The 57,671-nt window shown below is 67.5% G+C and carries 49 protein-coding genes, 1 tRNA gene, 3 pseudogenes and 1 riboswitch (1 of these 54 only partly in view); of the genes and pseudogenes, 26 read left to right on the top strand and 27 right to left on the bottom strand.

What is annotated here, in order from left to right; all coding sequences use genetic code 11:
• The 4 genes from TY25_RS29000 to TY25_RS28985 all read left to right on the top strand — a co-directional run.
• Window positions 1–887, top strand: the 3' portion of a protein-coding gene (locus TY25_RS29000) for an alpha/beta hydrolase (protein WP_042261236.1). The gene continues 622 nt to the left of window position 1, outside the view; only the last 887 of its 1,509 coding nucleotides appear in the window; its start codon lies off the left edge, out of view; its stop codon occupies window positions 885–887.
• A gap of 112 nt (window positions 888–999) precedes the next feature.
• Complete coding sequence (locus TY25_RS28995) at window positions 1,000–1,647, top strand: response regulator transcription factor (protein ID WP_042261234.1); 648 nt, start codon at window positions 1,000–1,002, stop codon at window positions 1,645–1,647.
• 79 nt (window positions 1,648–1,726) lie between these two features.
• Complete coding sequence (locus tag TY25_RS28990; protein ID WP_042261307.1) at window positions 1,727–3,484, top strand: sensor histidine kinase; 1,758 nt, start codon at window positions 1,727–1,729, stop codon at window positions 3,482–3,484.
• 66 nt (window positions 3,485–3,550) lie between these two features.
• Complete coding sequence (locus TY25_RS28985; protein WP_042261232.1) at window positions 3,551–4,630, top strand: PQQ-dependent sugar dehydrogenase; 1,080 nt, start codon at window positions 3,551–3,553, stop codon at window positions 4,628–4,630.
• An 11-nt stretch (window positions 4,631–4,641) separates the two neighbouring features.
• Here TY25_RS28985 and TY25_RS28980 read toward each other — a convergent pair whose 3' ends face one another.
• The 4 genes from TY25_RS28980 to TY25_RS28965 all read right to left on the bottom strand — a co-directional run bounded on the left by TY25_RS28980 (window position 4,642) and on the right by TY25_RS28965 (window position 9,373).
• Entirely contained in the window at window positions 4,642–6,030 is a 1,389-nt protein-coding gene (locus tag TY25_RS28980; protein WP_042261230.1) for an outer membrane protein assembly factor BamB family protein, read from the bottom strand.
• Window positions 6,030–7,376, bottom strand: coding sequence for a hypothetical protein (locus TY25_RS28975; RefSeq protein ID WP_042261229.1), 1,347 nt, complete (start codon window positions 7,374–7,376; stop codon window positions 6,030–6,032). The genes TY25_RS28980 and TY25_RS28975 overlap by 1 nt, the downstream gene beginning before the upstream one ends.
• A 204-nt stretch (window positions 7,377–7,580) precedes the next feature.
• Window positions 7,581–7,952, bottom strand: coding sequence for a hypothetical protein (locus tag TY25_RS28970; protein ID WP_146153991.1), 372 nt, complete (start codon window positions 7,950–7,952; stop codon window positions 7,581–7,583).
• Between the two features lie 179 nt (window positions 7,953–8,131).
• Entirely contained in the window at window positions 8,132–9,373 is a 1,242-nt protein-coding gene (locus tag TY25_RS28965) for an ROK family transcriptional regulator (protein WP_201773721.1), read from the bottom strand.
• A gap of 101 nt (window positions 9,374–9,474) precedes the next feature.
• On the opposite strand from TY25_RS28965, the gene TY25_RS28960 reads away from it, so the two are divergent.
• A complete protein-coding gene (locus TY25_RS28960; RefSeq protein WP_042261223.1) occupies window positions 9,475–11,004 on the top strand; it encodes a carboxylesterase/lipase family protein in 1,530 nt (509 codons plus the stop codon).
• Window positions 11,005–11,009: 5 nt separating this feature from the next.
• Here TY25_RS28960 and TY25_RS28955 read toward each other — a convergent pair whose 3' ends face one another.
• Complete coding sequence (locus tag TY25_RS28955) at window positions 11,010–11,396, bottom strand: VOC family protein (RefSeq protein WP_052383254.1); 387 nt, start codon at window positions 11,394–11,396, stop codon at window positions 11,010–11,012.
• A gap of 53 nt (window positions 11,397–11,449) precedes the next feature.
• Entirely contained in the window at window positions 11,450–11,863 is a 414-nt protein-coding gene (locus TY25_RS28950) for a VOC family protein (RefSeq protein WP_029900973.1), read from the bottom strand.
• 101 nt (window positions 11,864–11,964) lie between these two features.
• On the opposite strand from TY25_RS28950, the gene TY25_RS28945 reads away from it, so the two are divergent.
• From TY25_RS28945 to TY25_RS42000, 4 genes are all read left to right on the top strand, one after another.
• Window positions 11,965–12,849: a sigma-70 family RNA polymerase sigma factor gene (locus TY25_RS28945; RefSeq protein WP_042261221.1), complete on the top strand. Its 885-nt coding sequence runs from the start codon at window positions 11,965–11,967 to the stop codon at window positions 12,847–12,849.
• Complete coding sequence (locus TY25_RS28940) at window positions 12,846–13,265, top strand: VOC family protein (protein WP_081869165.1); 420 nt, start codon at window positions 12,846–12,848, stop codon at window positions 13,263–13,265. The genes TY25_RS28945 and TY25_RS28940 overlap by 4 nt, the downstream gene beginning before the upstream one ends.
• 232 nt (window positions 13,266–13,497) lie before the next feature.
• Window positions 13,498–13,580: transfer RNA gene (locus tag TY25_RS28935), tRNA-Tyr, on the top strand.
• 35 nt (window positions 13,581–13,615) lie between these two features.
• Window positions 13,616–13,849 (top strand): hypothetical protein, encoded by a 234-nt coding sequence (locus tag TY25_RS42000; RefSeq protein ID WP_146153992.1) that lies wholly within the window; start codon window positions 13,616–13,618, stop codon window positions 13,847–13,849.
• 537 nt (window positions 13,850–14,386) lie between these two features.
• Here TY25_RS42000 and TY25_RS28925 read toward each other — a convergent pair.
• From TY25_RS28925 to TY25_RS28910, 4 genes are all read right to left on the bottom strand, one after another.
• A complete protein-coding gene (locus TY25_RS28925) occupies window positions 14,387–14,632 on the bottom strand; it encodes a hypothetical protein (RefSeq protein WP_042261217.1) in 246 nt (81 codons plus the stop codon).
• An 11-nt stretch (window positions 14,633–14,643) separates the two neighbouring features.
• On the bottom strand, window positions 14,644–16,182 hold the full coding sequence (locus TY25_RS40845; RefSeq protein ID WP_081869164.1) for an ADP-ribosyltransferase: 1,539 nt from the start codon (window positions 16,180–16,182) through the stop codon (window positions 14,644–14,646).
• 37 nt (window positions 16,183–16,219) lie between these two features.
• A complete protein-coding gene (locus TY25_RS28915; protein WP_052383252.1) occupies window positions 16,220–17,863 on the bottom strand; it encodes a M14 family zinc carboxypeptidase in 1,644 nt (547 codons plus the stop codon).
• Between the two features lie 197 nt (window positions 17,864–18,060).
• Window positions 18,061–18,402, bottom strand: coding sequence for a MazG nucleotide pyrophosphohydrolase domain-containing protein (locus TY25_RS28910; RefSeq protein WP_042261212.1), 342 nt, complete (start codon window positions 18,400–18,402; stop codon window positions 18,061–18,063).
• Between the two features lie 124 nt (window positions 18,403–18,526).
• Between TY25_RS28910 and TY25_RS28905 the strand changes: the two genes are divergently transcribed.
• Entirely contained in the window at window positions 18,527–19,963 is a 1,437-nt protein-coding gene (locus tag TY25_RS28905; protein ID WP_042261210.1) for an FAD-binding oxidoreductase, read from the top strand.
• 112 nt (window positions 19,964–20,075) lie between these two features.
• On the opposite strand, the pseudogene coaD reads toward TY25_RS28905, so the two are convergent.
• A pseudogene (gene coaD / locus TY25_RS28900) lies at window positions 20,076–20,562 on the bottom strand (pantetheine-phosphate adenylyltransferase).
• The gene (locus tag TY25_RS28895) at window positions 20,562–20,972 is read right to left on the bottom strand and encodes a hypothetical protein (RefSeq protein ID WP_042261208.1); all 411 of its coding nucleotides are present in this window, start codon (window positions 20,970–20,972) and stop codon (window positions 20,562–20,564) included. The pseudogene coaD and the gene TY25_RS28895 overlap by 1 nt, the downstream one beginning before the upstream one ends.
• A 112-nt stretch (window positions 20,973–21,084) precedes the next feature.
• On the opposite strand from TY25_RS28895, the gene TY25_RS28890 reads away from it, so the two are divergent.
• Window positions 21,085–21,552, top strand: coding sequence for a hypothetical protein (locus tag TY25_RS28890; RefSeq protein WP_042261207.1), 468 nt, complete (start codon window positions 21,085–21,087; stop codon window positions 21,550–21,552).
• Between the two features lie 27 nt (window positions 21,553–21,579).
• On the opposite strand, the gene TY25_RS28885 is transcribed toward TY25_RS28890, so the two are convergent.
• A complete protein-coding gene (locus TY25_RS28885) occupies window positions 21,580–22,545 on the bottom strand; it encodes an alpha/beta hydrolase (RefSeq protein ID WP_042261206.1) in 966 nt (321 codons plus the stop codon).
• Between the two features lie 201 nt (window positions 22,546–22,746).
• On the opposite strand from TY25_RS28885, the gene TY25_RS28880 reads away from it, so the two are divergent.
• The 6 genes from TY25_RS28880 to TY25_RS28855 all read left to right on the top strand — a co-directional run bounded on the left by TY25_RS28880 (window position 22,747) and on the right by TY25_RS28855 (window position 27,958).
• The gene (locus TY25_RS28880; protein ID WP_042261204.1) at window positions 22,747–23,181 is read left to right on the top strand and encodes a nuclear transport factor 2 family protein; all 435 of its coding nucleotides are present in this window, start codon (window positions 22,747–22,749) and stop codon (window positions 23,179–23,181) included.
• Window positions 23,182–23,235: 54 nt separating this feature from the next.
• Window positions 23,236–24,114, top strand: coding sequence for an ATP-grasp domain-containing protein (locus TY25_RS28875; protein WP_042261203.1), 879 nt, complete (start codon window positions 23,236–23,238; stop codon window positions 24,112–24,114).
• 57 nt (window positions 24,115–24,171) lie between these two features.
• Window positions 24,172–24,996, top strand: a complete 825-nt coding sequence (locus TY25_RS28870) for an acyl-CoA thioesterase (RefSeq protein ID WP_042261202.1) — start codon at window positions 24,172–24,174, stop codon at window positions 24,994–24,996.
• Window positions 24,997–25,084: 88 nt separating this feature from the next.
• Window positions 25,085–26,104 (top strand): alpha/beta hydrolase, encoded by a 1,020-nt coding sequence (locus TY25_RS28865; RefSeq protein WP_226887368.1) that lies wholly within the window; start codon window positions 25,085–25,087, stop codon window positions 26,102–26,104.
• 162 nt (window positions 26,105–26,266) lie between these two features.
• Window positions 26,267–26,722, top strand: a complete 456-nt coding sequence (locus tag TY25_RS28860; RefSeq protein ID WP_042261201.1) for an RrF2 family transcriptional regulator — start codon at window positions 26,267–26,269, stop codon at window positions 26,720–26,722.
• 9 nt (window positions 26,723–26,731) lie between these two features.
• Window positions 26,732–27,958: a globin domain-containing protein gene (locus TY25_RS28855; protein ID WP_042261200.1), complete on the top strand. Its 1,227-nt coding sequence runs from the start codon at window positions 26,732–26,734 to the stop codon at window positions 27,956–27,958.
• A gap of 10 nt (window positions 27,959–27,968) precedes the next feature.
• Here the strand turns inward: TY25_RS28855 and TY25_RS28850 are convergent, their stop codons facing one another.
• From TY25_RS28850 to TY25_RS28805, 10 genes are all read right to left on the bottom strand, one after another.
• The gene (locus TY25_RS28850; protein ID WP_042261199.1) at window positions 27,969–29,336 is read right to left on the bottom strand and encodes an L-serine ammonia-lyase; all 1,368 of its coding nucleotides are present in this window, start codon (window positions 29,334–29,336) and stop codon (window positions 27,969–27,971) included.
• Window positions 29,333–30,655: a serine hydroxymethyltransferase gene (glyA, locus tag TY25_RS28845; protein ID WP_042261198.1), complete on the bottom strand. Its 1,323-nt coding sequence runs from the start codon at window positions 30,653–30,655 to the stop codon at window positions 29,333–29,335. Before glyA ends, TY25_RS28850 begins: the two co-directional genes overlap by 4 nt.
• A gap of 42 nt (window positions 30,656–30,697) precedes the next feature.
• A riboswitch (glycine riboswitch) is annotated at window positions 30,698–30,794 on the bottom strand.
• 202 nt (window positions 30,795–30,996) lie between these two features.
• Window positions 30,997–31,782: an IclR family transcriptional regulator gene (locus TY25_RS28840; protein WP_042261197.1), complete on the bottom strand. Its 786-nt coding sequence runs from the start codon at window positions 31,780–31,782 to the stop codon at window positions 30,997–30,999.
• Window positions 31,783–31,794: 12 nt separating this feature from the next.
• Window positions 31,795–33,636: a putative nucleotidyltransferase substrate binding domain-containing protein gene (locus TY25_RS28835; protein WP_042261196.1), complete on the bottom strand. Its 1,842-nt coding sequence runs from the start codon at window positions 33,634–33,636 to the stop codon at window positions 31,795–31,797.
• Between the two features lie 7 nt (window positions 33,637–33,643).
• The gene (locus tag TY25_RS28830) at window positions 33,644–35,200 is read right to left on the bottom strand and encodes a GMC family oxidoreductase (RefSeq protein ID WP_042261195.1); all 1,557 of its coding nucleotides are present in this window, start codon (window positions 35,198–35,200) and stop codon (window positions 33,644–33,646) included.
• The gene (locus tag TY25_RS28825) at window positions 35,193–36,722 is read right to left on the bottom strand and encodes an APC family permease (RefSeq protein WP_042261194.1); all 1,530 of its coding nucleotides are present in this window, start codon (window positions 36,720–36,722) and stop codon (window positions 35,193–35,195) included. The genes TY25_RS28830 and TY25_RS28825 overlap by 8 nt, the downstream gene beginning before the upstream one ends.
• 62 nt (window positions 36,723–36,784) lie before the next feature.
• The gene (locus tag TY25_RS28820; protein WP_042261193.1) at window positions 36,785–38,266 is read right to left on the bottom strand and encodes an aldehyde dehydrogenase family protein; all 1,482 of its coding nucleotides are present in this window, start codon (window positions 38,264–38,266) and stop codon (window positions 36,785–36,787) included.
• Between the two features lie 6 nt (window positions 38,267–38,272).
• On the bottom strand, window positions 38,273–39,424 hold the full coding sequence (locus TY25_RS28815; RefSeq protein ID WP_088606862.1) for an aromatic ring-hydroxylating oxygenase subunit alpha: 1,152 nt from the start codon (window positions 39,422–39,424) through the stop codon (window positions 38,273–38,275).
• On the bottom strand, window positions 39,421–40,569 hold the full coding sequence (gene solA, locus TY25_RS28810) for an N-methyl-L-tryptophan oxidase (RefSeq protein WP_042261296.1): 1,149 nt from the start codon (window positions 40,567–40,569) through the stop codon (window positions 39,421–39,423). The genes TY25_RS28815 and solA overlap by 4 nt, the downstream gene beginning before the upstream one ends.
• Window positions 40,570–40,574: 5 nt before the next feature.
• Complete coding sequence (locus TY25_RS28805) at window positions 40,575–43,028, bottom strand: GcvT family protein (protein ID WP_042261191.1); 2,454 nt, start codon at window positions 43,026–43,028, stop codon at window positions 40,575–40,577.
• Between the two features lie 195 nt (window positions 43,029–43,223).
• Between TY25_RS28805 and TY25_RS28800 the strand changes: the two genes are divergently transcribed.
• The 3 genes from TY25_RS28800 to TY25_RS28790 are packed head-to-tail and all read left to right on the top strand — an operon-like array spanning window position 43,224 to window position 45,825.
• A complete protein-coding gene (locus tag TY25_RS28800) occupies window positions 43,224–43,571 on the top strand; it encodes a bifunctional 3-phenylpropionate/cinnamic acid dioxygenase ferredoxin subunit (protein WP_042261190.1) in 348 nt (115 codons plus the stop codon).
• Window positions 43,568–44,731: an NAD(P)/FAD-dependent oxidoreductase gene (locus TY25_RS28795; RefSeq protein WP_042261189.1), complete on the top strand. Its 1,164-nt coding sequence runs from the start codon at window positions 43,568–43,570 to the stop codon at window positions 44,729–44,731. Before TY25_RS28800 ends, TY25_RS28795 begins: the two co-directional genes overlap by 4 nt.
• Window positions 44,732–44,739: 8 nt before the next feature.
• The gene (locus tag TY25_RS28790) at window positions 44,740–45,825 is read left to right on the top strand and encodes an S-(hydroxymethyl)mycothiol dehydrogenase (RefSeq protein WP_042261188.1); all 1,086 of its coding nucleotides are present in this window, start codon (window positions 44,740–44,742) and stop codon (window positions 45,823–45,825) included.
• A gap of 14 nt (window positions 45,826–45,839) precedes the next feature.
• On the opposite strand, the gene TY25_RS28785 is transcribed toward TY25_RS28790, so the two are convergent.
• Together TY25_RS28785 and TY25_RS28780 are read right to left on the bottom strand one after the other, a co-directional pair.
• A complete protein-coding gene (locus tag TY25_RS28785; RefSeq protein WP_146153993.1) occupies window positions 45,840–46,406 on the bottom strand; it encodes a hypothetical protein in 567 nt (188 codons plus the stop codon).
• 334 nt (window positions 46,407–46,740) lie between these two features.
• Window positions 46,741–47,387: pseudogene (locus TY25_RS28780) on the bottom strand (SDR family NAD(P)-dependent oxidoreductase).
• Between the two features lie 48 nt (window positions 47,388–47,435).
• Here TY25_RS28780 and TY25_RS44245 point away from each other — a divergent pair.
• The 3 genes from TY25_RS44245 (at window position 47,436) to TY25_RS28760 (ending at window position 50,514) form a co-directional block, all read left to right on the top strand.
• Window positions 47,436–47,888, top strand: a complete 453-nt coding sequence (locus tag TY25_RS44245; protein WP_226887369.1) for a hypothetical protein — start codon at window positions 47,436–47,438, stop codon at window positions 47,886–47,888.
• A complete protein-coding gene (locus TY25_RS28770) occupies window positions 47,885–48,511 on the top strand; it encodes a peptide deformylase (protein WP_042261186.1) in 627 nt (208 codons plus the stop codon). Before TY25_RS44245 ends, TY25_RS28770 begins: the two co-directional genes overlap by 4 nt.
• An 842-nt stretch (window positions 48,512–49,353) precedes the next feature.
• Window positions 49,354–50,514: a GGDEF domain-containing protein gene (locus TY25_RS28760; RefSeq protein WP_042261184.1), complete on the top strand. Its 1,161-nt coding sequence runs from the start codon at window positions 49,354–49,356 to the stop codon at window positions 50,512–50,514.
• Window positions 50,515–50,604: 90 nt separating this feature from the next.
• Here TY25_RS28760 and TY25_RS44875 read toward each other — a convergent pair.
• Window positions 50,605–50,799, bottom strand: a pseudogene (locus TY25_RS44875) (GMC oxidoreductase); the annotation flags it as partial.
• Between the two features lie 772 nt (window positions 50,800–51,571).
• Between TY25_RS44875 and TY25_RS44515 the strand changes: the two are divergent.
• From TY25_RS44515 to TY25_RS28740, 3 genes are all read left to right on the top strand, one after another.
• Window positions 51,572–51,979 carry a universal stress protein gene (locus TY25_RS44515; protein WP_369405389.1) on the top strand — a complete coding sequence of 136 codons (408 nt, stop codon included), beginning with the start codon at window positions 51,572–51,574 and terminating at the stop codon, window positions 51,977–51,979.
• 1,078 nt (window positions 51,980–53,057) lie between these two features.
• On the top strand, window positions 53,058–54,731 hold the full coding sequence (locus TY25_RS28745) for an acyl-CoA dehydrogenase family protein (RefSeq protein ID WP_042261181.1): 1,674 nt from the start codon (window positions 53,058–53,060) through the stop codon (window positions 54,729–54,731).
• Between the two features lie 186 nt (window positions 54,732–54,917).
• Window positions 54,918–56,168 carry a cytochrome P450 family protein gene (locus tag TY25_RS28740; protein ID WP_042261180.1) on the top strand — a complete coding sequence of 417 codons (1,251 nt, stop codon included), beginning with the start codon at window positions 54,918–54,920 and terminating at the stop codon, window positions 56,166–56,168.
• Between the two features lie 116 nt (window positions 56,169–56,284).
• Here TY25_RS28740 and TY25_RS28735 read toward each other — a convergent pair whose 3' ends face one another.
• The gene (locus tag TY25_RS28735; protein WP_042261179.1) at window positions 56,285–57,469 is read right to left on the bottom strand and encodes a cytochrome P450 family protein; all 1,185 of its coding nucleotides are present in this window, start codon (window positions 57,467–57,469) and stop codon (window positions 56,285–56,287) included.
• Window positions 57,470–57,671 lie beyond the last annotated feature (202 nt).

Below are 57,671 nucleotides of genomic sequence, written 5' to 3'. Positions count from 1 at the left end.
ATCCGAAACTGACCTACTTCGGTGGGTCGTACGGCACGCGGCTCGGCTCGACCATGGCCGAGCTGTTCCCGCAGCGCATCCGCGCCATGGTCTTGGACGGCGGCGTCGACCCGGCGACGAACATGATCGACCAGGTCACCTTCTCGGCCGGATTCCAGCACGCGTTCGAGGCTTTCGCGGCCGCGTGCGTCACGACGCCGACCTGCCCGATCGGTGTGGACCCCGATCCGGCACGAGTACGAATCTCGTTGCGTGCGTTGGTGGACCCGCTGATCGAGCGACCAGCGACCACTTCCGACCAGCGCGGGCTCGGTTACAACGATGCTCTGGCCGGGATCGTCAATTCGCTCTACACGCCGGAGACCTGGCCGCAGCTCACCCGGGGACTCACCGAACTCACCCAAGGTCGCGGTGACACCCTGCTCGCGGTCGCGGACTTCTTCGCGCGTCCGGGCACGGTGGCACGCGGTCTGCACAACGCCGTGCTGTGCCTGGAGGAGATCCGAGTCACCGATCGCGCCGCGGCGGCCGAACTCGATCGCCGAATGCGGGCCGCCGCACCCATATTCGACGACGGGCGGGCGAGCGGGCAAGCGCCGCTGGACCTCTGCGCATTCTGGCCGGTGCCCCCCGCGACGCAACCCCACGTCCCGAACGTGACCGGGTTGCCCCCGGTGCTCGTCGTGGCCGCCACCGGCGATCCCGCGACACCGTATCCCGGCGGGGTAGCGCTGGCCCGCGCCCTGCAGGCCCCGCTGATCACCTACGAAGGCGTGCAGCACGGCGCGTTCGGTAGCGGCGTGGCCTGCGTGGACGAGCCCGTGCTCCGCTACCTGATCGACCTGGCCCCGCCTCCCGGAGAGGTGCGCTGCGCGCACGTAGGGTGAGATGCGACCGCGTTTGTCAAGGGACTTCGGTCACCGATTCGAGGCCCGACGCCGGGCCTGCGGCGGATAAATCTTCGTAGGCTGAGATAACGGCCCAGGAAGGTGCAACGCAATGGTCACAGTGTTCTTGGTGGACGATCACGCGATCGTGCGACGCGGGGTCGCCGACCTGATCGACGCCGAAGCCGACCTCGAGGTAATCGGCGAGGCGGGCACCGTATCCCAGGCGATGGCGCGCATCCCGGCACTGCGTCCGGACGTCGTCGTCCTCGACGTGCGACTACCCGACGGCAACGGCATCGAACTGTGTCGCGAACTACTCGACCAGCACCCTGGCCTGCGCTGCCTCATCCTGACCTCGTTCACCGACGAACAGGCGATGCTCGACGCGATCCTGGCCGGAGCCGGCGGATACGTGGTCAAAGACATCGGCGCCCTCGAACTCGTCGACGCCATTCGCGAGGTCGGCGCCGGGCACTCGCTACTCGACAATCGCGCCGCCGCCGCGCTCATGGCGAAACTCCGGGAAGAGGCCGCGGCCAGAACCGGCCCGCTGGCCGGCCTCACCGAGCAGGAGCGCACCCTGCTCGAGCTGCTCGGCGAGGGCTTGACCAACCGGCAGATCGCCGGGCGTATGTTCCTGGCCGAGAAAACCGTGAAGAACTACGTCTCCCGGCTGCTGGCCAAACTCGGGGTCGAGCGGCGCACCCAGGCGGCGGTGCTCGCCTCCAAACTCAATGCACCGCCGAAGGGCGAATGACTCGCGAACCGCCGACCTGCCCGGGAACGGTCGGCCGGCGCGGCAGGCCCGCGCGTTCGCGCGTGCGAAAATGACCGGCATGGCAGGCAGCGGGCCCGGCGACCCGGGTCAGAGCCCGGTGCTCGAAACCCTCTCGCAGCTACGTCTGCGCGAGTTGCTCGCGGAGGTCCAGGAGCGGATCGCCGAGATCGTCGGCGTGCGCGATCAGATGGATCGGCTGATCGAGGCGATGCTGGTGGTGACCGCGGGCCTGGACCTCGACAACACGCTGCGCACCATCGTGCACACCGCCATCGAACTGGTCGACGCCGGTTACGGCGCACTCGGCGTCCGCGAAACCGAGCAGGACAGCCTGCAGCTCGCCGAATTCGTCTATGAGGGCATCGACGACCGGACCCGGGTGCAGATCGGCGATCTACCGCGCGGCCACGGGGTGCTCGGCGTGCTCATCGAGGACCCGAAACCCATACGGCTGCGCGATCTTTCGACCCATCCGGCGTCGGTCGGCTTCCCGGCGAGCCATCCGCCGATGCACACCTTCCTCGGCGTTCCGGTGATGGTGCGCGACGAGGTGTTCGGCAATCTCTACCTCACCGAAAAGGCCGGTGGCCAGGAATTCACCGAGGACGACGAGGTCGTCGTGCAGGCGCTCGCCGCCGCGGCGGGCACCGCGGTCGCCAACGCCCGGCTCTACGAGCAGTCCCGGATCCGCCAGCAATGGCTCGAGGCCACCCAGGATGTGGCGACCGAACTGCTGGCCGGCACCGAGCCGGGTGAGGTGCTCGAACTCGTCGCCGATCGGGCGCTGCAACTCACCCGCTCGGCGGTCGTGTTCCTCGCGCTGCCCGAGGACCCGGCCGTCCCGCGCGACGAGCTCACCGAACTGCTGATCGTCGCGGCCGCCGGTACCGGCTCGGAAAAGCTACCCGGACAACGCATTCCGATCACCGGATCGCATTCCGGCACCGCCTTCCGCACCGGCCGGGTGGTGGGTGGCGAACAGCTGATGTTCCAGCCCGAGTTCGACGGTTCCGCCGAACACGGTCCCGCACTGGTGCTTCCGTTGCGGGCCGAGCACGCGGTGATCGGCGTGCTGGTCACCCTGCGCCCGCCCGGCGCGCGACCGCTCGACGCCGCGGCGCAGGCGATGATCACGTCCTTCTCCGACCAGGCCGCACTCGCTTTGCAATTGGCGGCGACGCAGCGGCGGATGCGCGAACTCGACGTGCTCTCCGATCGCGACCGCATCGCCCGCGATCTGCACGATCACGTGATCCAGCGCCTGTTCGCGGTAGGGCTCTCGCTGCAGGGCACGGCGAAACGCGCGGGCACGCCCGAGGTGGCCGCCAAACTCACCGAAACCATTCAGGACATCCAGTCCATCGTGCAGGAGATCCGGCATTCGATCTTCGACCTGCACAGCAGCACCGCCGCGGACGCCCCGACGCTGCGCAAGCGCCTGCACGCGGTGATCGCCGAGATGACCGCGGACACCGGCCTGCGCACCACGGTCCGGCTGGCCGGACCGGTCTCGGTCTTGGCGCCGCCGCTGTCCGAAGACGTGGAAGCGGTGCTGCGCGAAGGTCTCAGCAACGTCGTCCGGCATGCGGCGGCGTCGACGGTGTCGGTTCAGCTCGCGGTCGGTGACGATGTCACCATCGCGATCACCGACGACGGTACCGGCATACCCGACGAATCGCCGCGGCTGAGCGGCCTGGCGAACCTCGCCGCCCGCGCCGAACAAGCCGGCGGCAGCTTCGAGATCCGCCGCAACGACCTGCACGGCACCGTCCTGCGCTGGTCGGCGCCCCTGCCCGACCAGCCGCCACGGTCCTGACACCGCGCCACCTCCCCACTTCCGTCGCCAGTCGAGTCGAGCGTCCGGATGTGGTTCTACTTAGTCATGACTTCGGCACTTCGACGTGCGGCACGTTACGCGGGTGCCGCGGTGATCTTCTTGGTGGCAACGGCTTTCGTGGCCACACCCGGTTCGCAGGCCGAGCGCTCCGCAGGCGTGCCCGACCTCAGCGCCCCGCAGGAAGTGGCGCGCGATATCGCCATCCCGTGGGGTCTGGCGTTTCTGCCCGACGGATCGGCCTTGGTCGCGCAGCGCAATACCGGTGTGATCCTGCGCATTTCACCCGGCGTCAAGCCGGTGCAAGCGTATCGCGTTCCGGGTGTGGTGGCGCGCGGTGAGGGCGGCCTGCTCGGCCTCGCGGTGTCGCCGCAGTACGCCGAAAATGGCTACGTGTACGCCTATTTCACCGCCAGTGCGGACAATCGGATCGTGCGCTTCCGGCTGGACGGCCAACCCGAGGCGGTCTTCACCGGAATCGCCAAGGCGAGCACACACAACGGGGGCCGGATCGCGTTCGGGCCCGACGGCATGCTCTACGCGGGCACCGGCGACGCGGGACAGAAACCGCGGTCGCAGGATCCGGCCAGCCCCAACGGCAAGATTCTCCGGCTGACGCCCGAAGGACGGCCCGCACCGGGCAATCCGACGCCGAACTCGCCGGTGTACACCCTCGGCCACCGGAACGTGCAGGGCTTGGCCTGGGATCCGACCGGGCGGCTCTACTCGACCGAATTCGGCCAGGACACCTACGACGAGGTCAACCGGATCGAGGCGGGACGCAACTACGGGTGGCCGATCGTCGAGGGCAAAGGCGACACCCAGGGCGGTAAGTACACCAATCCCCTGGTCACCTGGACCACCCAGGAAGCTTCGCCGTCCGGGCTCGCGATCACCGCGAACACGTTGTACGTCGCGGCTTTACGCGGACAGCGGCTGTGGACCATCCCGCTGCGCACCGACGGCACCCTCGGCCAGCCCGTCGCGCAGCTGCGGGACCGTTTCGGCCGGTTGCGCACCGCGCAGGTCGCGCCGGACGGCTCGCTCTGGGTCAGCACGTCCAACACCGACGGACGCGGCACCGTTCGCACCGGGGACGACCGCGTCGTCCGATTCCCGGCACGCTGAGCGGTCGTTCGTCACAGTGGACGTAACGCGATCAGGGTGCGGGCGGAGGCGTAAAGGAAGTGGCCCGTGGAGCGGGCGCGCAATTGCCCGCCGCCGCTCAGCGCTTCGGGCGTGACGTCCACCGCGGTGAACGGGATATCCCACACCGTCGCACCGATTTTCGGGTCAACCGCCCACAGGCCGGTGGCATCGGACAGGACGACCACCTTCCCGTCCCAGGCGGCTGCCGTGCCGTAGCGCTCGGCACGGACCTGCCACAATCGGTGGCCCGTGCGCATGTCCAGGCCGGTCATGGTGTGCGCCTGATCATCTCGGAGCAACGCAGCCTCGCCGACGACGGCGATCGCGGTGCCCATGCTGGTGTTGCCGGTCTCGGTCGCGCGCGATGCGGTGACGAGATCCGAGTTGGTCCAGACGACCGCACCGGTGCGGCGATCGCGGGCACTGTCGGCGAGCAGCACCGGGACGGTGTCGTCGGCCGGTTTGTCGATCGAAAGAGGCTGTGTGGCTGCGTGATCGGTCGTCGCGATCACCCGGCCGGTGCGGTCGAGCAGGTCGGAGCCGGTGACCCGATAGCCAGCGCACTCGGTGTGCACGCGCTGGACCACTGCGCCACGGACGCCCGATGCGCGCGAGCATCCGTTCAGTTCCGCCGTCCAAGTGGGCGCGCCCGTGTCGAGATCGAATCCCGCGAGCCCGGCACCGAGGGCGAGCACGCCCTGACCGTCGGTCACCGTCAGGGCGTCGCCCGACAGGTCCTCCCAGGCCGTGCCCATGGCGAAGTCGCGGGACCAGTACGCCTGCGGGTCCGCGAACGTTCCGGCGTGCACCCGCACGTCGTCGGATTCGACATCGCCCTCGGCGACATAGACGCGATCACCGAGGTTCGCCAGCGCGAAGACCAGCCAGGGCGTGGGCGTGCGGGTGATCTTTCCGCTGCCGATGTCGTAGCCGATCAGCTCAGAGGTCTCGGAAGCGTTGGCGTAACACACAATTCGGCCGTCGGCCGGGGTCGCCGCGCAACCACGCAGGTCGGGAGCGGGTGCACGCCAGCGCACCGCGCCGGACCGCGCATCTATGCCGGCCAGCATCGGATCCCGCAGCGCCATATCGCCGTTCGCGACGCCGATCACCGTGACCAGGATGTCGCCCGCATCGATGAATCCCGGTCCGCCGACGTCGAATTCGGTGCCCGCGACAGGATCACGGAACTCCAGCCCGCCGTCGCCGAGGGTGGCGGCGGCGACGGACCAGGCCAGACCGGGCGCCGCGGCCGCGGTGCCGGTGATCTTGCGGACGCCGTCCGCGGGCTGGGTCAGCACGTAAACCGCACCCGCCGTGGTGAGTACGGCGGCCACCGCGGCGAGGATCAGTCCGCGCAATCCGGGAACGGAGCGCATCACCGGACCTCGAGACCTGGCGTCAGGGCGATCGCCTCGAGCCTCTCGAACGTCAAGGCAGGGGCGGGCTCGTCGACGGTGGTGCCGACGCGAACCCGGGCGCCCGACGCGCGGGTGACCGTGACCGAACGGATGAGCTGCGGCACAGGTTGCGCCCCAGGCTGCGTCGATGTCGTCGTGAAACGCGACTCCCGCGTCTCGACGACGGTTCCGTCCGGCAGCCGGCGCGAGGTCACGCGCTCGCCGTCTGATGCAGGGGCCGAAAGGTTCGGCAGACGCTGCCCCGTGAGGACGGCGACCTCCAGCCGCGACTGTTGCCCCGGCGTCGTGATCCGGACCGCCTGACACACCCCGTTGCCGCCGAAATCCGCAGGACGCAACTGTCCCAACGGCCGGTCGAGGGTGAGGCCGTCGAGAGGGATCCCGGCCAGCACGGCGTCCAGCCTGCGAGCCGTGGCCTGATCGATCGTGCCGCCGCCCTCGGTCTCGCCATTGCAGGATTCGGGCACGTCCGGTGTGCCGGGTGGCACCGGTGCGCCGACCCGCAAGCCCGGTGCCGTCACCACGGCGACCAACTCGTCGAGGCTCAACGGCACTGTGCCGGAATGGTTCACGCCATCGGTGTCGGTGGCGGCGGCCGTGACCGCGGTGCCGTCGGTCAGGTAGGCGTGCGCGGTGCGCGACAGGGTGCGGACGCCGTCCACCTCGTACCAGGTGTCGTCGACATCGACGATCCCGTCGGCCAGGTGCTTGCGTTCGTCGAGATCGCCTGCCACACAGGGCGGAGCCGCCGCGGTGGAGCGCCGCACCGAGAGGTTGAGATCTCCCGTCGCACTGCCCCGGCGCAGGACGGCGTCCGCACTGGTCCAGCCGCCGAAGCCGGACGGCCCGCCGGAGTCTTCGGGATCGGTGATGGGTCGGAAGCGCAGCGAATGCGCGACGGAAGCGAAGGCCAGCTCAACCTCACCGGGCAGCGCATCCTGCGCCGCCTCCGACATCGCGACCGCCTTGGGACCGGAGAACCACGGATACGCGGGGTTGTCGTAGCCGGAATCGGCCGACTCCACGAAGGCCATCGATGTGCCCGCACTGGGCGGCTCGACGGTGGCGCAACCCGGAATCGCCACCGGGAACACCACCGGCGGGGTGCCATAGGACCGTTCCCGCGACGGCTCCTCCGTGCTGGACGCGGGCACCGGCGCGGTCGTCAGCTCCGGCTCGCGTTCGTGCAGCAGCCCGCCCACGATGACGCCGCCGGCCACGATCGCCACACAGATCAGAGCCACTGTCCACCCGGTCACCGCGCGCGAGGGCTCGGCCGAGTCGGTTTTCTCACCGCTGTCCATGCGTCACGCCCTCCCTAGCCCGTCGACATTCCAGGGGATGTCTACCAAACGCGGCACGACGTACATCGCGCAGGCGCGTTCGGCGCTACGCGGGCGGACGACGGATCGCGAGCACGACCAACCTCACGAACGCCGGACTCGCTTGGCGCAACCCGCCCATCATCGGGCGCGCCACGGCCGGCGAATCGTCGGGCAGGTCCCGTACTACCAAGCGCCGATGAAGATTTCGAGCACCGCCAACGCGACTGCCGCCAGCAATGCCGAACCCGCCGCCGCACCGAGCGTGAGGATACGGGCACGACGTCGGTCCGCACCGGCCACCCGAACCGCGACCACACCACCCAACACCCCGAGGATCGCGAGCACCGGAGCACCACCGAGGATCAGATAGAACAAACTTCCCAACGCCGCCTCCCCCGCCCCACCGAACCCGCGGGCGTAACCCGACAGCGGCACCGGAAACCGGTAGACGATCGCGACCAGCGCGGCCGCCACAGGTGCCAGCACGACCGCGACCAGGGCCCCCAACCCCGCCATCCTCGTGACGCTCGCACCGTCCGCCGCAGAATCAGCCATCCCTGCAGCTTATGGACCCCGCTGCACTGCACCGCCCCGACCCCGTGCCGCCGCACCGCGCCCGGCAGCACTCCGTTCGGCACAGCGCTCGCGCAGGCGGTCGATCGCCCTGCCTATCAGAGACGCTCTGTCGACCAGACCGGCCTTCTGCCCAGGCTCAGCAGATCAGGTGATGCATCTCAGGTCGAGGGTTGCGCGACGGGCGGGTGGTGCAGGCGTGGGACGGTGGCAGGGTCGGACAGTGCTGCGCGGCGGGCGAATTCGACTACGCCGAGCAGGGCGGCGTCGGGTCCGAGATGGGCGGGGGCGACTTCCGGTGCGAGCGTGGGCACGAGGGCGCTGCGTCCGGCGAACTGCTGACGGATGATCGGATCCAGCCACGGAAACCATTGCGCGAGTGTGCCGCCCAGGATCACCTCGTCGATGTCGAGCAGCGCGGTGATGGACAGGATCGCCGCCCCCACCGCGCGCCCGGCACTCGCGATCGCGGCGAGCGCGCGCTCGTCACCCCGCTCCAACGCCGCGACGAGTTCAGCGGCGGCGGGTGCCAGTCCGTTGCGCCGCAACAGATCACCGAGGCCGGCGGCACCGAGCACCGCTTCGGGACCGGCGTAACACACCAGACAACCACGGGCACCGCAAACGCACAGCGGCCCGTCGAAGGCGACCGGCATGTGTCCCGGCTCGCCCGCGACCCCGTGGCTGCCGGTGTGGATGACACCATCCAGCACGACGCCCCCGCCGATTCCGGTGCCTGCCGCGAGGTAGACCACGGCTCGCGGCCGCCCCGGGTGCGCGTGGTATTCAGCGAGCGCGGCGGCGTTCGCGTCGTTGATCACGTCGATCGGGCAGGTCAGCTCCGGGAGCCGCCGATCGATCAGCGCGCGCAGGCGAACCGGACGCAACCAGCCGAAATCCGGTGCGACGAGCACGGTTCGGGCGGCGTCCGCAGCGACCGGCCCGGCCATCGCCACCGCGACGCGCACCAGCTCCGCACCGGGAGCCGCGGCTCGTGCCCGTCGTACCGCGTCCGCGATCCGGTCGGCGAGCGCCGCCGGGACACCGGCGGCGCCGTCGTGCGGCGACATGTCCTGCCATACAAGGGTTCCCGCGAGGTCGGCGAGGGCAACGCGCACGTGCTCGGCACTGATCTGCACGGCGACCGTCACCGCACGCCGCGCCACCAGCCGGAGTAGTCGCCGTGGTCTGCCCCGTCCGCCGAGATTCCGCACCCCGTCTTCCCGTACCAGTCCGCGCACCGCGAGATCGGCCACCATGGTGGTGACCGAGGCGTGCGACAGACCGGTCGCCACCGCGATCTCCGTGCGCGCGCACGGGCCGTGCTCGGCGATATGCCGCAGCACCGCACCCAGGTTGCGTCGCCGCACCGCCACCGAATCGTGCGCCCCACTGGTCTCCACCTCTCTGAGACTATGCAGGTCACGAATTTTTTCAACCATTGACTGATTCGCCGTCGACTCGCGAACATACCGAGGTCCCACGAACCGAATCGAGGTCTGCCATGTCCACTGCGCACATCCGGCGCCGCACCGTCCTGCTGGGCGCAGGTGCCCTCGCGGTCGCGGCGGCCTGCGCCACCGAGCGCTCGCCTTCGGACGTCGTCCGGACGACCTACGGCCCGGTCCGGGGTGTCCGCCGCGACACCGGCCTGGCCTTCCTCGGAGTGCCGTTCGCGCAACCGCCGGTCGGCGAGTTGCGGTTCGCCGCGCCCGCACCACCCACGCCCTGGACCGAAACGCTCGAATGCACCGCTTACGGACCCACCGCGCAGCGCCGATCACTGGCCGCGGTGACGACCATCCCCGAACCGAGCATCCCCGGCGACGCCATCCTCAGCGTGAACGTCTTCACGCCCGATCCGGCCGCCCGCGGGCTGCCGGTGCTGGTGTGGATCCACGGCGGCGGCTTCGTCGCGGGCAGTCCGGCCAGCCCCTGGTATGACGGCGCGTCCTTCAATCGTGATGGTGTGATCGTGGTTTCGGTCGGGTACCGGCTCGGGATCGACGGGTTCCTGCGCCTGGACGGCGCCCCGGACAATCGGGCGGTACTCGACTGGATAGCCGCCCTGCGCTGGGTCCGCGACAATATCGCCGCTTTCGGCGGCGATCCGGACAAGGTCACCGTCGCAGGCCAGTCCGCGGGAGGCGGCGCGGTCTGGGCGCTACTGGCCACTCCTGCCGCGCGCGGGTTGTTCCGGGCCGGCATCTGTGCGTCCGGGGCGGTGACACAACCGAACGAGCTCGCCGCCGGGCATGCGGTGGCCGAGTTGTTCACCCGGCGCACCGGTGTGCCCGCGACCGCGGCGGCGCTGCGCGCGGTGCCCGAGAACACGCTGCTCGATATGCAGGACGCGCTGCAAGCGCCCGGCCCCGGCAGTGAATCCGTACCGATGCTCGGCCTCGCACCGTTCGCCGACGGTGCGCTGATCCCAGAGTCCACCCCCGCGCTGTTGAAAAGCGTTGCGGGCGGCGATATTCCGCTCCTACTCGGCTTCACCAGACACGAATTCAACATGGCGGCGACCATGGCCGCTCAGCAGCCGGACGCGGCCGCCGCGAGCCCGCTCGCCCAAGCGGGCCGCGGCGTCGATCCGGACGCGCTGCACGCCGCCTACCCCGGCGCGAACCCCACCGAACTTGCCGGACAGGCCATCAGCGACACGATCATTCGCGGCCCCTCCTACCGGATCGCCGAGGCACGAGCCGCCCGGAACCTGCCCACCTGGCTCTACGAATTCGAGTGGACCGCAACATCTCCGAGCTATCAGGGCATGGCGGCGCACTGCCTGGACCTACCCTTCGCCTTCGATCTGCTGCGCGCGCCGGGCGTCACCGAGGCCGAGGGCGCCGCACCGCCGCAAGCCATCGCCGACGCGGTCCATGCCGCCTGGGTCGCCTTCGTGAAAGCGACCGACCCCGGCCAGGATTGGCCGCGCTACACTCTCGCACAGCGGCAAGCCATGATCTGGTCGGCGCAGAGCCAGGTCCGCACCGACGCGTTCGCCGCCCAACACCGGCTCTGGCTGACCTGACCGGATCACGAACCGGCGGTGGTCACCTTCCACAGGTAGCCGTCCGGGTCGCTGAAATAGCCGTAGTACCCGCCCCATTCGGCCGGGCCCGGATCTTTGACCACCTCGGCGCCCGCGGCGACGGCGGTGCGCATGATCGCGTCCACCGCCGCCCGCGAGTCGGGACTGATGTGGAACGAGGCACCGCGGAAGCCGGAACCTGCTGCGGGAACACCGGCATCGGCTGCCGCCGCGTCCCATTCGTAGAGTGCCAGGTTCAAGGCCCCGTCGTTCAACCGCAACGCGACGAACTTGCGGGTGTCCTTGTCTATTTCGCAGCCCAGTCCCTCGGCGTAGAACTGCTTGGCGCGGTTCAGATCTCGCACGCCGAGCATGACGGTTTTCATGTGCATCGGCACGTTTCCTCCTTCAAAGCCGGTCCTCGTCAGATCTATTGCCGCAGCCGCTATTCCGCATATGGCTGGTCGGTTCCCTCGGCGCTGTAGCCGAGGCTCCAGATGTAGCCGTCCGGATCGGCGAAGGAGCCGCCGTACCCGCCCCAGGGCAGCGCGCCCGCGGGTTTGAGCACGGTGGCTCCTGCCTTCTCGGCCTCGGCGACGATCTCCGCGACACGCTCTTCGCTCCGGACGACGTAGGTCAGGACCAGTCCGCTGAAGCCGCTGCCCTCCGGGCTCGTGCCCACCTGACCGGCCAACCCTTCGCGACCGTAGAAGCCGACCCGGGAACCGCCGTCCGGCTCGAAGAACACCGATACGCCGTAGTCGTCCTTGATCTTCCAGCCCAGTCCGTCGACATAGAACTGCTTGGACCGCTCCAGATCCGCGACGCCGAGCAGGATCGAACTCACATGCGCTTTCATACTTCTCCCTGGGGATTCGAGGCGTGGACCGGCGGGTTGTCACATCGGTGTGGTGTGGCCGGTCAATAGGTATGACAGCCCCGGACAAAGGAACGTGACAGATGGCCGAGCAGGACTGGTTGAGCGAACAGTTCACCGAGCACAGAGACCGGTTGCAGGCGGTGGCCTATCGCATGCTCGGATCACCCGAAGAGGCCCAGGACGCCGTGCAGGAGGCGTGGCTGCGGGTCGGGCGGGCCGACACCGACCAGATCGAGAACCCGGCCGGATGGTTGACGACGGTGGTCGCCAGGGTCTGCCTGAACATGCTCGAGGCCCGTCGCGTCCGTCGTGAGGAGTCGGCCGGAGCGCTGCCGCCCGAACCTGCGGAGCCGGCCGCCGACCTGCGGCACACGGCCCCGGCCGGGCCGGAAAACGAAGCACTGCTGGCCGATTCGGTGGGCGTCGCGCTGCTGGTGGTGCTCGATGTGCTGACCCCGGCCGAGCGGTTGGCGTTCGTGCTGCACGACATCTTCGCGGTGTCGTTCGGCGAGATCGGCGAGATCATCGACCGCACTCCGGTGGCTGCACGGCAGCTCGCCAGCCGGGCCCGGCGGCGGGTGCAGGGCGCGGCGGAGGCCTCCGGAGCGGCGCGATCACGCAAGCGGGAGGTCGTCGCCGCCTTCCTCGCCGCGTCCCGGCACGGGGATTTCGAGGCCCTCGTCGAGTTGCTCGATCCCGATGCCGTGGTCGGCGAGATCCGCGGCGGTACTGCGGTCGCGGCGTTCTTCTCCGGGCGAGCGCAAGCGGCGCGGCTCGCACTGGTCGACGGCGTCCCGGCGGCGGTGTGGCTGCATCGCGGGCAGGCGCGGGCGGTCATCGGCTTCACCGTGCGCGACGGGAAGATCACCCGCGTCGACGTCGAAACCGACACCCAGCGGATCACCGACTCGACCATCGTCTATCTCGTCGACCCGGCCGCCGGACGCAACGCGGACGAAGCATGACCGACCTGGATCTGCGCCTCACGACCCTGCGCCTCGCCGTCCACGACCTCGGCCGGGCGGTCGACTTCTATCGCGACGTGCTCGGTCTCGAGGTCCACGGCGAACCCGACGGAAAGCTGTCACTGCACCTCGGCCCGTCGGCGCAACCGCCGGTCCGGATCGTTCTCGAAACCCCGGACGCCGTCCCCGGCATCTCACCGGCCGACCGCCGGGCGATCGAGGACCTGATGACCGTCGGCCTACTCGGTCGCCTGGAGTTCCGAACGACCGACTGCGACAGCACCTTCGAGCGCCTCGAGGCCGCCGGCACCGAAGTCATCCAAGAACCCATCACCCGCCCCGACCGCACCCGCGACTGCGCCTTCCTGGACCCCTCCGGCAACCTGCTCCGCTTCACCCAGCAGATGAACCCCTGAACCCGTCCGTCACTCTCATACAGCGCACCGACTTCATCGACGGAGCGCACCGCACCCGAGCCCGGCAGGAGCGAAAATGGGTTGGAAGGGGTGGGCCGGTTTGGCACGATGGGATCGGAGACTTTCGAAAGGCCGAAGGAGGGCGGACGTGCAGGTAGCGCGATATCGCCGTGTTCGACCGTTCGACCGTTCGACCGATCGCGCTGAAACGCAGTGCGCTGTCGAGCGATTCGGGGCGGCGTCGACGTTGGAGAGTCGGGCTCGGCTGTAAACCGAGTGCCACGCGCTGAGTGGGTTCGAATCCCTCCCGCCCCACGATAGGGCCGATGGCTAGGCGAAGGACGCACGCCGTGACGGATTCAGTTCTGGGCCGCGCAGCAGAGGACGTCTGCGCGCAATTGCGTGCCCACGCCTCGGTCTGCGAAGAAATCCCGCACGACCCGGTCGCCGTTGTCCGCCAAGGAGAACGGCTGTGCAAGGCCATGCTGATCTACGAAGCAGCCCTCTCGGAGGTGACCGGCTGGTCCCTCCCACTCCGCCACCTCGGCCATCTCGAAGACTACTTCGACGAGGACGACGAATAGCCGCTCAGCTTCTCGAGACTCGGCTGGCCACCGACCGTGACGGCGTACGCCTAGGTTCTGTCTCGAAGTGGTGCAAATGTGCGGCTTTCGCGTGTCGACACGGGGCTAACTGTCGCTTGGTCTGCTTGCGTTCGGGCTTGTTGGCTGGCTGCCGAAGTGTGACTTGCTCAGGTTGGTGTGTCACAGACCTTCCATACGGTTCACAGCAGCTATAAACCCTGTGAACCGTACGAAACCTCTGTGACCCCAACCTATCTGTCGCTTGGTCCACACCACCCGGCCCGCTCCCCAACAGCCGTCTCTTCCCAAGCCGCTCGAGACGCAACCACAGCCAGATGACCACGCCGGAACCCCACCCCGCGCACCTGACCTGCACCTACAGCCGGGAACCCCACCTGACGTGCTCAGCACTATCCCTGTAACTCCCGCGGCAGGTACACCGAACTAGGCCGCCGCGGATGGGACTTCGACAGAGTCTATTTCCCAGTCCGCCGACCGTGGGGGTCGCCGGTAGCCTCATCAGCGCCCACCCTCGCCCTACCCGTCGGCGGGCGGCGCGGGTGGCGCGTATCGGGTGCTGTCGTCCCAGTCGGCATCATCGTTCCAGTCCTCATCACCGAACCGGCTCGACAGATGGATCCGTTTCTCGGGCGGCACCGCCTCACGCCGGGCGTTGAATTCGGCCCATTCCGCCTCGATTTCCGCGTCCCGCTCCGGTGAGGGCGGCGGCAACCCTGCCTCTTCCCGGCTGGTGAATTTGCGTCCCTTGTAGTACTCGGCCATCGAAGTTCCTCCTAGGGGATTTCGTTCATGTAGATGATGATTCGCCCGCTCGGGTCGTTCTCCACGACTTTGCGGACCTCGAAGTTGGTTCCGGACTTGAACAGCACCTCTTGCTCGCTCGGTCGGCGCGCGAACTCCTCTACGGACTTCCCGTGCTCGCTTCTGATGCGGAATTCCACGGGCCGATCGAACGCGGCCTCTGGTGTGCGTGACGCGGAGGTGAAACCGGGCTCGGTGACCATGTCGCGTCCGATGGCTGCCTCGCGGTAGCGCGCCAGATCCTCAGCACTCAGGTCCACACGCCGGGTGACCGGGCCTTGGTAGTCGGGCAGCTTGTCGAGCGCGGCGTTGATCTCCCCTTCACGCATCTGCTGATACCGGCTGATACCACCATGCCGCAACTGCCAGTTCAGCGCCTCCGAGCCGCCGGGACCGGTGTAGTCCCACAGTGCGGCGCGGTCGGTGTCGGACAGCAGGGATCCTGGCGTCGGATCGGCCTTGGGTTTGAGCCGTCCGGCCGGACCCAGTTCCTCGAGCCGTTCGCATTCGCGCACGTGGCGGGCGAGGTCGGCGTCGAGTTTCACCCCGGCGGCGATCCGGCGGTTGGTGAGCCATTGTTCGATGATCGCCCGCATCGGGCGCGCGTACCGCGCGCAGATGGCTGCGGCACCCGCTACACCGATCGCTGCCCCGGCACCGAAGGTGATGAACGAGGAAGCAACCGAGATCGCGGCGGTGATCGCCAGCTCTTGGATCAGTGCGTCGCGCACCATTTCGAGCTGCTGTTTGAGCAGCTCGCGCAGTTCATCGAGGGCGGCGCGATGATCCCGGCACGACTGGGCGAGGTCGGCCATCGCGGTGAGCGCGGCCTCGGCGGCCGCTTTGAGCGCGCGCAGATCCTCATCGATGAACTCGACCTCCGGCGCGACCACATCGGCGAAAGCGACCGCGGCGGCCTCGAGAATCGCCGGGAACCCTGCCGCCCCTTCGGCGGCGCGGGTGGCGTCCCAGGTGATCGCGGCGTTGGAAATGGTGGTGGCGTTGCCGTCGGGCACGGTGAGCCCGATCTTCTCGACCAAGCCCAATCCCTCATCGATCAACCCGTTGCCGGGGCCGCCCGCAGACGGGAGCGGAACTCGGCAATTGAGGACCGGGTACATCGGGGTCGGGGGTTTGACCGGGGCCGGGCCCGCGTCGATCGTCGCGCCGTGCTCGGCCAGCGCGCGTTCGTAGCCGCAATTGTTGAGCACCACGGCGTAGGCGTGTGCGGCGCTGGCGACCTTGGTGACCATGGACAAGATGTCTTTGGCGCGCTGGTCGTAGGACTTACCCCACTCCTTGGCCTCGGCGTACGACCCGGTCATGTTGGTGGCCTTGGCCAGTTCCGGCCAGCGCGCATCAATGGCCGACCACCACGCGGACGCACCGGCCGCGATCTTGGTAGCGGTGTCGTAGTAGACCGCGGTGTCGACGTCGAGCAGCGACCCGGTCAATGAACGGCCCGCCCGCCTGGCACGGTTCCGGTCACTGCTGTCGCCCCCTCCGGTCATCCCTCCTGAACGATGCAGAGCTTAATAGCTGCGGAACCTAGCTTTTCAATGCTCGGCTGATCCGGCTGCCTACCGATTGTGTCGCCAAGGCGGTCAAAACATCCAGCGCAGGTTGGGCTTCGGGTACAGCCTGGGCGAGGTAGGCCGCGACCGGGGTGAGGTCGGCGATTGCCTGATCGTCCAGGACGGGGTCCTGGTCGTGCACGGATCTGTCGGCGAGTTGGGCCAGGGCCTTTGCCGCGCCGGCGCGCATGTCCGGATCTGCGGCCAGCGCTTGCATCACGCGGGGTGCCAGGTTCATGAGCTGGTTGTAGGCGTCGCGTACCGCTCCCGTTTCGGGCAGGTGGCGATCGAGCGTGGTGCGCATCGCGGCAGCACCGCGACCGGGGCACATGACGCTGAGGCAGAACTCGATCAGCGCCGGTCCGTTCTCGACCATGACCTGTCGAGCCTCCTCGTACACGGGCTGGAATCCGCGGAGTTCCTCGCCGCGCGGCACCGGCTTGGAAGTCTCGATGGTGATGGACCGAACTTTGCGTTTGGCCGGATCGATGAAGTTGCGGGAGTAGGCGTAATCGTCCACCGACGCCGACACCGGGTAGAGCAGTGGCGGCGAAACACTTTGCTGCACTGTGTAAACGCTGCCTCGCACCCTGGTGATGGCGTCGCGCATCAAGCCCGCGGTGCGCCGGTACCAGTCCAGATCCTCGGCGGGCATGTACTCGCGATAGAGGTTGTCGTTCGGAACTCCGCGGTCCGGATGCGGAACCCGGAAGTTCATTGCCGGGTCGGTGGTCTGGTTGTCGTCGTCACCCCACGGGTAGGCGATGATCTCGCCGAAGGAATGCACGTCGACCATGCCGATGATGTGCGGGAAGACGTCGAGCAGCCAGCGGATGTTCCGGGTCTCCGGTTCCGAGAATGCCTGCGGCCCACGGTAAGTCTGATAGTCGCACGGGAACGCCGTGGTGCCGATACCGCTGTCGAACAGGAAGTCGTAATTGCGGTTCACATCGACACCGCGGCAGTCCGATCCGGGATTGTAGGAGCGGTTCTTGCGCCACATGCGGTCGGCGGACATCACGAATTCCCGCCCGTCCGGGTTCACCAGCGGAACAATGAAGATGTCCAGCGACTCCAGCAGGAGTCGCACGGTGCTGTTGCTGTAGGTGACCGGCCCGAAGGTGAGATCGGTGTCCTTCCGGTAGGCGGAGGTCAGGTGATACATCCAGTGGCACAGCAGGTCTGGATTGATCAGCTCACGGGCATGCGCGCCGCCGAGCAGCAGCACCCCGTCCCGCTCGGCCCGGTCTCCGGCGCGGATACGCAGCGCACTGATGGGTCTGCCCTCCACCGAAGTCAACGGCAACTGCACCCTCGTACAGAAGGCCGGACTGAGGCGCACCATCGAGGAAATCCAACCCTCGATCTGGCTGTAGGTCAGATAACCGGCTGGGACAGAGAATGTTTCGACGTCTTGCGCTGCTATCGCGGAGGCCTTCGGCGGCGCGATCTCCAGCGGCGGGGTTTCGCGCACGGCCTGGACCGTGACGGTGTAACCGTCCTCCGCGAGACCGCCGATCTCCGCCACCGAAAGATATCCCGCAATCGTCACCGCGTCGTCCGCTCCGGCCACGGTCGCCCGGAACAGATCGAGCCCCCGCCCGGACAGTGCGCGCATAGCGGCCGCACTTTCCGCCGAAACTTCAACGAAGTAGCGCTGAACACGCGGTTCCTGATCTGCCATCACTCCCCCTGGGCCGCCCGAGTCTTTCCCTCACCCTGCCCGGAAATCCCCGCCCAGCCAACACCCCGGTCCACCCAACGGTCCCTGATCACGGAGGAAACCGTGGCACACGATTCATCCTTCAGGTGCGCTCACACCTCGGCGGAAGGATCGACCAACCGTGCCGAGATGGTGCTCTTCAGCTCAGCCATAGTCTTGGTGAAAGCTGTTTCGATGTCGACGTCGTAGCGATGAGCCAGAATCAGAACAGACCAAAGGCAGTCGGCCAGTTCATGTTCCAACGCTGCCCGACCGCCCGGGATGGCGCGGGTGCCTTCCGCCGCCATAACGAGCTTGGCGAGATCCCCTACATCGCCGACGAAGCCCAGCATGAAGTCCTGCCGAGTCCATGTCCGGCCCCGCTCGGCGAGGTTCAATTCGTCGTAGAGGTCGTGCACTTCAACGGCACGCGCCTGGAGATCCTGAATGTCCACACAGCAAGGTCTACCAAGACAGCATCGGCCTACACGACGAAACCGGTCGGCGAATTCGCTGGCGGTCCAGGGTTGCTGTTCGTATGCTCCTTCGGTTCGAACGAGACGTGAGGGAGACGGTGCGGTGGCCGTGGGCGAGGCGGCGTGGCAGGCGCTGGCGGAACGGATCGCGGGGCGGTTGGTGCGCCCCGGCGACCCCGGCTACGACGATGCCCGCGCCTTGCAGATACGCGAATTCGACACGGTGCGGCCCGCCGGCGTGTGCTACTGCACGACCGTGGACGATGTGCGCGAGGCCGTGTCGTTCGCCCGAACGCACGGACTGCCTGTCGCCGCGCGTTCCGGCGGGCACAGTTGCGCCGGGCACTCCACCACCGACGGGCTGGTCATCGATCTCACCGGGATCGCCGGGGTGCGGCGGGAAGGGACGCTGATCCGGGCGGGTGCGGGCATCCAGACCATCGACCTGCTCGAAGAAACGGTCCCCGACGGGTGGGTGATTCCGGCGGGCACCTGCGCCACGGTTGGGCTGGCCGGGCTCACGCTCGGCGGCGGCATCGGGATCGCCACCCGTAAGTACGGGCTGACCTGCGACCGGGTGCGCGAGATCCAGCTCGTCGTCGCCGACGGCAGCGTCCTCACCTGCGACGAACAACGGCATGCCGATCTGTTCTGGGCGTTGCGCGGCTGCGGCGGCGGCAACCTGGGCATCGTCACCGAACTGGCGCTGGAGGCGGTTCCGGCGGCTCCCGTCACCAGCTACAGCCTGAGCTGGGACTGGTCCGACGCGGCGCGCGTATGGGACGCGTGGCAAGGCTGGGCACCGCATGCGCCCGACGATCTGGCCTCGAATGTGCGCTTCGCGCTGGAACATCCGGAAGCCGGCGAGCAGCCGGAGGTCATGGTGCTCGGTGCCTGGCTCGGCGACCCGGGCGAACTGCCAGTGCTGCTGGACGATTTGCGACACAGAGTCGGCCGAGAACCGGAAGCGGAGTTCCTGCACACCGGTTCATACGACGACACGTTACGCACGTGGATGGGATGCGCAGAACTCACTCGCGCGCAATCACATCGAGTCGGCACGAATCCCGAAGCACGGTTGCCCCGTGAAGGCTGGCATCGCGAGCGTGGACACTTCGTGCCCGAAACCATTCCCGCCGAAGGCATTCAGCAGGTCCTGACCGCGTTCGCCGACGCGCAGGCGGGAGATCAGATTCGCGCACTCGAATTGGGCGCGATGGGCGGGGCATGCAATCGTATCCCCGCCGACGCAACCGCTTTCGTACACCGCGACCATCTGTATTACGCCGGTCTGGTGGTGGAGTCCCACGGCGAGATCACCGACGAACTGCGCGCGAGCGGCTCCGCATGGATCGACACCTGCGAACCGATCCTGCGCCGCTGGTCCTCCCCCTACACGTACCAGAACCTCCCCGACCCGGCCCTGACCGACTGGCGCACAGCCTATTACGGCGCGAACTACCCCCGCCTGGCCGAGATCGCACACCGCTACGACCCGGAAGGATTCTTCCGACGCCCCCAGTCCCTCAGCGCGTCGTAGTGGTCCTCCGCCACTGCTCGGAGCCTGCCTGTAAACATTGCCGAATCTCGTGGCTCGGCACGACCGCACCACGAGCTCGCTTGCCGCATCGGATATCGCGCGACGAGGACGTTCAGGCCCTGCTTTCCACCAGTCTCTGCAACAGCCTGTCGCGCACGACCGCCGGCAGTAGGCCGACCGTGTCTCCGCCTGATGCGGCGATCTCTTTGACGAGCGAGCTGGACAGGAAGCCGTAGGCCGGGTCGCTGGCGATGAAGAAGGTGTCCACGTCGGTGAGGGTGCGGTGGGTCTGCGCCATGGACTGTTCGTAGTCGACATCGCCGCGGCGCAAACCCTTTAACGATCGCGGTGATCCCCTGCTCGCGCGCGAAATCCACCAGGAGACCCGACCACGACGCTACCCGTACGTTGCCGAGGTGGGCGGTAACCTCACGCAGCATCGCAATGCGCTCATCCAGGGTGAACATGGTGGTCTTGGTCGAGTTCACCATGACCGTGACCACCAGCTCGTCGAATTGCGCGGCGGCCCGCTCGAATACGTTGACGTGTCCGTTGGTCACCGGGTCGAAAGAGCCGGTGCACAGGGCTTTCGACCGCACTAGAGGTGCAAGGCGACGGGGCCGGAATCGGTCTTCCAATATTTCCGGTTCAGTTGTGCGGTGCCGGTGCCTTCGGTGTAGGGCACGAGCACGGGCATTCCGTTGGTCGGTTTCAGCACGACGGACCAGGTTTCCACCCGGCCGGTGCATTGCAGGGTCGCCCCGGGCGGGGAGCTGGTCAGCTGGATAGTGCCGCTGCCATTGGTCCCCATCTGCGCGGAGACGTCGAGGTAACCGATGCCCGCCTCGCACAGATAGGTGCCGGTGGCCTGCAAGCCCTCCGGGGCGGGCGTGACCACGGAATTCAACGTGATGAACTCGTCCTCGGGAGCGGCACTGGCCGGGGTCGTGCACAATATCGTGGCCGCGGCTCCCGCCACCGCCACCAGCGCACCTCTGCTACCGAACATTGCGGTCCTCCTGACCGATGCCACGAGAATTCGACCTCGATCGTAATCGGCCCCTCCCCGCCCGGGCCGATTCCGGCAACTGCCCCGCCCCGATCACCTTTACAGTGTCGGCATGTCCGAGGGTGAACGCAGCGCAGGCCAGGTCGAACTCATCGGGCCGGTTGCCGGGGTGTTCACGTATGCGGTGGCGGCCGCACTCGTGGCCGCAGGACCTGTCGTCGCTGTGACCGGTGATTCGTTGTGGGATGGGTTGTGCCCGGGCATCGTCACCATGCCGATCGGCCTCGCGCTTGCGGTGACCACTTACCAATGGCGTTGGAACGCTGAACGATTCGACAAGGCAGCGGTCCACGCGACCGCGGAGATCATCGCGGTGCGGATAATCGAAGGCGGCGAGAATCCGGACGTGGCCGAGCTGAAGGTCCGGATCAGCGGCCCCGGTTTCGATACTTTCGAGGCGGACTGCGAGATACAGACCGGCGTCCCGTACCCGCGGACCGGCGACCGCCGCCACGTGCTCGTCGATCCGTCCGACCGCACCTTCGCGATCGGCTATGACCACCTGTTCGAACCCGACTGACTGCAGCCGCCCCGATCCGAGGCCCGGTCAGTCCAGCGCGGACGCCCACTCCGTGAGCACCTCGACGTATCGGTCCGGCTCGGGATCGTGCATCGTGTGCGGCGCGTCGAGCGAGGTGAAGGTGACCGGTTGACCGGTCGCCGCCAGCAGGCGACGGGCTTGCCGCGCCTGGACATCGGCCATCGCGCCCATGAGCCGGCCGGTGTCCGGGTCGGTCAGGTGGAAGTGGTGGGTCAGCAGGACCGGCACCCTGTTCTGCGCGAGCATCGTGGCGTGGTCGCAGCCCGCGTTGGCGGCGTCGGTGGCCCAGGCCTGCGCCCATTCGGGGTCGTACTCCTTCAGATGCTGCGGCGGCGTGGCCGCGGCACCCTTGCCGGTGCCGTCGCCGAACATGAAAGCGATACCCGGATGCAGGAACTCGGGCAGTTCCCGCGGCGCGGCGGCGACCATGCCGTCCCAGTCCCCGACCGACCATTGCGGTCCGAGCCATTTGGCCCACAACGCGAAAATCGGGCCGAGGGTCTGCATGATGCCGGGACCATAGGGCGGTGCCGCTTGCGAGGCGAACAGCGGCGGATCCTCGAGCATCGCGCCACGAATCCGCCCCGGTTGAGCGTACGCGGCCAGCCAAGCAGCGATCACTCCGCCAGAAGAGTTGCCCGCCACCAGAGTCGGCCGTCCGATCACGAGGTCGATGAATCGCTCGACATCGTTGCCCCAGGTGTTGAGGTTGTACCGGCCGGGCGTCCAGGTGGACCGCCCCTGCCCGCGCAGATCGATAGCGAAGACCCGAAATTCGTTCGCCAGCAGGCTGATTGCGTTCTCATATCCCCACCAGGACTCGCCCTGCGCGGGGATCAACAGCAGCGCAGGCGACGCAGGGTCACCCTCGGCGACATAGTTCATGCGGATCTCCCCGAGGTCCACGAGCTGCTCCTCGAACTTGTGCGCGACGAAGGTGTCCGCCCGGTCGGCGGCTTCGGAAATGCCCATGATCGTCGATCCTTTCTCAATGAGTGGACCGGCAGTCCCACAGTCCGCACGCCGGTGCGGCGGACCGAATGCTGGTGACCATCGGTATGAAGTCCACCGTAGAACCCACCTAGGACAGTTTCCGCCCTAGGTAATGATCAAGAGCATGGCGTCGTCCGATTGCCGCCAGCAGTCCGCGGGTGTCGGATCGATAGTGAGTCCATGACCACATCGTTCACCTCCGCACCCCGACTCGTACTAGAGCGCATGTACGCGGCCGAGGCCGAGTACTTCGCCGCCGGCGGTCCCGGCACGGCGTCGTTCAGCACGCTCGAACCGTTCTTCGCGGCGGATGTCGTGCTCCGGCAGGCGGATTCGCTCCCGTACGGCGGAATCTGGCGCGGACACGCGGGGCTCGACCAATTCTTCCGCGCCATGAGTGCGACCTGGGACCGCTTCGAGCTGAAAAGCCAAGTGTTCCTGTCCGAGTCGAACCCGCTCGTCGTCCGGACCCACGTGCACGCCAGGTCCCGCAGGACGGGTCGAGAGTTGGAATTTCCCATACTGCAAACGATTACCGTAGACGACGGTCGAATCACCGAAGTCAACCCCTTCTACTGGGACACCGCGGCGATCACCGCTGCCTGCTCCGGCTAGCCTCGGAATCGAAAAGCGGTTTGCCGGTTCCGGTATGCGCAGGATGATGGCAACATGCTCAGCCTGTTGTCCTGCGCCGATCCCCTCGCTCCGCGCCGCACGGATCCGCACTTCGCGGCAGAAACGCTGGCCGCACGCGAACTCGGCGCGACGGTCGGCCTGCTCGATCTGGACGCGCTGCTGAGCGGGGACACCGCGGCGGCGGTGCGCAAGGTCCCGCGCGATAGCGGCCCCGCTTGGTATCGCGGCTGGATGATTCCCGCGCTCGCCTACGCGGTTTTGGCCGAGGCACTCGCCGCTCGCGGCACGCCGCTGATCGTCGACGCCGCGACCTATCGGACGGCACACGAATTACCCGGCTGGTACCCAACATTCGCCGCCGTGACGCCCGCGAGCCGATGGCTGCCGGGCCCGTGGGGCCGCGTCCCCGACGCTGCCGCGCTCGCCGAGTTGGCGGCCCCGCTCGGCAACGGGCCGGGAATTGTGAAGGACTACGTGAAATCCGCCAAACACCGGTGGGAAAAAGCCTGCTACATCCCGGATCTCACCGATATCCCCCGCGTGCAGCGAGTCGTCGCCGCCTTCGTCGCCGAACAAGAAAAGTACCTCGCCGGCGGCATAGTCCTGCGCGCATTCGAATCCTTCGGCTCCAGCACACACCGAGCGCCGGAGGCCCGGGTGTGGTGGCTGGACGGCAAACCACTGCTGGTCGGCGCACACCCCGACACCCCCGACGAGCACCCGGAACCCGCGCTCGCCCACATCGCCCCGCACGTCGAGCAACTGCCCGCCCGTTTCGTCACCACCGACCTCGCCATGCGAACAGACGGCGTCTGGCGTGTCGTCGAGGTCGGCGACGGCCAAGTCTCCGACCTGCCCGCCGGCGTCCCCCCGGAACGACTCCTCGCGCCGTTGCTCAACGCCCCACGATGATCAGCAGGCACGCGCAGAGTCCCCGCACCGTCGATGAATAGATACGCTGGGGCCACTATGAGTCAAACTCGCGTTGTCACCCAGCATCCCTTCGACGCCGCCGTCGAGCTCACGCCCATCGATGAGGCGACGTTCACCGGGCGGACCACGCCGGAGTACGCGAATATGGTCGGGCCGTTCGGGGGAATCACCGCCGCCACGTTGATCCGGGCGGTGCAGCGGCATCCGGAGTGTCTCGGCGCGCCGTTGTCGCTCACCGTGAACTACGCGGGGCCGATCGCCGAGGGCCCGTTCGAGGTCAGCGCGATACCGGCCCGCACGAACCGGACCACCCAGCACTGGACGCTGACGATCACCCAGGACGGCGTCGTCGCCACCACAGCCACCGCACTCTTCGGTATCCGGCGGCAGACCTGGCAGCACACCGAGGCCGTCGCACCGCAGGCACCGCCCGCGGCCACGGTGCCGCCGGGACCGGTGCCGGACTTCCTGGCCTGGGTGAAGAACTACGACATGCGTTTCGTCACGGGCGGTCTCGTCGCGGCGGAGGGCGACGCCCTGCCGTCCTCGACGTCCACCCTGTGGGTGCGCGATCATCCGCCGCGGCCGCTGGACTATCCGGCGCTGACCGCACTGACCGACGTGTTCTTTCCGCGGGTGATGCTGCGCATCGGCCGGTTCGTCCCGGCAGGCACGGTCTCGCTGACGGTGTACTTCCACGCCGACGACGAACTGCTCGCCACGCAGGCCGACCAGCCGATCCTCGCCACCGCGCGCGGCCGCCGCTTCGGCAACGGCTTCTTCGATCACGCCGCGGAACTGTGGACACCCGGCGGGGCGCTGCTGGCCACGAGCCACCAGCTCGCGTATTTCAAGGACTGACTCGCCGCCGACCAAACCGGCGGCCCGAGCGGCGCGAATCCCTGGTAATGCCGCTGTGCACGGCGGCAGCTACGAGAGCATCCACGATTTGAGATCACGGCGATGGATACGACGAAGCGCCCTGCGCTGGGCACTGGCCACCACCCTGACCACGGCCGGTCTGACCGGCGCGGTCGGCACCGCGACCGCCGCACCGGCGGGCATCGTGTCGGTAACGGATGTCAACGATCGGCAGCAGACCGTCATGGTGTATTCGCCCGCGATGGACCGCCCGATCCCGATCCAGGTCATCCGGGCCGTCGACCGGGCGACCCCGCGGCCCACGATGTATCTGCTCAACGGTTCCGGCGGCGGCCCGAACGAGAGCGGCTGGGATGTGCAGACCGACGCGGTGAGTTTTCTGCGCGGTAAAGACGTCAATGTCGTCACGCCCTTCGGTGGCGCGAATTCCTATTACACCGACTGGGTCCGCGCGGACGCGGTGCTCGGTGACAACAAATGGCAGACGTTCCTGAACGAGGAATTGCCGCCGGTGATCGAAGAGTTCCTGGGCGCCAACGGAACTCGCACCCTCGCCGGTGTTTCGATGAGCGGGACCTCGGTGCTGAACCTGGCGATCGCCAAACCCGGCTTCTGGAACAGCGTGGCTTCCTACAGCGGGTGCGCGCAGACCTCGGACCCGATCGGCCAGGAATTCGTCCGGCTCACGGTGGAGAACTGGGGTGGCGGTCAAAGCGTCGAGAACATGTGGGGTCCGCGCAACGGACCACTGTGGCGCGCCAACGACCCGCTCGTCAACGCCGAACGTTTGCGTGGCACAGCGGTTTACCTGAGCTCGGGTAGCGGTATCGCCGCGGCTCCGCACGACACCCCTGGCGATCGCCGGGTGCAAGAAGGCCGAATTCCGTTGCCGGTGCAGATCGCGTTCGGCGGACCGATCGAGGCGGCGATCCACTACTGCACGGTGAATCTGACGAACCGCTTGCGCGAGTTGAACATTCCGGTGACCTTCGACGACCGCCCGGTGGGCACCCATTCGTGGGGCTATTGGGAAGACGATCTGCGCACGTCATGGCCTTTCCTGGCACAGTCGATCGGGATCGGCTGACCTACCTTGCCCGGGTGCTCCGCAATAGCTGGAATTGCTGCGCGGAGCACCGGGTTCACTCCCCGATTGTGGCCTGGCTTACATAATCGGCGCGCAGCCGCGTATTAAACAGCACACCCGCCGCACGCGCTTTTTCCCCGCGCGATTACGTACCGTGAAGTCATGCAGCTCGCCCGGTCCACCGATCTCGCCCTGCGGACCATGATGCGGCTGGCGGTCAGCGGCTCGGCCGACCATCGCGTTACCGCCAAACTCGTTGCCCGACAGGTTGATTCCTCGGAGCACCAGGTAGCGAAAGCGGTATCGCGACTCGCCGGACTCGGCTTCGTCGCCTCCTATCGCGGGCGCGGCGGCGGAATTTTCCTCACCGAGGCCGGCCGGGCCGCCACCGTCGGGCAGATCATCCGCGCCCTCGAAGGCGATGCCGAAGTGGTGAAATGCCTCGGCGAACCTCCGTGCCCATTGGCGGCCAATTGTCGTTTGCGACGAGTTCTCCAGGACGCGAAAGAAGCGTTCTATCGCGAGCTGGACAACTACCACCTCGCCGATCTGGTGAGCCCCCGCATCGTCGAGTTGCTGCACCTGCCCGCCATTGCCCTGCCCGGGCAAGAGAATTGAGGAGAAGCCATGCCCACCGCGACCGGTTCGCCCAGCGATATCGCCCCGGAACTGGAACCCGCTCACCAGGCGGTGATCCGCGCTACGCTGCCGCTGATCGGCACCCGGATCGACGCGATCACGCCGCTGTTCTATCGCAAGATGTTCGCCGCACACCCGGAGCTCGGCCGCGATCTGTTCAATCGCGGTAACCAGGCGCAGGGCACCCAGCAGCGCGCGCTGGCCTCGTCCATCGTCACCTTCGCCCGGCATCTGGTCGACCCGGAGCTGCCGCACCCGGTCGACCTGCTCTCGCGCATCGGGCACCGGCACGCCTCGCTCGGCGTCACCGCGGCTCAGTACGACGTCGTGCACCGGCACCTGTTCGCCGCCATCGTCGAGGTGCTCGGCCCGGAGGTGGTGACCGAGGCGGTCGCGGCGGCCTGGGACCGCGTCTACTGGCTGATGGCCACCGCCCTCATCGACTTGGAAGCGGGGCTCTACGACGTGGCCGGGGTCGCGCCGGGCGACGTCTTCCGCCGCACCGTCGTGGTCGATCGCATCGAGGATCCGTCCGGCGTGGTGACTTTCGTCGTCGAATCGGCCGACCGCGGGCGTGCGCTGCCGGTTTTCCTTCCGGGCAGCTATATTTCGGTCGGCGCGGACCTGCCAGACGGTGCGCGCCAGCTCCGTCAGTACAGTCTGGTCGAGGCGCCCGGCACCGGCCGCTACGCCTTCACGGTTCGCATGGTCGCAGCCGAGCCGGACGCCCCCGCGGGTGAGGTCTCGTCCTGGCTGCACGACACCATCGGCGTCGGCGATCGCCTCGAGATCACCTTGCCCTTCGGCGATCTCACCCTCGACACCGCCGCCGACACCCCCGTGGTGCTGATCTCGGCCGGAGTCGGCATCACGCCCATGGCGGGCATCGTGGCCTATTTGGCCGCCAACACACCGGACCGGCCCACCATCGTGCTGCACGCCGACCGTTCCGCCGCCGACCATCCACTCCGCGAGCGCGTCCGTGCGCTGTGCGACGGACTTCGAAACGTCCGCCTGCACACCTGGTATCAGGACGAGGGACACGGTCGCGTCGACCTCACCGACATCGCATTGCCGGACGACGCGGACTACTACCTGTGCGGCGGCCACGCCTTCCTGCGGTCCGTGCGCGCGCAGTTACTGGCCGCCCGGATACCCTCCGGCCGAGTGCATTTCGAATCCTTCGCACCCAATGACTGGCTGCTCGGCGAATAGCGCGCGCCGCTCAGCACTCGACGACGGCGACAGCCAAGCCGCCCTGCGAGGTCTCCTTGTATTTGTCGAGCATGTCCGCCCCGGTGGCGCGCATGGTCTGGATGACCTGATCGAGCGAGACGTGGTGGTGCCCGTCGCCGCGAATCGCCATGCGCGCCGCGGTGATCGCTTTCACGGCCGCGATGCCGTTGCGTTCGATGCACGGGATCTGCACGAGGCCACCGATGGGATCGCAGGTCAAGCCGAGGTTGTGTTCCATGCCGATCTCGGCGGCGTTCTCGATCTGTGCCGGGGTGCCGCCGAGCACGGCGGCGAGTCCGGCGGCGGCCATCGCGCACGCGGAACCGACCTCGCCCTGGCACCCCACCTCGGCGCCGGAGATCGACGCGTTCTCCTTCATCAGCTGGCCGATCGCGCCCGCGGTGAGCAAGAACTCGACCACCCTGTCCTCGGCATCGGTGACGAACTGCTGAATGTAGTGCAGCACAGCCGGAATGATCCCCGCGGCGCCGTTCGTCGGCGCGGTGACGACCCGCCCGCCCGCGGCGTTCTCCTCGTTGACGGCCATCGCGTACAGCGTGACCCATTCCATCGCGCGCAGCGGATCGTTGTCCTCGGCTTCGGCGCGCAGCCGGTCGAACAGGGTCGCGGCGCGGCGGCGCACCCGCAGCGTGCCCGGCAGCACCCCGGTGCTCGACATGCCGCGCTCGACGCACCCCTGCATGACCGCCCAGATGGCGAGCAGATCCGCGCGCACCTGATCGCCGCTGCGCCTGGTCATTTCGTTGGCCAGGACGAGTTCGCTGATGGATCGGCCGGTGGCCGCGGTGAGCGAGAGCAATTCGTCCGCCGACCCGAACGGGTAGGGCACCTCCACCGGCGTTTCGGCCGCACGGCCGTCGATCTCGTCCTCGTCCAGGACGAAGCCGCCGCCGATCGAGTAGTACCGGCATTCGAGCAGTACCCGTCCCACCGCATCACGGGCGGCGAACAGCATGCCGTTGGTGTGGAACGGCAGCCTGGTACGCGCCAGCAGCTCGATGTCCTCGTCCATCGCGAACGAGATCGGTTGCGCCCCACCGAGATAAATCCGCGCGTCGGCGCGCGCCTCGGCCACGATATCGCGCATCGTGTCCGGATCGACGGACTCCGGACGGGCCCCGGCCAGTCCGGCCACGATCGCCTCCACGCTGCCGTGGCCCCGTCCGGTCGCGCCGAGCGAGCCGTACAGCAGCACCCGCAGCGCGGCCGTATCGTGCAGCACGCCGGTGCCTTTCAACCGATCGACGAACGCACCCGCGGCGCGCATCGGCCCGACGGTGTGCGAACTCGACGGACCGATGCCGACCTTGAACAGGTCGAAGACGCTGATGGTCACGCGAGCTCCCGCGCGGCGTCGGTGGCCGACGGGAGGTGCTGGCGCATCCCGGCATAGAGCGGGAATTTCTGCGTCAAGACCTCCACCCGCACGCTGAATTCGCGCCAGGGCCGCCCCACCCGCAGGGCCGTCGCGATGATATCGGCGACCTCGACGAAGGCCGCGCGGTCGAAACCGCGCGCGGCCAGCGCAGGCGTGCCGATCCGGAGGCCGGAGCTGACTATCGGCGGGCGCGGGTCGAACGGAACGGCGTTGCGATTCACCGTGATTCCCACGCTGTGCAGCAGATCCTCGGCCTGTTTGCCATCCAGCTCGGCGGCGCGCAGATCCACCAGCACCAGGTGTACGTCGGTGCCACCGCTGACCAGTCCGATACCGGCGGCGCGGCAGTCCTCGGCGAGCAGCCGGTCCGCGAGCAGCCGCGCACCCGTCAGGGTGCGTTCCTGGCGGTCGCGGAAGGCCGGCTCGGCCGCCATCTTGAACGCGACCGCCTTCGCCGCGATCACATGCTCGAGCGGCCCGCCCTGCTGGCCGGGGAACACCGCGGAATCGAGCTTCTTGCCCAATTCGGCGGTGGCGAGGATGAATCCGCCGCGCGGGCCGCCCAGGGTCTTGTGCGTGGTCGAGGTGACCACGTGCGCGTGTGGCACGGGCGAGGGATGCAATCCGGCCGCGACCAAGCCGGCGAAATGCGCCATGTCGACCATCAGGTACGCGCCGACCTCGTCGGCGATGCGCCGGAACTCGGCGAAGTCGAGGTGCCGGGGATAGGCCGACCAGCCCGCCACGATCAGCTTCGGCCGATGCTCGCGCGCGAGCCGCGCCACCTCCGCCATGTCGATCAGCTGGTCTTCGGCCCGAACATGGTACGCCGCAACGTCGTACAGCCGCCCGGAGAAGTTGATCTTCATGCCGTGGGTGAGGTGACCACCGTGGTCCAGCGCCAGCCCGAGGATGCGATCGCCGGGACGCAGCAACGCGTGCATCACCGCCGCATTCGCCTGCGCCCCCGAATGTGGTTGCACGTTGGCGTATTCCGCGCCGAACAGCGCGCGCAGCCGGGTGAGCGCGAGCGACTCCAGCTCGTCGACGTGCTCGCATCCGCCGTAGTAGCGGCGGCCCGGATAACCCTCGGCGTACTTGTTGGTCAGCACCGTGCCCTGCGCCTGCATGACGGCCAGGGGTGCGTAGTTCTCCGAGGCGATCATTTCCAGGCCGTGCTGCTGCCTGCCGAGTTCGCGGCCGACCAATTCGGCGACGAGCGGATCGAATTCGTGCAGCGGCACGTCGAGGTCGGTGCGGAGAGCCGGGTCTGCCATAGGGAGCCTTTCGTCGACGCGGGTCGCGCGCGTGGGTGTGGCTCCTCCCGCTCTGTCCTATGGCCTGAGAGATTCACGCGGACCGCGCTTGCCCCGTCGGCGAGTGTCGGTGCGGACACTACTTTTCAGAGTTGCCCGAGGCGCGGCGGTACTGGGCCTGAGAGATTCCCGGGAGGTGTTGCTCCTTCGGCTCTCCGTCACGAAGATGGAGATCTCCCGCCGCGTGTGAGGCGATTATGCAGTTGTTGCATATAGCGCAACAACTGCCCTATATGGGACTCAGTATTGTCGGCGAGCGCGCGCGTTGTCAACGCCGGAGCGCATCCGGAAAGCGTGGTTCGTCAGCCGTAGTAGCCGAGCCTGCGGCTGATGTCCGCGGCGCTCGCGATCGCCAGTTCGGCCATCGCGGCGAACCGGTCCGGACCGAGCCGGTAGGACGGGCCGGACACGCTCAGCGCGGCGACGATCACGCCGTTGTTGTCCAGGACCGGCGCGGCCACCGCGTTCAACCCGATCTCGAGCTCCTCGCACACGCTGGCCCAGCCGTTCTCGCGGACCTCGACCAGCTGGGTCGCCAGGTCCGCGACCTTGGTGACGGTATGCGGCGTGTAGGCCGTCAGTTTGGTGCCCACCCGCTTGCGCATGTCCGCCGGTTCCAGACCAGACAGCAGCACCTTGCCACTGGACGTGGCGTGCGCCGGGCAGCTCTGCCCGACCCAGGAGCGCAACGCGATCGAGCCGGTACCCGCGGCCTCGACGATGTTGATGATCCGATCACCGTCCAGCACAGCAATATTCGTGGTCTCCCCCGATTCGGCGGCCAGCGCGTTGCACGCGCCCTGGCTCTGCCCGACGAGATCGACCTGGGCGCTGGTGGATCCGGCGAGCCGGACGATGGAGAAGCCGAGCCGGTACTTGCCCCGATCGGAGAGCTGCTCGACGTAGCCGCGCGATTCCAGCACGGCGACCAATCGCGACACGGTAGATTTGTGCACGCCCAGTTCGGCGGCGATCTCCGTGACGCCGGCCTGCCCGAGCTTGGCGATGATCTCCATCACGAGCAGGGCGCGATCGACGGACTGCACCGCGGCCGCCCGCCCTCGTTCCTCGCCGTCTCGATTCGCCATGACACCGCCATTCTAAGCCGAGGTTGCTGCGCGAACACGGACACGTCGCTGCACGGCGGCTGTCTCGCGCAGCGCCTCGTTGAGCAGGCTCCGATTCAGCGGCGACAGCTCCGACATCAGCACCACGTCGCCGGGGTGGTGGCCCGCGGACAACTGCCCGACCTGATGCACCATCCGCATGCGCTGCAACGTCACGAAAACCTCGGTGAGCACGGTGGCGTCGCGTTCGGTGAGCACCCCGGCCGCGGCGGCCGCGCTGAGCCGCTCGGGTGTGCTCGCGGCGGTCAGGCCCGCGGCGAGACCGCCCCAGCGGGCCAGGTTGACGATGGGCACCAGCGCGTGCGTCTTCAGATCGAACGTGCCGCCGCGCCGCGAGAGCACATCCCGCAGCGACCGGGCACGAACCTTCCCGGACAACGCGTCCAGCAATTGCAGGCGCAACGCGTCGGGATGCTCGGCGGCCATCCGTCCGAAGGCCGCGGGCACCGCACGCAGCCGGGGATCGCCCCACACCACGCGTCCGTCGATGAGCAGCGAGGACATGATGAGACCCCGCCCGTGCAGCGGGTCGTCGAGCCAATGGGCCGCAGCCGTCGTCCATTCGCGCTGTGACCGCGCGAATTTCGGTTTGGCGGCGATCGCCCCGTTGCTGTCCGCCGGTAACCCGCACGCGTCGAGGATGGCGTGGGTGCGCTGTGCGATTGCGCGCAGTTGTCCACTCGCGGTGGACAACTCGTCGACCCAGCAGAGCGCGCTGTCCACATCCGAGGACGGCATCGCCTCGCGCCGGGCGATGCTGCCGAGGGTCAGCCAGGAGAATCCACCGGCGGGCGCGTCCGCGAACTCGGCGCGGGCGAGCTCTAGCGCCTTGCGGATCACCGCATCGACCACCACCGACAGGATGCCGCTCGTCGCGGACGCTTTGGTGCCGTTGCGGAACAGATCCACGGTGGTACCCGGGATTTCGCGGGCCACCCATTGCAACTGCGCCGGGTCGGTCGCCGCGCCGATGGCCCGGCGCAGCGTGAAACTCTGCCGGGCCGAGGCCGCGAGCAGATCCGAATCCTCGAGCACGCCGAGCACCTCGCCCCGCCGGGTGACGACCGGCAGGTGCCGCAATCCGCAGTCGAGCATCTCCATCAGCACGGCCTCGCCGGTCAGGTCCGCGGTGACCCGGCGCGCCGGCGCGCTCATCACCCGCGCGATCGCCACGTCGACCGGTAGTCCCGCCGCCACCACCCGGGCGCGCAGATCCTGGTCGGTGAAGATGCCGAAGTCGCCGTCGGGCAACCGGATCAGCACCGACGAGACGTGCCGCTCGGTCATCCGGACCACCGCGTCGCGAACGCTGGTCTGCGGCGTCACGAAAACCGGTGCGCTCGAGACGAGTTCACCGGCCGGCCGGCTGCCGAGCGCCGGCGAGACCGCGGCGCGGTTGCCGGACCAAGTCTTCCAGTTCGACGAGGCCAGGAACGCGAGTCCGTCCGGTTGCGCGAACCACACCCGGACCAGTTCGCCCGGCAGCCGGATCAGCAGACTCGGTTCGATTGCCAGCGCGACGAATTCGGCGCTGCCGCCGGTGAGCAGCGGCACGTAGCCGAAGATCCCGCCGCGCTCGACGGTGTCGATGGCGCGATCACCGTCGGCGCCGCCGCTGGGCCGCAGCGCGACCCGCCCCTGCCACAGCATCCAGATCTCGTCGGGCACCTGCGTCGAGTAGTCGCGGATCACGGCGCCCGCCGCGAATTCGTGCAGGGTCGAGGCCGCGGCCAACCGGTCGAGTTCGGCGCGCGGCATCGACTGGAACGGCGCGTGTCCGCCGAGGAACGCCGCTAGTTCGCCCTCCGCAGGCATTTCCGGCTCACGTCGCCCTGATGAGATCCGCGCACTTCTCCGCCATGGCCATGACAGTAATGTTCGGGTTCACCGCGGGCAATTTCGGCATCGCCGACGCGTCCACCACCCGTAATCGCGACACCCCCTTCACCCGTAGCTCGGAATCGAGCACCGCCATCGGGTCCTCCGGCGCGCCCATCCTGGCGGTTGCGGCCGGGTGATAGACCGTGTTGTGCGTGGCGTGGATATAGCTCAGCAGTTCGTCGTCGGTGCTCGCCTCGGGTCCCGGTGCCAGTTCCCTGGCGATCCACGGCCGCAGCGGCGACTGCTCGGCGATCTTGCGCGCCAACCGGATTCCGGCGAGCATGACCCGCTCGTCGTGGCCGTCGGGGTCGGTGAAGTAGCGCGGATCGACCTTCGGCCGGTCCCGGAAATCCCTGCTGCGCAACCGCACCGTGCCCCGCGAGCGGCCCTGGGTGACGTTGGGCGTCAGGCAGAAGCCGTTGTCGGTGGTCGGATAGCCGTGGCGCAGCGTGTTCATATCGAACGGCACGCTGCCGTAATGCATCATCACGTCCGGCAGGCGCAGGGTGTCGTCGGTGGTGGCGAACAGACCGATCTCCCACCACTGGGTGGACGCGTCGACCATCGGCCGCGCCGCCTCCCAGAACACCAGTCCCTCGACATGGTCGTCGAGGTTGGCGCCCACGCCCGGTGCGTCGACCCGCACCGGAATGCCGATCTCGCGCAGGTGCTCGGCGGGGCCGATGCCGGAGAGCAACAACAGTTTCGGGGTATCGATGGCGCCGGCGGTGACGACGACCTCACGCCGGGCCGAAACACTGTCGTAGCCGGTGCGATCGGGCCGCTGATACCGCGCACCGGTCGCGTTGCGCGCGTCGTCGAACAGGATCTCGCTGACCCAGCAATCGGTGCGCACCACCAGATTCGGGCGCGAATCCAGCACGGGATGCAAGTACGCGTGCGATGTCGACATGCGCGTACCGTCTTCCGCCGCATTGATCTGGAACCATCCCGCGCCGTTGCGCACGGTGGCGCCCCGGTTGAACTGCACGGTCGGCAAGCCCACCGCCGCAGCCGCTTCCAGCACCGCCTGCCCGCAGGGGTCAACGGGCGGCACATCGCGCAGCCGGACCGGGCCGGTGCGGCCGTGCTGCGGGCCGGGGGCGTCGTTGTTCTCCAATCGCGTCACGTAGGGCAGCACCTCGGCCGCACTCCAGCCCTTCGCGCCGAGCGCGGCCCACTCGTCCAAACCCTCCGCGGGCGGCCAGAACGCGATACAGGAGTTGTGCGAGGAACATCCGCCGAGCACCTTCGCGCGGGCATGCCGCAGAAAACTGTTCCCGCGTTCCTGCGGCTCGACCAGGTAGTCCCAGTCGTAGCCGGAGTCCAGCAGATGCATCCACCGGTCGAGTTCGAGGATGGCCCGGTCGCCGACGTCGGAGGGGCCCGCCTCCAGCAAGCACACCGACACGTCGGGGTCCGCGCTGAGCCGGGCGGCGAGCACGCAACCCGCGGTACCGCCACCCGCGATCACATAGTCGAACACCGAGTCAGACATCGTGGCGCACCTCCGCGGCGTGTGCAGCAAGCGTTCCGATTCGTTTGCGGCCCTTGATCCCGTACCAGACGAGCCCGGCCGCCAGGATCGCACCGATATAGACGAACGCACCCCAGGTGTTGTACCAAGGTGTGCCGTAGACGGATCGGCGCGGCCAAGCCAGGTTCAACGCCATGCCGACACCCCAGACCACGGCGACGATATTGACCACCACGCCCCAGCGTCCCATCGTGAAATACCCGCCCGCGGCAAGCTCTTTCGGCGGCCACTGCCCGCGCAACCGCCGGCTCAGCATCGGTCCGGTCACCATCAGGTAGGCCAGATAGATCATGATGATCGCGATCGAGGTCAGCACCGTGAAGATCTTCGGCTGGCCGATGTTGACCACCAGGATCAACGCGGCGAGCACACCGATCAGGACCGCGGGGATCACCGGCGTCTGCGTCTTCGGATGCACCCGGGCCAGCTTCTCGCCGAACGGCAACGCGTTGTCCCGGGCCATCGCGAAGGTCAGCCGGATGGCGGCGGTGTGCACGGCCAGCGAGCACACCGTCACCGCGATCACGATGCAGCACAGGAAGATCGTGCCCAGCGGGCCCCACATCACCTGTTCCACAATGTATTGCAGGCCACCGCTGGAGCTGCCGATCTGCGGATCGGCCAGATCGGGCGCCGCCATCACCGCGAACGCCAGGATCGCCCCGCCGATCACGAACGAGGCCAGCACCGCCCGCAGGATCGCCTTGGGCGCCGTGCGCCGCGGTTCCACGGTCTCCTCCCCCAGCGAACTCGCGGTGTCGAAGCCGTACATCACGTACCCGGAGGCGAGCGAGGCCACGAGGAACGCACCGAGGTAACCACCGGCCTCACCCGCGCCGTAACCGTGCGTGGAGAAGAACACCTGCGGGCCACGAGTCGCGTTGGCCGCCAAGATGATCGCGATCAGCACCGCCGCGATCAGTTCGATGAACACGCCCGCGCTGTTGATCATCGCCATCAGCCGCACGCCGAGCGCGTTCACCGTGGTGGTGAACACGATCATGATCGTCCCGAGCAACACCGCGTTGGTGGCGTAGTCGTATTCACCGGTGCCGTCGCCGATGATCTGGAAACCGCTCCACAGTCGCGGCAGGTTCAGCTGCAGCGCCAGCACCACCGCGGCCAGCGTCACGATCGAGGCGGTCAGCATCAACCAGCCCGAGGACCAGCCTACGATTCTGCTGCCGAGTTGCTTGGACCAGTTGTAGACCGACCCGGCGACCGGGTAGCGCGCGGCGAGTTCCATGAAACACAGTGCGACCGCCAACTGCCCGACGAAAACGATGGGCCACGACCACAGATACGCCGGACCCGCGCTACCGAATCCGAAATAGAACAGCTGGAAGGTGCCGGTGAGTATCGAGATATAACTGACGCCCGCCGCGAAGCTGGCGAATTTCCCGATACTTCGATCGAGTGATTCCTTGTATCCGAAATCTTCCATTCCGCTGTCATCGGACACACTGCGTTCCGTGGCTACCATTGTCTACCGTGCCTTCCGCGGTTGGCCGTACGGGCTGTCCGGCCGAGATCTACAACTTGTGCTCAGACGCCCTTGAACCACTCCGCCGGCTTCGGTGCCGTGTTGTGCCAGATGTGCTTTGTTTCCTGGTATTCGGCCAGGCCGGTCGGGCCGAGCTCGCGCCCGTTTCCGGATTTCTTGAAACCGCCCCATTCCGCGGCGGCGGTGTAATAACCGAAGTCGTTGAGCCACACCGTGCCGTGCCGCAAAGCGCGTACCACCCGCTCGCCGCGGGCCGGATCCGACGTACGCACGCCGGCCGCCAGGCCGTACTCGGTGTCGTTGCCGAGCCGGATCGCCTCGGCTTCGGTGCGGAAGCGTTCCACCGTCAGGATCGGGCCGAAGGTCTCCTCCTGCACGATGCGCATCGACCGGTCGCAGCGATCGAAGATCGTCGGCAGGTAGAAGCTGCCCGCCTGCAATGCCGGATCACTCGGCCGCGCCCCGCCGGTCACCAGCTTGGCGCCCTCCGAGATACCCAGCGCGACATAGGCTTCCACCTTCTCGCGGTGCTGCTCGGAGACCAGCGGACCGGTTTCGCTGGCCGGGTCGAGGCCGGGGCCGACCCGGATCCGCTCGGCCCGGCTCGCCAGCTCGGCGACGAAATCGTCGGCGATCGTCTCCGCCACGATCAACCGGGTGCCCGCCGAACAGACCTGCCCCGAATGCAGGAACACGCCGGTCAGCACCTGGTCGACCGAACTCGCCCAGTCGGCGTCGGCGAACACCAGGTGCGGATTCTTGCCGCCGAGCTCCACCGCCACCTTGGTGACGTGCTCGGCGGCGACCTTACTGATCGTGCGGCCGGTCGCGAGACCGCCGGTGAACGAGATGAAGTCGACCTCGGGAGTGCCGGTCAGCGCCGCACCGAGCACCGCACCGCTGCCCTGGACCAGGTTCAGCACCCCCGCGGGCACCCCCGCCTCCTCCGCGAGCCGCGCGAATTCGATCGTGCTCAGCGGGGTGACCTCGCTCGGCTTGAGCACCATGGTGCAGCCCGCGGCCAGCGCGGGCGCGACCTTCCACGACATCTGGAGCAGCGGATAGTTCCACGGCGCGATGAGCACACAGACGCCGATCGGCTCGCGCACCACGCGGCTGAGCACCGCCGGATCGCCCACGTCGATCAGCCGGTCGGCCTGTACCGCGATCGCGCTCGCGTAGTAGCGGAACACCGAGATCACATCGTCGATGTCGATCTCGCTCTCCACCAGGGTCTTTCCGGTGTCCGCGGTCTCCAGCCGGGCCAACCGGTCCTTGTCGCGGGCCAGGAGATCGGCGATCCGCAGCAGCAGGGCCGCCCGCTCGGCGACCGGCGTCGCGGGCCAGCTACCCGCGTCGAACGCCGCGCGGGCGGCGGCGACGGCCGCCTGCGCGTCGCGCGGGGTGGCCTCGTCCACCGTCGCCACCACCGAGCCGTCGGCCGGATCGATGATCTGCCGCACGCCGCCGTCCTCGGCATGCGTCCATCGACCATCGATCAGCAGATCCGGATCACCGTTCATCTCATGTCACCTCACGTCACCGATACGACAGGACAACCACTCGTGGAACTCCGCGATGTGATGCTCGGCGGGCACGAGCACCCCGCCCTTACGGTAGGCGCGCGAGGACATGGTGGGTTGCGTTCGCTCGCATGCCGCGAAATCCTGCTCGTTCACTCGATGGAACAATTCGACGGAGCGGGACACATCTCGTCCCGCGGCGACCACATCCTTGGTGTACAACCAATCGCATTCGACGATAGTGCGGTCCGCGGACATCGGGAACATCCGGTGGAAAATAATGTGGTCCGGGACCAGATTGACGAAGACCGTCGGCCGGATCGTGATGGCGTAGTAGCGGCGGTCCTGTTCGGGAGTAACCCCCGGCAGGCGGTCGAAACCCGGTGAACCGTCGACGGTGAATCCGGCGATATCGGCGCCGAATTCCGCGCCGTGGCCGACGAACACCTGTGCGGCCAAACCCTGCGCGAATTCGGGCAGCACCTCGGTGAGTTCGGGATGGATGGTCGCGCAGTGGTAGCACTCCATGAAGTTCTCCACGATGAGCTTCCAGTTCGCCGCCACGTCGTAGACCACCCGGCGGCCCACCGCCAGCGTCTCGATCTCGTAGGCGCCGATCGCGCCCGGGTCGCCGAGCCGTTCGGTGACCGCGCCCACCACGTCGTGCTCGAACACCGGTGGGTCGTCGGCGAGGCAGACCCACGCGTAGCCGAGCCATTCGCGCAGCGCGACCGGGATCAGGCCGTAGGCGACCCGATCGATATCGGCGCCCGTCGCGTCCTTCAGCGCCGCCATGTTCGGCGCGGCGACCAGTTTCCCGTCCAGGCCGTAGGTCCACGCGTGATACGGGCACTGCAGGTTGCGACGCACCTGGCCCTGGTCCTCGGTGCACAGCATCGCGCCGCGGTGCCGGCAGATGTTCAGGAAGGCGCGCAGGGCGCCGTCGCGGCCGCGCACGATCAGCACGCTCTCCCGGCCGACCTGCACCCGTTTGAACTGCCCGGCCTGCGCGAGATCCGCGGATCTGATGGCGCAGAACCACATTCGCTCGAACAATTGCTCCTGCTCGGCCGCGAAGACACCGTCGTCGACGTACCACTTGCCACCGAGCGTCGGGATGAGCGCCGGGGTGGTCACCGGCGGCGGATCGGTCATCATGTGGTCACCAGCCTTTGCGGGTCGAACAGCGCGATGGGGTGTGTGGTCGAGCCGTCGATGACCAGATCGGCCAGCACCTCCCCCACCACGGGGACGAATTTGAAGCCGTGCCCGGAGAAGCCACAGGCGATGGTGACCCTGGTACCGCCTGGATGCCGGGCGATGACGAAGTGCTCGTCGGGGGTGTTGGAGTACATGCAGGTCGCGGAGTGCACGCACGGCCCGGCCAGCGCAGGCAGCAGCGCGGAGACCCGGGTGCGCATCTCCTCGATCTCGTGCGGGTGCACCACCCGGTCGATGGTGTCCGGGGTGCAGACGATGCCCTTGCGGAAGAACGCCATCTTCACCCCGCCTGCCGGGCCGTCGATGGCGGGGAAACCGTAGATCTGCATGCCGGAGGCGTCCTCGGCGATGTAGATCGGCTCACCCTCGAACGCCGCGGTCCCGCCGATCGGTTCGAGCCAGTACAGCACCTGACGTTCGATGGTGATCGGAATGCCGAAGTCCGCCAGCAACTGTGGCGCCCACGCGCCGGGACAGACGACGAGTTGCTCCGCGTGATACGTGGCGCGCGCCGTGGTCACCGTGACGCCGGACGCGGTTTCGGCCCAGCCCAGCACCTCTTCGCCGAACGACAGTGTGGCCCCGGCCCGCAACGCCAGATCGATGTGCGCCTGCACCGTCACCTCGGGCCGGGCGAACCCGCCGTTCGCCTCGTACACCGCGATGTCGTCGGCTGCGGGTGTGAAGTTCGGGAACCGCCGGCGGATCTGCGCCGCATCCCAGACCTCGTGCGGCAGTGACCATTCGCGACTGGCCCGCAGGCTCCCCGCGACCGTGAGACTGTCCGGCGGGCCGAGATACAGACCGCCGGTGAGCCGGAACACCTCCCGGTCGGCGTCGGCCGCCAACTTCGCCCAGAGTTCGTAGGAGCGCAGCAGCAGGGGCACATAGGCCGGGTCCTCGAAGTAGGACTGCCGGATGATGCGCGAACCGCCGTGGCTGGAACCGCGATCGTGGGCGGGGCCGAACTTCTCCAGTCCGAGTACCCGTTGCCCGCGGGACGACAGATGATACGCGGCCGCACTGCCCATGCCGCCGACACCGATCACGATGACGTCGTAGCCCTTTGTCGCCGAATTCATCACGCTCACCTCCTGATCCGGGACATCTCCGGGTCCACCACCGGCTCGGCGTGCACCGTCGCGGCCCAGCGGGTACCGAGGTAGTCGGCCTCGACCGGGTCCCCCACCTCCACGCTCGCGGGCAACCACGCATAGGCGATGGTGCGTTCGACGGTCGCCGAATAGCCCGCGCTGGTCACGTATCCCACGCATTTACCGTCGACGTAGACCGGTTCCTTGCCGAGCACCACCGCGGCCGGGCTGTCGAAGACGATGCTGCGCAGCACCGTTGCCGGAGCGGACGCGTGTTTCAGCGCGTCCCGGCCGACGAAGTCGCCCTTGGTCATCCGCACCGCGAAGTCGAGACCGGCCGCGGCGGGCCGGTGCTCCGCGGTCATGTCGGTGCCCCAACTGCGGTAGCCCTTTTCGATCCGCAGGCTGTTGAACGCGATCCGCCCCGCCGCGATGGCCTCGTGCGCGGTACCCGCCTCCCACAGCAGATCCCAGAGCGCGCCGCCGTATTCGGCGGAGGCGTAGATCTCCCAGCCGAGCTCACCGACGTAGGACACCCGCATCATGGTGACCGGAATCGCGCCGATATACGTCTGGAGGGCCCGGAAGTACTTGAACGATTCGTGCGCCAGGTCGCCGGAGCACAGAGGCTGCACCAGATCTCGGGCGCGCGGTCCCCACACGCCGATACAGCAGGTGCCGCCGGTGATGTCCCGCAGTTGAATCGCCCCGTCGACGGGCAGGTGGCGGGTGAACCAGTCGAAGTCCATCGGGCCGTTGGCCCCCACCTGGAACCGCTGCGGGCCCAGCCGGGCCACCGTGAGATCGCTTCGGATGCCGCCGGTTTCGTCGAGCAGCAGGGTGTAGGTGACCGAACCGACGGACTTGTCCAGGTTGTTCGTGGTGAGCCGCTGGAGCAGCTCGAGCGCACCGGGGCCGGCCACCTCGTACCGGGTCAGCGGCGTCATGTCGAACAGCGCGACGTGCTCTCTGGTCCAGCGGGCCTCGGCGATCGAGATCGGCGACCAGAACCGGCTCGACCACGCGTCGCGCTGCGGGAACGGCACACCTTCGTCGCGAAGCCGTTGCGCCAGCGCGGCATTGGCCTCGTACCAGGCCGGGCGCTCCCAGCTGCCGCCCTCGAAGAAGAACGCGCCCAGCTCCTGCTGACGGGCGTAGAACGGGCTGGTGCGCAGGCCGCGCAACTTCGTCCGGAACTGGTGCGGATGGATGATGTCGTAGACCTCGACGAAAGCCTGGGCGCTCGTCTCCAGAATGAACTGCGCGCTGCGCGCGACGTCCTCGAAACGGTAGAGGTCGCATTCGTGCACGTCGGTGCTCGGCGCGCCCTCGATGATCCATTCCGCCGTCGCCTTCGCCACGCCCGCCGAATGGGTCACCCAGACCGCCTCGGCCACCCAGAATCCAGCGAGGTCGCGGTGCTCACCCATAACCGAGAAGCCGTCCGGGGTGAAGGAGAAGATGCCGTTGAACCCCTCATCGGGTTTCGAATCCCCCAGTGCGGGAAGCAGTTCCCGCGACGCACGCCACGCGGGCGCGAAATCCGGGTCGGTGAACGGCAGCATGGACGGCATGGCCTCGCTCGCGGTCGCCGCGGCCAGGGTGGACATATCCACCGGCATCGGCGCGTGACCGTAGTAGCCGATGCCCATCCGGTCACCGTGCTCGCGATAGTAGAGGTCCTGATCCTGATGTCGCAGGATCGGCAAGGGAGCCGTACCCGGTGCGCCCGCGCGCTCGGCCAGTGTCGCCAGGCTCCCGGTCTTGGCGTACTGGTGCGCCATCGGCACCAGCGGCACGACCAGGCCGACCTGCTTCGCCAGCTCCGCACCCCAGAATCCCGCAGCGCACACGACGATATCGGCGGGAATGGTTCCCTTGGCGGTGACGACGCCGGCCACCCGGCCGTCGCGCTCGGCGATGCCGAGCACCTCCTGGTCGGGCAGGAAGCGCGCACCGCGTGCGGTCGCGGACCTCGCCTGGGCTTCCACCGCGCGCACCGCATTCGCCAAACCGTCTGTCGGAGTGTGGAATCCACCGAAGATGCGGTCACCGTCGAGCAGCGGGTAGAGCCGCACGCATTCCTCGGCGCTCAGCAAACGCCCTTCGACACCCCACGATTGGGCCCAGCCGGCCTTGCGGTGCAGGTCTTGCCAGCGTTGCGGTGTCGTCGCGACCTCGAGACCGCCGACCGGGTCGAACGCCGGACCGGCCGGGTGATCGAGTCCGCGGAATTTCTCGGTGGTGTAGCGGGCGAACTCGGTCATCGTTTTCGACGGATTGGTCTGGAACACCAAACCCGGTGCGTGCGAAGTGGATCCGCCGGTGACGAACAGTGGTCCGCGATCGAGCACGGTGATATCGGCCCAACCTCGTGCGGTCATTTCATCGGCCAGCGATGCCCCGACGATCCCGGCTCCGATGACGACAACTTTCCGGTGAGCCAAAGGGTGCCTCCGTTGTTGCTAGTAGCGCAACGAATTCGTATTACGCAACAAATAGTCCGCCTTGCACCGCGTGCTGTCAACCGCTGGAAACCGGCCGTTCACCGGGCGATTCCGGGGTTGACGCCTCCGCGACACCGATGCACACTGTTGCGTATCGCGATTTATGTTGCGCTCTAAGCAACTCATGGAGGGTTTATGGAATCCCTTGCCAACCACACCGCGACCTCCGGGACTGAGCTGTTCGTCGCAGACCTGACCGACCTGCCGGTCGGCGAGGCCGCCACCGTGCACCCCGACGGCGGCTCGCCGATCGCGGTATTCCACACCGAGAGTGGACTTTTCGCGATCGACGACACCTGCACCCACCAGGATGCGTCACTGGCCGACGGCTGGGTGGAGAATTGCACGGTCGAATGCCCTTTGCACGAGTCGTGTTTCGACCTGCGCACCGGGCAGGTCTCGGGGCCGCCCGCCAAAATCGGTGTGCGCACCTACCCCGTGCGGGTGCACGACGGTGCCGTCGTGGTCACGGTCCGGCCATGAGCGTCGTCGTGGTCGGCGCGTCACTGGCCGGGTTCTCACTGGTTCGCGAGTTACGCGAGCGCGGCTACGGCGAATCGATCACCGTCGTCGGCGACGAAGCGCACGCCCCGTACGACCGCCCGCCGCTGTCGAAGGAATTCCTGCGCGACGACGTCGATCTCGCCCTCGGCGCGGTCGGTGACGATCCGGGAACCCGCTGGATCCTGGGTCACCGAGCGGTCGAAATCACCCGGGCCGCAACCGGTCCCGGTGTCACACTGGCCGACGGGACAGTGCTCACCGGGCGTTCGCTCGTGCTCGCCACCGGTGCCCGCGCCCGGCCGCTGCCCGGCGCACCGGCGCTCGACGGGATCCACACGCTGCGCACCGTCGACGACGCGCGCGCGATCCGGGCTTCGCTGCGCACCGCCGGTGCCGTCGTCATCGTCGGCGCCGGTCTCATCGGCTCCGAAATTGCCTCGACCGCAGCGTCTTTGGGGGTGCAGGTGACCGTGATAGAACTCGCGGCTGCACCACTGGCCGGTGTATTCGGTCCACTGCTCGGCGCGCTGTGTGCCGGCCTGCACGCGGCCAACGGGGTGCACCTGCGCACCGGCGTCGCCGTCGCAGAATTCCGTGGCTGTGGCCGGGTCGAGGCCGTGCAACTCACCGACGGCACCGTGTTGCCCGCCGATACCGTGATCGTCGGCATCGGTGCGATACCCAATACCGAGTGGGCTCAGCATTCCGAGCTGCGGATCGACAACGGATTCCTGACCGATTCGCGGTGCCGCACTTCGATTCCCGGCATCTACGCTATCGGCGACTGTGCTCGCGCCTTCCACGACGCGCTGGGCGGGCACCACCGCAGCGAGCACTGGTCCAACGCCACCGCCCAAGCGCGGATCGCGGCCGCGGCCGTGCTCGGCGCGCCCGCCGACCGTGCGCCGACCGCCTATTTCTGGTCGAAGCAGTACGGCCACATGATCCAATTCGCGGGCGAGCACCGCGCGGGCGACACACTCCGGTTCCTCGACGGCGACCCGTCGACGCCCTCGTGCACCGCACTCTACGAACGCGGGGGCGAACCGGTCGCCGTGTTCGCGATCGACAACGCCCGCCTGTTCACCCGCTACCGCAAACAGATCGAGCGCCGGCCCGCGGCCGTCGCCAGCCCGTAGGAGGATTCGTGTCCGAAACCGTTCGCGGCGTCATCGCGCGCAGCAAGGGAACCCCGGTGGAACTCGTGGACGTGGTGATCCCCGCCCCGGGCGCCCACGATGTCGTGGTGCGCGTGCAGGCGTGCGGGGTCTGCCACACCGATCTGCACTACCGCGAGGGCGGCATCAACGACGAGTTCCCGTTCCTGCTCGGGCACGAGGCCGCGGGCATCGTGGAAACCGTCGGCGACGCCGTGACCCATGTGGCGGCAGGCGATTTCGTCGTATTGAACTGGCGGGCCGTCTGCGGTGAGTGCCGGGCCTGTCGCCGCGGACGTCCGTGGTACTGCTTCGCCAGCAGCAACGCCGCTCGGAAGATGACCCTCACCGACGGCACCGAACTCTCCCCCGCCCTCGGCATCGGCGCGTTCGCCGACAAGACCCTCGTACACGAACGACAGTGCACCAGAGTCGATCCCGACATCGATCCGGCCGTCGCCGGACTACTCGGGTGCGGCGTGATGGCGGGCATCGGCGCGGCGATGAACACCGGCGCGGTCTCGCGCGGGGACAGCGTGGCGGTGATCGGGTGCGGCGGAGTCGGCGACGCGGCCATCGCGGGCGCGCACCTGGCCGGCGCCAAGTCCGTCATCGCGATCGACCGTGATCCCCGAAAGCTGGCCTGGGCGGCGGAATTCGGCGCCACCCACCGCATCGACGCCAGTACCGAGGACGTGGTCGAGCGGATCCGGGAACTCACCGACGGCTTCGGCGCCGACGTCGTGATCGATGCGGTCGGCCGCCCCGAAACCTGGCAGCAGGCGTTCTACGGACGCGACCTCGCGGGCACCGTGGTGCTGGTGGGCGTCCCGACCCCGGACATGACCCTCGACCTCCCGCTGATCGACCTCTTCTCCCGCGGTGGCGCGCTGAAATCCTCGTGGTACGGCGATTGCCTGCCCGAACGCGACTTTCCGATGCTCGTCGACCTGTACCGGCAGGGCCGCCTGCCACTGGACCGCTTCGTCACCGAACGCATCTCCCTCGACGAGGTCGAGAAGTCCTTCGACGCCATGCACCGCGGTGACGTGCTTCGCTCCGTAGTCGTCTGGTAGGCCGACCGAGACCGCTAAGACTCTTCGGTGAATCGGTACCAGTGCCCTTCGAACGGCTCGTACCCGATCCCCGGGGATTGCGGTGCGCCGAGGTGCGGCGGCGCGGTTTCCGGGAAGTAGGCGAAACCGCGTTGCGAATTCGACTCTCCCCCTTGGGTGTAGAAGAGGCAGCCGCCGTCGCGGCGGGTGACGAAGGTGATCGTGTAGACGCCCAGGCGGGTGCGGTGGCCGGGGTTGTTGCATTCGACCGCCTGGTCCTGCAGGATGCCGCGGGACAGCTTCCACCCCGTGTCCTCTGGGACGTTGTACCAGACGAGTGCACCGAAGACGGCCAGCACGACCAGCGCGATCAGGCTGTAGAAGAAGGACCGGTAGCGGACCAGGCCGAACAGGCCGAAGAGCAGCGCGATCGCGCCCAGCACGCCGATCGCCAACCACAGCACGACCTTGGTGGGGAAGGTTCCTTCGGCGGCCAGCTGCCAGAACAGGGCTAGGCAGCACAGCAGGATCAGGGCGGTCAAGAGCCCCATCCAGAGTACGAACCAACCTGGCGTGCGGCGCGCGGTCGTGGCGGTGCTCACGGTGATCAAGATACGGGTGCGGGCCGCCACGGACAGCGAAATCCTTCAACCCCGCAGCGATCTCGGGGCAAGCCCGCGAAAACACAGACGCCCCGGTCCACAGACCAGGGCGTTCGCGACTGCCGCGAAATCAGAGCGGCGGGAATCCGGACGAGCCGGTGGCCATCCAGTTCCAGAACATCGCCGCACGATTTGCGAGCAACGCGACAACGTCGAGAACAACGCTTCCCATAAAACTTCCTCACATCCGACAATCTCCAGTGCAGCGCCCAGGGTATCGGATCGGCGTGGCGGCGACCTGGGCGCGAAGTGCCGAGCCCCGGCCGCTGACCGTTCAGATCGCCGAGGTGCCGCCGTCGACGGCCAGCTCCATGCCGTTGACGTAGGACGAATCATCGGAGGCGAGGAACAGCGCGACCGTGGCGATCTCCTCGGGCCTGCCCATCTTGCCCCCGGTATCAACGCCTCGAACTGTGCCTTGGTCTGCGCGTCGAACATCTGCTCCTGGATCGGGGTGGCGACGCGACCCGGGCTCAGCACATTGACCCGGATCCGCCGCTCCCGCAGCTCGTACAGCCACACGCGGGCGAGTGCGTGCAACGCGGCCTTGCTCGCGGCGTAGACGCTGTAGTCCGGCCAGCCCTTCACCGAGGCGATCGACCCGGTCATGAAGATCGACCCACCGTCGTTGAACAGCGGCAGCGCCTTCTGCACCGTGAACAGGGTGCCGCGCGTGTTCAGGCCGAAAGTATTGTCGAATTGCGCCTCGGTGATCTCGCCGAGCTTGGCCGGCTCTGCCGTCCCGGCGCTCGCGAACAGCACGTCGATGCTGCCCCGCTCCCGTTCGACCGTCTCGAACAGCCGGTCCAAGTCGGCCAGGTCGGCAGCATCACCCTGCACAGCGGTCACGTTGCGTCCGATGAACTCGACGGCCTCGTCCAGAGCTTCTTTCCGCAGACCGGTGATGTAGACGTAGCGCACCGGACGGTCTGCAAGCTAAGTACACCGCCCGTTACCCGAACGGGTATCGTGACAGCAAGCAAAGACGAGCTCGTCGCCGAATACCTGCGCCGACACGATCCCGACACCATGCCCGAGGTGTTCGACCGCACCGATCTCACCCCGCGCGAACGACTGCTTGCCGCTTTCGACAAACCACCGTCGATACCGGCGGACAAGGTGACACCGCTGTGCCCCTTCATCGGAGCCGCCGTCGAGCTCACCGACCCCGAGCACCCGGCCCGCCGCCGCGTTCACGACTACAAGGTGTCTGTCGCGGCCCGCTTCGCCGAAACCGCCCGCCTCGCCGGCGCCGCCGACCCCGAACAACTCGGCGAACAGCTCGCGCTCCTCCTCGACGGCGCTTCCGCCCGCACTCGCACACTCGGCGTCGAAACCCTCCCGACCGCGGCCGCCATCGCCGCCGTCCTCATCGACCGCGCCCTCCCCGTAGAACCAGCAGGACCAGAAAGGTCGCAATGAACGTCACCGACATGGTTGCCGAACTACTGGACAAGTATCGAGGCGGCGTCGCCCCCTTGACTTCGATGGGCGATCCCGTGCTACGCCGACCCGCCGACCCGGTGACCGGCCAGATCGACACCACTGTGCTGAAAGAGCTGAGCGAACTCATGCTCGCGACCATGCACGCCACCCGCGGCGTCGGCCTGGCCGCGCCGCAGATCGGAATCCCGTTGCGGATAGCCGTGATCGGCGACACGGCCGAAGTTCCGGAAGAGGTCGTGACGGCGAGAAAACGAATCCCGGTGCCCGACTTCACGATCGTCAACCCGGCCTACACCGCGACAGGCGATCCGGTCGGCTTCTACGAGGGCTGCCTCAGCATGCCCGGCTACCAAGCCGTCGTACCCCGGCCGGAAACCGTGCAGGCCGAATACGACGATCTCGACGGCGTCCGTCACGTCCAGCAGATCACCGGCTGGCCCGCCCGCATCTTCCAGCACGAAACCGACCATCTCGACGGCACGATCTATATCGACAAGGCGCTCACCCGCTCGCTGGCCGCCAACGAAACGTACTTGTCGTGCTGGGCCCAGCCGACACCCGTCGAAGCCGCTGGAGCACTCGGTTTTTCACTGCCGTAACACGCGTTACTCCCTACCTCTTTCGCGCGAGGGGCTACCAGCACACCGCCCTGCACCTGCGAAAGTTGTCCCCCTACGGGATATTCGAATCCTTCGCGGACCAATTCGAACAGATCTGGGGAACAGTCACCCCTTACACGACAACCCAAGGATCGGCCAATGGGCTCACGGCGTGACTACTACCGAGACCCCAACGCACCCACAGCGAACAGCCTTGTCCCCGGCGGTTCAGCGCTGGTCACCGACGATCACGGCGCGATCTTGATGCAACGCCGCGGAGACTCCGGAAATTGGTCTCTACCCGGCGGAACCATGGAGATCGGCGAGTAACCGGCGGCCAGATCGAAGTCAGCGACGAATCGACCGCAGTTCGGTTCATCAGTATCGCTGACCTGGCCGACCTCCCTGTACACGACACAGTGCGTTTGCGGCTCCAGCATCACGCCGAACGACGCAACAAGCCATACCTTGGCTAGCGAATAGCCATCGGCCTCGAAGACCTACGCGGTCCTTCCGCGTCGCCAGCACGAACTGGCACGCCCGTGTGCTATCGGGGAGTTGACCCAGCGGCTGCGCGTTCCCGGCATGCCGCCAGGAGGCGATCCCTGGCGACAGAATGGCCCACATTGTATGGCCACATGACTACGCACACTCGGACTCCCCACGAGCCCGGCGGTGACGGGATTGCCACACAACTGAAGGGAATCCGCAAGTGTATGGATATCGATAATTCCTACTGGAAATAACATAGGTGAGCAGTTACGCTCCAGCTACTTCAGTTTGGTGTTGCGCACAGCAGAACGGCGGACGTCATGTTCGCCGAAACAAGGCGGTGGTTTCCGATGGCCGAGGGTCGATCACTGGTGCAGAGCTGGTGGCACGACCGAGCCGGCTACGACTGGCTCACCGACGTGCTCGGCATTCATTCGGCCCTGCGCTACGTGCGGACCATGATCGGTGCGGGCGGGGCGGTGATGTGCCTGGTCACCGCCGTGTCCCTGATCTCCAACATCGGGCCGCGCAACACCTGGTTCGCGATCGGCTGCTGGCTGATCGTCGGGCTCACCGCGCTGTGGGCGCTGCGCTGGTGGCTGTTGCCCTGGCCGAGCCGGGTGGAAGCACTGTTGTGGTGCGCCGGAGCCGATCTCGCCATCACCTTCGGCGCGCTGGCCGCCGAGCACCGCGTCTACGGCGCCCTCGTCTCGACCCTGATGGTGGTCGTCGGGATGTTCGTGATCTTCCAGGGTCCGCTGGTTCTCGCCCTGCACGTCTGCTGGTCGTTGCTCTCGGGTCTGGTGCTCGTCGTGCTGTTGGTGATCGACGATCCGGTCCACACCGGCGTCGCCGCCGGTGACGTCCGGCTCGCGAGCGCCATCATGCTGATCTTGTTGGCGCTCAACGTGGTCGGACTGCCGACCGTTCAGTTCTGTCACTGGCTATGGCGCCAGCACGCGCTGCTCGACCCGTTGACCATGTTGCTGAACCGGCGCGGACTCGATTATCACCTGTCCTACGTGTTCCGCCCCGAGACCGCGGAGTACGCCTACATGGCCGCGCTGGACCTGGATCGCTTCAAGACTGTCAACGACACTTTCGGCCACTCGTTCGGGGACGAGGTCCTGGTGCGCACGGCCGAGCGGTTACGCTCGACTGCCGATCCGGACGCCATCGTCGCACGAACGGGCGGTGAGGAGTTCGTGGTCCTGGGGCGGTTGCGGGACGAGCCGCTCGCCGCCGTGGCCGAGCGGCTGCGCGGTGCCATAGAAACCATGCCGGGCCTGCCGGTCGCCGTCACCGCCAGCGTCGGTGCCGCCCTGTGTCCTATCACCGCCCTGCGTGATCCGGCGGTCGCGAGATACACCCTGCACCGCTGTGACTTCGCGATGTACGAAGCGAAACGTCTGGGCGGCAACATCGTTGCGTTCGAAGATCCGGAGTCCGCCGACAGCGTTGCAGCCGATGAGCGAAACCCACTCTGCCGCAGGGCAATCACCCCATCCTAGCGGGTTCTCCCGCGTTCACGGCACCGACACAGGCTTATTCTTCGCTCCGTCCACCGTCCGGATTCCGGACGACACCGAGGCCGCCGCAACCTACGCGACGACATCCGGAAGCACCCGATCCAGCGCCCTTTCCGCGAGCCCGGCGATGGTGAGCGACGGATTCGCGGCCGCACAGTTGCCCGGAATCAACGCACCGTCGACGACATACAGGTTGGGACAACCGATTACGCGCCCGTCGAGATCCGTCGCGCGTCCGATCGGAACGCCGCCCAGCGGATGCGCGGTGAGCGAGATCTCCGGCACGAACGGCGCCCCGCCGACCCGGGACGGACCGCACGTCTCGGCGCCCACCGCTCGTGCACGCGCAACGCCGCCGACAGCGAAGCTCGCCGGCTGTCCGAGGCGAACGCCAGCGTCGGCTCGCCGTCGCGCACCGTCCAGGACGGCTCGCACCTTTTCGTCGCCGCCGGGGCGCTCGGGACGACCCGTCTGCTGCTGCGGTCGCGGGCGCGCGGCGGATTGCCCGATCTCACCGAGCATCTCGGCACGATGGTCGGCGACAACGGTGATCATCTCACTTGGCGAGTCGCCGACGAACTGGCGCAGAAAGATCTTCTCGAAGTACCGGCGTACCGGCGCCACCGTGGCCCCGGCGTAGACGATGGACCCGCCACCGACGCAGGCTGTGGTCACGACCCCCACGGAGCCCGCGAGATACGGCTGCACGAGGCCCGCTGTCTTGGTCAGCGTCGGCTCCCCACACCCAGCGCGGGTCGTGATAGTCCAAGGCCGAATCGAAGACGATCGCGTCGTACTGCGACCGAGGCTGCGCCCGCGCCTGCGCGGGCCGCAACAGCGGCGTGCTCCACGTCGCCGCGGCAAGCACCGCAACGCTTTTCAGGAAGCTACGGCGAGATGACGACCGGTGCATCGGTTTAATTCATGCCCGGCTTGTCGAAGCCCAGGTGATCGAACGTGATGTATCCGCCCGGGTATACCCCGCCGCCGGCCTGCCCAGACCGTACCGAGACGCGATTCTTTCCTCAGCGCACAGGGCGTGCGCCGCGACGGGCCGGTGGTCGTCGGTGTCGACGGTAGCCCGCTCAGCGGGGCCGCGCTCGGCGACGCATTCGCCGAAGCCGCAGACCGCGGTACCGAACTGATCGCCGTGCATTGTTGGAGTGATCGGCATTTCGCCGAGTTCGCCGGACATCTCGACGTCGGGTCGATGGGACCGAACTCCGAGACCGCCGAAGACGCCATACTTGCCCCGGCACGGTCGCTCACCGACCATAGCCAACGCAGCGCAGCGGGACTACGAAATACGTTGCCGTCGACTATATTTCGGCATCTATTCCGTATCGTTGGCGTGTGCCTTCGAAGATCGTCCCACGGGTCCGCGCAGCGCGGGCCCATGCCGATGCTGAACAACCCGTTCGGATGCTGTCGCACGCCGGCCGCGTGACGCTGGAGGTACTCGGCGAATCCGGGCAGGAAGCGGCCGTCGTGGATCGCGTTGCCCAGCACCACCCCCCGCGAACAGGCTGGGGTCCGGTGCCCGGTCGACGCGCTCGTCTAATTGATTGTCCCGCATGCGTTGTGCCATGAACTCGGCGACCTGAGCGGTCGAGCCGCCGCCGAGGCATAGACGATGAGCACCGCCGGCACCGCTGAAGGCCTCGACAGCCTCTCGCACCCGCCTACCGCCGGCATCCCCGGGCCCGATCGCAATAGGCCGACCGTGGCGGTGGTGCGGCGGCGGACGCGAATGTCGCCGCGGTCGACATGTCCGAGCGTTGCACAACTGTCGGATAATACGACACATTCGACCCGAACACACCCATTTCCGGGGCAGGTAATCGTACTCTGGATCCGTTGGGAGAGGTGGGTGATGCTAGACGACACCGACCATTCGGCCCGCCGTGGCGGGCCGCATCCGAAGCCGGGGCGAGCACACCCGGCTGAATATCCTACCTCCACACCGAGTTCTGCGCCGTCGATAACCACATCCTATGGCGTCCAACGCTTCAGGATTGTGATCGTCGGCTCGATCGCGTGGGGCTATTTCGGCGACCCCATATACAGCACCACATCGATACGCCCAAATGCGTTCTCCCGGTTGATAACTCACGAGCATACGTTCTACACTGATAGCCATGCGAATTCGATTCGGCCAACACCGTTTCGAGCACTTGATCCGCCGACGCGGATCGGAACAGCGATTTCGCGGGGATACACGCGAATTCGTTGATCAAGTGAACGCAACTTTACGAGAAGGTATGTGGCTCATTGAACTTTGACGGGCGATCACTGCGGCTCCCCCTCCCGATTCCGGTGGTATCCACGTAGCTGCGCGGTAACGCGGGCCCTGGAGCGTCGGAGCTCGGCAGCGATGGCTCAGGTATGCCCGACGGTGGACGATCGACCGCTGGGATCGGATGAAGTAGGAGGCGGTAATGGTCACGCAAATGCTCCGGGAGAGCACATCGCTAGCGGGTCTTCTTCGACACGGCGACAGAGAGTTCCACCGACAACTGCAGCAGGTGCTGAACAACCCGGACTTCGCCGTCACGGAGCGACAGAGCCAGGAACAGCGGCGCCAGAACGCCTACGATCAGCTCCGGGATCTGGTCAAAGAGATCGGTAGCACCCGTGCCGTCGCCACCGACCTGCCCGAGCTCTTCGCGGTCTTCGATTGGTCCGCGGTACTGGCGACCGACTTGATTCCGCTGATCTCCGGCCATTACAACCTTGCGTCGGGCAGCCTGGCCACGCTGACCGATTCCGATTCCGCCGCCCCGTATCTGCGGGACCTGGACGACGCGTCGAGCATCGGTGTGATGTTGCTGACCGAGTACGGGTGCGGCTCCAATATCGGCTTCATGCAGACCACCGCACGGTGGGACAACGACGGATTCGTGCTCGACACCCCGAACCCGCGCGCACGAAAGTTCATGCCCAGCGTCGGCATCCCGGTCGCCCGGGTCTGCGTCGTGGGGGCGCGGTTCATCGACGCGGCAGGTGTCGATCAGGGCGTACACCTGTTCGCCGCGCGACTACGAGACGCGAACGGCGAGCCGTGCGCGGGCGTGCGGATCACCCAGCTCGACCATCAGCCACTGGTCATCATGGACAACTCGGTGATCAGTTTCGATGGCCTGCGAGTCGAGCGCAGCGCCTGGTTGAGCAATGACCTGGCTACCATCGATGATCAAGGCGTGCTGACCTGGCGCGATCAGACGAGCAGACGTCGGGCATTCGCTTCGGCGATCAGCCAGCTGACGGTCGGCCGCTTGGCGCTCTCGTCCTGCCTGAATGCCACGGCACGCGCGGCTCTGTACATCGCACTCCGTTACGCCACTAAACGAGTAGTGCCCTTGACGCCGGTCGACAACCCGTTGATGGTCGATATTCCGCACGTACGCGACACCCTGCTCACCGATTTGGCCGGCACCGTCGCCCGGACCGTCTACGGCAACGCGATCAAGACCTCCCTTGCCGGTAGCGATCTCACCGATCGCGACACGGTGGTTTCGGTCATGCTGGCCAAGCACTTCATCCAGTTGCACGCCTTGGAGACGGTCACCCACTGTCGTATCAAGATGGGCGCGCAGGGCATGTTCAGTGCCAATCGCGTCGCCGACTATCTCGGCGTCTGTCACGCCGCCATCACCGGCGAAGGCGACTGCCATGTCCTGGGTTCCGTCGCCGGTCGGGTACTGGCGAAGGAACTGGCCGGTACGTTGCCCCCGGTAGTGCGGGTGCACGATCCCGAAGATGCCGAGGACCGCCTGCGGCTGCTCGGTGCACGCACCTTGACGATCGCGCAGGAGGCACAGCAGCATCTGGCGTCACCGGCCCTCGCCGACCGACTAGCGGTCATTCCCGAGGCGCTCGACCTCGCCGAGGCGTACTGCACCGAAGCGGCGTTGCGACTGCTCCACGACCACGCCGAGCTTCCTGAAATTGCCGCGGTGCGCGATGTTTTCGCGCTACATCACCTCCTGGACCAGGCCACGTGGTATCTCACCCACGGCCTGCTCGATATCGCCGCGGTCGAGGCTACGCGGAAGCAGCTCCGGCGTGCCATCGATGATCTCGCCGACCAGCTGCCAACAGTGCTGGACGCGTTCGAGCTCGACGACGGAATTCTCGGCGCGCCCGCACTGTCCGAGGATCTGCCCGCCGCGTGGGACGCGCGCTGCGAACGGCGCTGATCCAGCCCTGCGGGACAATCGATGCGGCCGCGGCGCCCCGCTCGGGCTACGCGGCCGCATCCGCGTGCCAGGTATGCCCGAATCCGCAGCGCAGTCGCAATCTTGTTGACAGCTAACAAGATTGCGATTTATTTCCTGGCCCGTCGCGGGTACGATGCTGGCGAAACCGATACCAAGGAGACGTCAGTGCATCCGCAGCACACGCTTCAGGGCTCTACCACCGTCTCGACCCCGTCGATCGAGTTCACCGGTCCTCGAATCGCGATCTGCAGCGAAGAGTTTGCCGCCGATCCGCACCGGTTCTACCGCCAGATGCGGGAGAACTACGGTTCCTTGGTCCCGGTGGAGATGTGGCCAGGGGTGCCGGCAACCCTGGTTGTCAAATATCGCACCGCCGTCCGAATCCTCAACGACTCCGAGCATTTTCCCGCCGATCCGAGCATCTGGCAGAAGACGGTGCCGGCCGATATCCCGATCATGCCGATGATCGAATACCGGCCCAACGCGATCCGCACCAGCGGCGCGGAACACACGCGTTACCGCAGTGCTTTGAACGACGCGTTGGCCGGCATGGACCTCAACTTCCTGCGCTCCATTGTGGAAAGGTCCGCTGTACCGATCATCAACACGTTCTGCCGTGACGGGAACGCCGACGTACTGAGTCAATACGTCCTCCCGCTGGTCTTTTCGGTCTTCTGCGAGGTGCTCGGCTGCCCGCCGGACATCGGCGAGCGAGTCGCCAAGGCCAGCGCGGCGATGTTCGACGGCGTGGACACCGACACGGTGAACGCGATCATGGGCGCCGCGTTGCTCGACCTCACCGCGTTGAAGCGGGCGCACCCCGCCGACGACGTCACCACGAGACTGGTCCAGCATTCCGCCGAATTGTCCGACGAGGAGATGGTGCATCAGTTGGTGCTGCTGTTCGCGGCCGGTGTCGAACCGCCGCTGAACCTCGTGGCCAACACGCTGCTGCTGATGCTGACCGATTCCCGGTTCACCACCGTCGACAACGGCTGTCCGCTCTCGACCAGGACCGCGCTCGACGAGCGGCTGGCCACCGACCCGCCGATGGCGAATTACTGCATAACCTATCCCCGCCAGCCGATCATCATCGAGGGCGTCTGGCTGCCCGCGAATCAACCGGTCATCGTGAGCATGGCGGCCTGCAACACCGATCCGGAGATGAACACCGGAGAGTTTCTGGACAACGGCTGGAATCTGGCGTTCAGCACAGGCCCGCACGCCTGTCCCGCGCACGCTCGTCCGTACGGCATCCTGCTCGCGCAGGAGGTCATCGATCAACTTCTGGATGTACTCCCGGAGTTGCAGCTCGCAGTCGCCGCAGAGGAGCTCGTGTGGCGGCCCGGCCCCTTCCATCGAGCATTGACCACGCTGCCGGTGGTGTTCCCGCCCACTGCGCCGTTGCCGGTGTGACGACCGCCGCCACCGGCGCGGACTGTTGAAACCCGTTGGTTGGAAACAGCTTTCGTGGGACAGATCGGATGCGCTGAGCGGCCCGGCGGCGGCTCAGCGCATCCGCGTGATCGGTCTCAGCCGAGGTTCAGCGGCGGTGACGGCGGAAACCGCACCGGAAGCGCAGCCAGCGCGCGATGGAAACCCCCTGTCCGCCACTGCAATTCGGTATCCGGAACGGCCAAGCTGACATCCGGCAGCGCATCGAGCAACTGGTCGAGCGCTTCCTGGGCGATGACCATCGCCACCGACTGGGCAGGGCATGAATGCGCGCCCGCACCCCAGGACAGATGCGAACGGTTGCCCATCCGGTCACCGTCGGCCGCGGCCGGGTCGGCGTTACAGGCGGCCAGGCTGATGAGTACCGGTTGATCCACCGGCAGCCAGGTGTTCCCCACGATCTGCGGTTGACGCGGATAGCTGAAGCACGAATTCGCTACCGGCGGATCGGTGAAGAGCACCTCGTCGATCGCGTCCCGGATGGACAGGGCCCCGCCCAGCAGTTCTCCGCCGAACCGGTCATCGGTTGCCAGCAGTAGCACTGTGTTCGCGATCAAGTTCCAGGTCGGCTCGGTGCCGGTCACGTAGAGCGTCGCGATTTGTTCGACCAACTCGTTCTCGTGCGCATAAGTGCCGTGCTGGACCAGCCACGATATGACGTCGACGCTCGGCGCGACCCGCTTCGCGGCCACCGCCTCCGCGATCGCCGCTCGCACCATGCTTTCGCCCGCCGCCACCGATACCGCGTCGGCGGCGTTGCGCAACGCGGCCAGCGCCGAGAACGCTTTGCGACCGTTCTCGGGCCCGAACCCCAGCACGTCGTGAAGTATCTCGACGGTCAGCGGAATGGCGTAATCGGCGAGCAGGTCGGCCGAGCCGGCCTCGCAGAAGCTATCGATCAACTCCGATGCGACGCGTTCGACCGCGATGCGCAGCGCATACAGATCGATCTGGTTCAGGCAGGCCGTTGTGGTGCTGCGGTATTGCGCATACTCCGCCTCGCCCGTCTGCGGCATACCGGATCGCCACCCCACGGTGGGCAACACCGGACACACCCCGGCACGACCGGACTCCCACGCCCGCGAGTCGGCCGGAAAATGCACCGGGTCGCCCAGCACCTGTAGCGCTTCCCGATAACCTATGATCAGCGTCGCGGGCACCCCCGGCGCCAGTTCCAACGGAACCAGTGCACCGTGATTGTCGCGCATGGCCGCGTACATGCTGTGTGGATCCGCCGCGAACTCCGGCGTATGGAGCGTCACGCGCGCGGACGGACGCTGGGCGGCGCCGCCGGCTGATCGGCTAGCAGGCGCGTACGCTCGGTCGTCGGTCGTGCGGCAGCGGATAAGATGGCCATGACAAGCACTCCTCGGACAGTCTGAGTTGACGAGATTCGCACAGCAGCAGGGTCTTACATGTCCGGAAGCCGTCCGTAAGCAAACCGGATCGACTACCGCCGGCCGA

The sequence above is a fragment of the Nocardia brasiliensis NBRC 14402 genome (assembly GCF_000308475.2).
Taxonomy (GTDB): Bacteria; Actinomycetota; Actinomycetes; order Mycobacteriales; family Mycobacteriaceae; genus Nocardia; species Nocardia brasiliensis.
The sequence above is the reverse complement of the archived record's forward strand: the minus strand, read 5'-3'. Positions and strand labels throughout refer to the sequence as shown.

Bases quoted from the DNA above. Each gene is read 5' to 3' on its own strand.
- TY25_RS28995 (WP_042261234.1), top strand. From the start codon at position 1,000: ATGGTCACAGTGTTCTTGGTGGACGATCACGCGATCGTGCGACGCGGG.
- TY25_RS28990 (WP_042261307.1), top strand. From the start codon at position 1,727: ATGGCAGGCAGCGGGCCCGGCGACCCGGGTCAGAGCCCGGTGCTCGAA.
- TY25_RS28985 (WP_042261232.1), top strand. From the start codon at position 3,551: ATGACTTCGGCACTTCGACGTGCGGCACGTTACGCGGGTGCCGCGGTG.
- TY25_RS28980 (WP_042261230.1), bottom strand. From the start codon at position 6,030: ATGCGCTCCGTTCCCGGATTGCGCGGACTGATCCTCGCCGCGGTGGCC.
- TY25_RS28975 (WP_042261229.1), bottom strand. From the start codon at position 7,376: ATGGACAGCGGTGAGAAAACCGACTCGGCCGAGCCCTCGCGCGCGGTG.
- TY25_RS28970 (WP_146153991.1), bottom strand. From the start codon at position 7,952: ATGGCTGATTCTGCGGCGGACGGTGCGAGCGTCACGAGGATGGCGGGG.
- TY25_RS28960 (WP_042261223.1), top strand. From the start codon at position 9,475: ATGTCCACTGCGCACATCCGGCGCCGCACCGTCCTGCTGGGCGCAGGT.
- TY25_RS28955 (WP_052383254.1), bottom strand. From the start codon at position 11,396: ATGCACATGAAAACCGTCATGCTCGGCGTGCGAGATCTGAACCGCGCC.
- TY25_RS28950 (WP_029900973.1), bottom strand. From the start codon at position 11,863: ATGAAAGCGCATGTGAGTTCGATCCTGCTCGGCGTCGCGGATCTGGAG.
- TY25_RS28945 (WP_042261221.1), top strand. From the start codon at position 11,965: ATGGCCGAGCAGGACTGGTTGAGCGAACAGTTCACCGAGCACAGAGAC.
- TY25_RS28940 (WP_081869165.1), top strand. From the start codon at position 12,846: ATGACCGACCTGGATCTGCGCCTCACGACCCTGCGCCTCGCCGTCCAC.
- TY25_RS28925 (WP_042261217.1), bottom strand. From the start codon at position 14,632: ATGGCCGAGTACTACAAGGGACGCAAATTCACCAGCCGGGAAGAGGCA.
- TY25_RS40845 (WP_081869164.1), bottom strand. From the start codon at position 16,182: ATGACCGGAGGGGGCGACAGCAGTGACCGGAACCGTGCCAGGCGGGCG.
- TY25_RS28915 (WP_052383252.1), bottom strand. From the start codon at position 17,863: ATGCGCGCACTGTCCGGGCGGGGGCTCGATCTGTTCCGGGCGACCGTG.
- TY25_RS28895 (WP_042261208.1), bottom strand. From the start codon at position 20,972: ATGTTCGGTAGCAGAGGTGCGCTGGTGGCGGTGGCGGGAGCCGCGGCC.
- TY25_RS28890 (WP_042261207.1), top strand. From the start codon at position 21,085: ATGTCCGAGGGTGAACGCAGCGCAGGCCAGGTCGAACTCATCGGGCCG.
- TY25_RS28885 (WP_042261206.1), bottom strand. From the start codon at position 22,545: ATGGGCATTTCCGAAGCCGCCGACCGGGCGGACACCTTCGTCGCGCAC.
- TY25_RS28880 (WP_042261204.1), top strand. From the start codon at position 22,747: ATGACCACATCGTTCACCTCCGCACCCCGACTCGTACTAGAGCGCATG.
- TY25_RS28875 (WP_042261203.1), top strand. From the start codon at position 23,236: ATGCTCAGCCTGTTGTCCTGCGCCGATCCCCTCGCTCCGCGCCGCACG.
- TY25_RS28870 (WP_042261202.1), top strand. From the start codon at position 24,172: ATGAGTCAAACTCGCGTTGTCACCCAGCATCCCTTCGACGCCGCCGTC.
- TY25_RS28860 (WP_042261201.1), top strand. From the start codon at position 26,267: ATGCAGCTCGCCCGGTCCACCGATCTCGCCCTGCGGACCATGATGCGG.
- TY25_RS28855 (WP_042261200.1), top strand. From the start codon at position 26,732: ATGCCCACCGCGACCGGTTCGCCCAGCGATATCGCCCCGGAACTGGAA.
- glyA (WP_042261198.1), bottom strand. From the start codon at position 30,655: ATGGCAGACCCGGCTCTCCGCACCGACCTCGACGTGCCGCTGCACGAA.
- TY25_RS28840 (WP_042261197.1), bottom strand. From the start codon at position 31,782: ATGGCGAATCGAGACGGCGAGGAACGAGGGCGGGCGGCCGCGGTGCAG.
- TY25_RS28835 (WP_042261196.1), bottom strand. From the start codon at position 33,636: ATGCCTGCGGAGGGCGAACTAGCGGCGTTCCTCGGCGGACACGCGCCG.
- TY25_RS28830 (WP_042261195.1), bottom strand. From the start codon at position 35,200: ATGTCTGACTCGGTGTTCGACTATGTGATCGCGGGTGGCGGTACCGCG.
- TY25_RS28825 (WP_042261194.1), bottom strand. From the start codon at position 36,722: ATGGTAGCCACGGAACGCAGTGTGTCCGATGACAGCGGAATGGAAGAT.
- TY25_RS28820 (WP_042261193.1), bottom strand. From the start codon at position 38,266: ATGAACGGTGATCCGGATCTGCTGATCGATGGTCGATGGACGCATGCC.
- TY25_RS28815 (WP_088606862.1), bottom strand. From the start codon at position 39,424: ATGATGACCGATCCGCCGCCGGTGACCACCCCGGCGCTCATCCCGACG.
- solA (WP_042261296.1), bottom strand. From the start codon at position 40,569: ATGAATTCGGCGACAAAGGGCTACGACGTCATCGTGATCGGTGTCGGC.
- TY25_RS28800 (WP_042261190.1), top strand. From the start codon at position 43,224: ATGGAATCCCTTGCCAACCACACCGCGACCTCCGGGACTGAGCTGTTC.
- TY25_RS28795 (WP_042261189.1), top strand. From the start codon at position 43,568: ATGAGCGTCGTCGTGGTCGGCGCGTCACTGGCCGGGTTCTCACTGGTT.
- TY25_RS28770 (WP_042261186.1), top strand. From the start codon at position 47,885: ATGAACGTCACCGACATGGTTGCCGAACTACTGGACAAGTATCGAGGC.
- TY25_RS28760 (WP_042261184.1), top strand. From the start codon at position 49,354: ATGGCCGAGGGTCGATCACTGGTGCAGAGCTGGTGGCACGACCGAGCC.